Annotated in this window: 49 protein-coding genes and 1 tRNA gene (2 of these 50 running past the window's edge); 30 read left to right on the forward strand and 20 right to left on the reverse strand. The window is 68.8% G+C overall.

Translation table 11 applies throughout. The annotated features are described in order from the left end of the window. The 3 genes from ACFVVM_RS22925 to ACFVVM_RS22935 all read left to right on the forward strand — a co-directional run. A protein-coding gene (locus ACFVVM_RS22925) for an aspartate kinase (RefSeq protein ID WP_387621669.1) crosses the window boundary here: on the forward strand, positions 1-709 show its 3' portion. It extends 557 nt beyond the left edge of the window; only the last 709 of its 1266 coding nucleotides appear in the window; its start codon lies off the left edge, out of view; its stop codon occupies positions 707-709. Between the two features lie 3 nt (positions 710-712). Then, positions 713-1747, forward strand: a complete 1035-nt coding sequence (locus ACFVVM_RS22930) for an aspartate-semialdehyde dehydrogenase (RefSeq protein ID WP_387621672.1) — start codon at positions 713-715, stop codon at positions 1745-1747. Positions 1748-2275: 528 nt separating this feature from the next. Further along, positions 2276-3190, forward strand: a complete 915-nt coding sequence (locus tag ACFVVM_RS22935; RefSeq protein ID WP_387621675.1) for an aminotransferase class IV — start codon at positions 2276-2278, stop codon at positions 3188-3190. Here ACFVVM_RS22935 and ACFVVM_RS22940 read toward each other — a convergent pair. Then, the gene (locus tag ACFVVM_RS22940; RefSeq protein WP_387621677.1) at positions 3174-4442 is read right to left on the reverse strand and encodes a serine hydrolase domain-containing protein; all 1269 of its coding nucleotides are present in this window, start codon (positions 4440-4442) and stop codon (positions 3174-3176) included. The genes ACFVVM_RS22935 and ACFVVM_RS22940 overlap by 17 nt on opposite strands. 319 nt (positions 4443-4761) lie before the next feature. On the opposite strand from ACFVVM_RS22940, the gene ACFVVM_RS22945 reads away from it, so the two are divergent. Both ACFVVM_RS22945 and ACFVVM_RS22950 read left to right on the forward strand, forming a co-directional pair. Next, complete coding sequence (locus ACFVVM_RS22945) at positions 4762-7428, forward strand: hypothetical protein (RefSeq protein ID WP_387621680.1); 2667 nt, start codon at positions 4762-4764, stop codon at positions 7426-7428. Further along, a complete protein-coding gene (locus tag ACFVVM_RS22950) occupies positions 7421-8365 on the forward strand; it encodes a phosphotransferase enzyme family protein (RefSeq protein ID WP_387621683.1) in 945 nt (314 codons plus the stop codon). Before ACFVVM_RS22945 ends, ACFVVM_RS22950 begins: the two co-directional genes overlap by 8 nt. A 581-nt stretch (positions 8366-8946) precedes the next feature. On the opposite strand, the gene atzF is transcribed toward ACFVVM_RS22950, so the two are convergent. Genes atzF through ACFVVM_RS22965 form a run of 3 tightly spaced genes read right to left on the reverse strand, consistent with a single transcriptional unit; the run spans position 8947 to position 14995 of the window. Continuing rightward, positions 8947-10665, reverse strand: coding sequence for an allophanate hydrolase (gene atzF, locus ACFVVM_RS22955; protein WP_387621686.1), 1719 nt, complete (start codon positions 10663-10665; stop codon positions 8947-8949). Position 10666: 1 nt separating this feature from the next. Next, a complete protein-coding gene (uca, locus tag ACFVVM_RS22960; protein WP_387621689.1) occupies positions 10667-14272 on the reverse strand; it encodes an urea carboxylase in 3606 nt (1201 codons plus the stop codon). Positions 14273-14290: 18 nt separating this feature from the next. Next, complete coding sequence (locus ACFVVM_RS22965; protein WP_387621692.1) at positions 14291-14995, reverse strand: GntR family transcriptional regulator; 705 nt, start codon at positions 14993-14995, stop codon at positions 14291-14293. A gap of 219 nt (positions 14996-15214) precedes the next feature. Between ACFVVM_RS22965 and ACFVVM_RS22970 the strand changes: the two genes are divergently transcribed. Then, complete coding sequence (locus tag ACFVVM_RS22970) at positions 15215-15376, forward strand: hypothetical protein (protein WP_387621695.1); 162 nt, start codon at positions 15215-15217, stop codon at positions 15374-15376. Here the strand turns inward: ACFVVM_RS22970 and ACFVVM_RS22975 are convergent. Both ACFVVM_RS22975 and ACFVVM_RS22980 read right to left on the reverse strand, forming a co-directional pair. Next, complete coding sequence (locus tag ACFVVM_RS22975; RefSeq protein ID WP_387621698.1) at positions 15361-16263, reverse strand: NAD-dependent epimerase/dehydratase family protein; 903 nt, start codon at positions 16261-16263, stop codon at positions 15361-15363. The two genes, ACFVVM_RS22970 and ACFVVM_RS22975, sit on opposite strands and share 16 nt — an antisense overlap. Positions 16264-16274: 11 nt before the next feature. Further along, complete coding sequence (locus ACFVVM_RS22980) at positions 16275-17027, reverse strand: SDR family NAD(P)-dependent oxidoreductase (RefSeq protein WP_387621700.1); 753 nt, start codon at positions 17025-17027, stop codon at positions 16275-16277. A 138-nt stretch (positions 17028-17165) separates the two neighbouring features. Between ACFVVM_RS22980 and ACFVVM_RS22985 the strand changes: the two genes are divergently transcribed. Then, positions 17166-17645, forward strand: a complete 480-nt coding sequence (locus ACFVVM_RS22985; protein WP_387622336.1) for a MarR family winged helix-turn-helix transcriptional regulator — start codon at positions 17166-17168, stop codon at positions 17643-17645. Between the two features lie 73 nt (positions 17646-17718). On the opposite strand, the gene ACFVVM_RS22990 is transcribed toward ACFVVM_RS22985, so the two are convergent. From ACFVVM_RS22990 to ACFVVM_RS23000, 3 genes are all read right to left on the reverse strand, one after another. After that, a tRNA-Pro gene (locus tag ACFVVM_RS22990) sits at positions 17719-17792 on the reverse strand. Positions 17793-17860: 68 nt separating this feature from the next. Continuing rightward, a complete protein-coding gene (locus ACFVVM_RS22995) occupies positions 17861-19294 on the reverse strand; it encodes a hypothetical protein (RefSeq protein WP_387621703.1) in 1434 nt (477 codons plus the stop codon). A 38-nt stretch (positions 19295-19332) separates the two neighbouring features. Next, positions 19333-20295 carry a metallophosphoesterase gene (locus tag ACFVVM_RS23000; protein ID WP_387621705.1) on the reverse strand — a complete coding sequence of 321 codons (963 nt, stop codon included), beginning with the start codon at positions 20293-20295 and terminating at the stop codon, positions 19333-19335. A 121-nt stretch (positions 20296-20416) separates the two neighbouring features. On the opposite strand from ACFVVM_RS23000, the gene ACFVVM_RS23005 reads away from it, so the two are divergent. After that, the gene (locus ACFVVM_RS23005) at positions 20417-20881 is read left to right on the forward strand and encodes a GatB/YqeY domain-containing protein (RefSeq protein WP_387621708.1); all 465 of its coding nucleotides are present in this window, start codon (positions 20417-20419) and stop codon (positions 20879-20881) included. A 51-nt stretch (positions 20882-20932) separates the two neighbouring features. Here ACFVVM_RS23005 and ACFVVM_RS23010 read toward each other — a convergent pair whose 3' ends face one another. Beyond that, the gene (locus ACFVVM_RS23010) at positions 20933-23308 is read right to left on the reverse strand and encodes a penicillin-binding protein (protein WP_387621711.1); all 2376 of its coding nucleotides are present in this window, start codon (positions 23306-23308) and stop codon (positions 20933-20935) included. A gap of 373 nt (positions 23309-23681) precedes the next feature. On the opposite strand from ACFVVM_RS23010, the gene ACFVVM_RS23015 reads away from it, so the two are divergent. Beyond that, a complete protein-coding gene (locus tag ACFVVM_RS23015) occupies positions 23682-24005 on the forward strand; it encodes a WhiB family transcriptional regulator (RefSeq protein ID WP_056821932.1) in 324 nt (107 codons plus the stop codon). Between the two features lie 111 nt (positions 24006-24116). On the opposite strand, the gene ACFVVM_RS23020 is transcribed toward ACFVVM_RS23015, so the two are convergent. Together ACFVVM_RS23020 and ACFVVM_RS23025 are read right to left on the reverse strand one after the other, a co-directional pair. Further along, positions 24117-25253: an ArsA family ATPase gene (locus ACFVVM_RS23020; RefSeq protein ID WP_387621714.1), complete on the reverse strand. Its 1137-nt coding sequence runs from the start codon at positions 25251-25253 to the stop codon at positions 24117-24119. Next, entirely contained in the window at positions 25250-26287 is a 1038-nt protein-coding gene (locus ACFVVM_RS23025; protein WP_387621716.1) for an ArsA-related P-loop ATPase, read from the reverse strand. Before ACFVVM_RS23025 ends, ACFVVM_RS23020 begins: the two co-directional genes overlap by 4 nt. Before the next feature lie 59 nt (positions 26288-26346). On the opposite strand from ACFVVM_RS23025, the gene ACFVVM_RS23030 reads away from it, so the two are divergent. The 3 genes from ACFVVM_RS23030 to ACFVVM_RS23040 are packed head-to-tail and all read left to right on the forward strand — an operon-like array spanning position 26347 to position 27779. Continuing rightward, complete coding sequence (locus tag ACFVVM_RS23030; protein WP_019044568.1) at positions 26347-26508, forward strand: DUF4177 domain-containing protein; 162 nt, start codon at positions 26347-26349, stop codon at positions 26506-26508. Between the two features lie 2 nt (positions 26509-26510). After that, positions 26511-26972 carry a RidA family protein gene (locus ACFVVM_RS23035; protein ID WP_387621719.1) on the forward strand — a complete coding sequence of 154 codons (462 nt, stop codon included), beginning with the start codon at positions 26511-26513 and terminating at the stop codon, positions 26970-26972. A gap of 9 nt (positions 26973-26981) precedes the next feature. After that, positions 26982-27779 carry an MBL fold metallo-hydrolase gene (locus ACFVVM_RS23040; protein ID WP_387621722.1) on the forward strand — a complete coding sequence of 266 codons (798 nt, stop codon included), beginning with the start codon at positions 26982-26984 and terminating at the stop codon, positions 27777-27779. A gap of 177 nt (positions 27780-27956) precedes the next feature. On the opposite strand, the gene ACFVVM_RS23045 is transcribed toward ACFVVM_RS23040, so the two are convergent. Both ACFVVM_RS23045 and ACFVVM_RS23050 read right to left on the reverse strand, forming a co-directional pair. After that, a complete protein-coding gene (locus ACFVVM_RS23045; RefSeq protein WP_040703546.1) occupies positions 27957-28631 on the reverse strand; it encodes a Crp/Fnr family transcriptional regulator in 675 nt (224 codons plus the stop codon). Positions 28632-28797: 166 nt separating this feature from the next. Next, positions 28798-29040 carry a hypothetical protein gene (locus tag ACFVVM_RS23050; RefSeq protein WP_387621724.1) on the reverse strand — a complete coding sequence of 81 codons (243 nt, stop codon included), beginning with the start codon at positions 29038-29040 and terminating at the stop codon, positions 28798-28800. A gap of 167 nt (positions 29041-29207) precedes the next feature. Between ACFVVM_RS23050 and nth the strand changes: the two genes are divergently transcribed. From nth to ACFVVM_RS23070, 4 genes are all read left to right on the forward strand, one after another. Continuing rightward, positions 29208-29966, forward strand: a complete 759-nt coding sequence (nth, locus tag ACFVVM_RS23055) for an endonuclease III (protein WP_387622339.1) — start codon at positions 29208-29210, stop codon at positions 29964-29966. Continuing rightward, positions 29963-30622, forward strand: a complete 660-nt coding sequence (locus ACFVVM_RS23060) for a TlpA family protein disulfide reductase (protein WP_387621726.1) — start codon at positions 29963-29965, stop codon at positions 30620-30622. Before nth ends, ACFVVM_RS23060 begins: the two co-directional genes overlap by 4 nt. Further along, positions 30619-31365, forward strand: coding sequence for an NUDIX hydrolase (locus ACFVVM_RS23065; RefSeq protein WP_387621728.1), 747 nt, complete (start codon positions 30619-30621; stop codon positions 31363-31365). The genes ACFVVM_RS23060 and ACFVVM_RS23065 overlap by 4 nt, the downstream gene beginning before the upstream one ends. A gap of 76 nt (positions 31366-31441) precedes the next feature. Beyond that, positions 31442-32635 (forward strand): MarP family serine protease, encoded by a 1194-nt coding sequence (locus tag ACFVVM_RS23070; RefSeq protein ID WP_387621730.1) that lies wholly within the window; start codon positions 31442-31444, stop codon positions 32633-32635. 893 nt (positions 32636-33528) lie between these two features. Here the strand turns inward: ACFVVM_RS23070 and ACFVVM_RS23075 are convergent. The 4 genes from ACFVVM_RS23075 to acs all read right to left on the reverse strand — a co-directional run bounded on the left by ACFVVM_RS23075 (position 33529) and on the right by acs (position 38395). Beyond that, on the reverse strand, positions 33529-34515 hold the full coding sequence (locus ACFVVM_RS23075; RefSeq protein WP_387621732.1) for an alpha/beta fold hydrolase: 987 nt from the start codon (positions 34513-34515) through the stop codon (positions 33529-33531). A gap of 55 nt (positions 34516-34570) precedes the next feature. Continuing rightward, positions 34571-35059 carry a phage holin family protein gene (locus ACFVVM_RS23080; RefSeq protein ID WP_387621735.1) on the reverse strand — a complete coding sequence of 163 codons (489 nt, stop codon included), beginning with the start codon at positions 35057-35059 and terminating at the stop codon, positions 34571-34573. After that, positions 35056-36288 (reverse strand): Na+/H+ antiporter NhaA, encoded by a 1233-nt coding sequence (gene nhaA, locus ACFVVM_RS23085; RefSeq protein WP_387621737.1) that lies wholly within the window; start codon positions 36286-36288, stop codon positions 35056-35058. Before nhaA ends, ACFVVM_RS23080 begins: the two co-directional genes overlap by 4 nt. 148 nt (positions 36289-36436) lie before the next feature. Further along, complete coding sequence (acs, locus tag ACFVVM_RS23090) at positions 36437-38395, reverse strand: acetate--CoA ligase (protein ID WP_387621740.1); 1959 nt, start codon at positions 38393-38395, stop codon at positions 36437-36439. A 402-nt stretch (positions 38396-38797) separates the two neighbouring features. Between acs and ACFVVM_RS23095 the strand changes: the two genes are divergently transcribed. The 5 genes from ACFVVM_RS23095 to ACFVVM_RS23115 all read left to right on the forward strand — a co-directional run bounded on the left by ACFVVM_RS23095 (position 38798) and on the right by ACFVVM_RS23115 (position 45085). Next, positions 38798-40378 carry an ABC transporter substrate-binding protein gene (locus ACFVVM_RS23095; protein WP_387622341.1) on the forward strand — a complete coding sequence of 527 codons (1581 nt, stop codon included), beginning with the start codon at positions 38798-38800 and terminating at the stop codon, positions 40376-40378. 63 nt (positions 40379-40441) lie between these two features. Continuing rightward, positions 40442-41368: an ABC transporter permease gene (locus ACFVVM_RS23100; RefSeq protein ID WP_387621743.1), complete on the forward strand. Its 927-nt coding sequence runs from the start codon at positions 40442-40444 to the stop codon at positions 41366-41368. Next, complete coding sequence (locus tag ACFVVM_RS23105) at positions 41361-42290, forward strand: ABC transporter permease (RefSeq protein WP_387621746.1); 930 nt, start codon at positions 41361-41363, stop codon at positions 42288-42290. The genes ACFVVM_RS23100 and ACFVVM_RS23105 overlap by 8 nt, the downstream gene beginning before the upstream one ends. Beyond that, a complete protein-coding gene (locus ACFVVM_RS23110; RefSeq protein WP_387621749.1) occupies positions 42287-43960 on the forward strand; it encodes an ABC transporter ATP-binding protein in 1674 nt (557 codons plus the stop codon). The genes ACFVVM_RS23105 and ACFVVM_RS23110 overlap by 4 nt, the downstream gene beginning before the upstream one ends. A gap of 375 nt (positions 43961-44335) precedes the next feature. Then, positions 44336-45085 (forward strand): oxidoreductase, encoded by a 750-nt coding sequence (locus tag ACFVVM_RS23115; RefSeq protein ID WP_387621752.1) that lies wholly within the window; start codon positions 44336-44338, stop codon positions 45083-45085. A 419-nt stretch (positions 45086-45504) separates the two neighbouring features. Here the strand turns inward: ACFVVM_RS23115 and ACFVVM_RS23120 are convergent, their stop codons facing one another. Then, positions 45505-46299, reverse strand: coding sequence for an HAD family hydrolase (locus ACFVVM_RS23120; RefSeq protein WP_387622344.1), 795 nt, complete (start codon positions 46297-46299; stop codon positions 45505-45507). 417 nt (positions 46300-46716) lie between these two features. Between ACFVVM_RS23120 and ssd the strand changes: the two genes are divergently transcribed. From ssd to ACFVVM_RS23155, 7 genes are all read left to right on the forward strand, one after another. Next, a complete protein-coding gene (gene ssd, locus ACFVVM_RS23125) occupies positions 46717-47835 on the forward strand; it encodes a septum site-determining protein Ssd (protein ID WP_387621755.1) in 1119 nt (372 codons plus the stop codon). Further along, entirely contained in the window at positions 47832-49013 is a 1182-nt protein-coding gene (locus ACFVVM_RS23130; RefSeq protein ID WP_387621758.1) for a TadA family conjugal transfer-associated ATPase, read from the forward strand. Before ssd ends, ACFVVM_RS23130 begins: the two co-directional genes overlap by 4 nt. Before the next feature lie 474 nt (positions 49014-49487). After that, on the forward strand, positions 49488-50123 hold the full coding sequence (locus ACFVVM_RS23135; RefSeq protein ID WP_387621761.1) for a type II secretion system F family protein: 636 nt from the start codon (positions 49488-49490) through the stop codon (positions 50121-50123). A 533-nt stretch (positions 50124-50656) separates the two neighbouring features. Continuing rightward, positions 50657-51271 (forward strand): type II secretion system F family protein, encoded by a 615-nt coding sequence (locus ACFVVM_RS23140; protein WP_387621764.1) that lies wholly within the window; start codon positions 50657-50659, stop codon positions 51269-51271. Positions 51272-51343: 72 nt separating this feature from the next. Then, positions 51344-51553 (forward strand): DUF4244 domain-containing protein, encoded by a 210-nt coding sequence (locus tag ACFVVM_RS23145; protein WP_387621766.1) that lies wholly within the window; start codon positions 51344-51346, stop codon positions 51551-51553. Positions 51554-51594: 41 nt separating this feature from the next. Then, entirely contained in the window at positions 51595-51909 is a 315-nt protein-coding gene (locus ACFVVM_RS23150; RefSeq protein ID WP_387621769.1) for a TadE family type IV pilus minor pilin, read from the forward strand. A gap of 139 nt (positions 51910-52048) precedes the next feature. Beyond that, a complete protein-coding gene (locus ACFVVM_RS23155; protein WP_387621772.1) occupies positions 52049-52402 on the forward strand; it encodes an Rv3654c family TadE-like protein in 354 nt (117 codons plus the stop codon). 300 nt (positions 52403-52702) lie between these two features. Here ACFVVM_RS23155 and ACFVVM_RS23160 read toward each other — a convergent pair whose 3' ends face one another. After that, positions 52703-55093 (reverse strand): DEAD/DEAH box helicase, encoded by a 2391-nt coding sequence (locus ACFVVM_RS23160; protein WP_387622347.1) that lies wholly within the window; start codon positions 55091-55093, stop codon positions 52703-52705. 433 nt (positions 55094-55526) lie between these two features. Between ACFVVM_RS23160 and ACFVVM_RS23165 the strand changes: the two genes are divergently transcribed. Together ACFVVM_RS23165 and topA are read left to right on the forward strand one after the other, a co-directional pair. Continuing rightward, a complete protein-coding gene (locus tag ACFVVM_RS23165; protein ID WP_019044597.1) occupies positions 55527-55733 on the forward strand; it encodes a cold-shock protein in 207 nt (68 codons plus the stop codon). Positions 55734-56120: 387 nt separating this feature from the next. Beyond that, positions 56121-57671, forward strand: partial view of a type I DNA topoisomerase gene (gene topA / locus ACFVVM_RS23170; protein ID WP_387622350.1) — the 5' portion only. 1335 nt of this gene lie beyond the right edge of the window; the window shows 1551 of its 2886 coding nt (coding positions 1-1551); the start codon lies at positions 56121-56123; its stop codon lies beyond the right edge, outside the window.

Genomic DNA, 57671 nt, shown 5'->3' on the forward strand with positions numbered 1-57671 from the left:
CGTCGCCGACGCCCAGAAGCTCGACAAGATCTCCTACGAGGAGATGCTCGAGATGGCGGCGTGTGGCTCGAAGGTGCTGATGCTGCGCTGCGTCGAGTACGCGCGCCGCTACAACGTGCCCGTTCATGTCCGGTCGTCCTACACCGACAAGATCGGCACCACTGTTTTCGGATCGATGGAGGACATTCCCGTGGAGCAGGCAATCCTGACCGGCGTCGCGCACGACCGCAGCGAGGCCAAGGTGACCGTCGTCGCCCTGCCGGACGAGCCGGGCTACGCGGCCAAGGTGTTCCGTGCGGTCGCCGACGCCGAGATCAACATCGACATGGTGCTGCAGAACATCTCCAAGGTCGACACGGGCAAGACCGACATCACCTTCACCTGCCCGAAGACCGACCTGGTCCGCGCGGTGCAGATGCTGACCAAGCGCCAGGACGAGATCGGCTTCGCCGAGATCCTCTCCGACGACCACATCGGCAAGGTCTCGCTGGTCGGCGCGGGCATGAAGTCGCATCCCGGCGTCACCGCCACCTTCTGTGAGGCGCTGGCCAACGCGGGCGTCAACATCGACCTGATCTCCACCTCGGAGATCCGCATCTCGGTGCTGGTGCGCGACACCGAACTCGACGAGGCCGTGCAGGTGCTGCACAAGGCCTTCGATCTCGGCGGCGAAGAGGCCGCTGTTGTCCACGGCGGAACGGGGCGCTGAATCATGGGTGTACGTGTAGGAGTCGTCGGCGCGACCGGTCAGGTCGGCGCCGTCATGCGGAAGCTGCTGGAAGAGCGCAACTTCCCGGCCGATGAGGTGCGGTTCTTCGCCTCGGCGCGCTCGGCCGGTAAGACGCTGCCGTGGCGCGGCGGCGAGATCGTCGTCGAGGACACCGAGACCGCCGATCCCTCGGGTCTCGACATCGCGCTGTTCTCGGCCGGTGCCACCATGTCCCGGGTGCAGGCCCCGCGCTTCGCCGCGGCCGGTGTCACCGTGATCGACAATTCCTCGGCCTGGCGCAAGGACCCCGAGGTGCCGCTGGTGGTCTCGGAGGTCAATCCCGAAGCCACGCGCAACCTGGTCAAGGGGATCATCGCCAACCCGAACTGCACCACGATGGCGGCGATGCCGGTGCTCAAGCCGCTGCACGACCTGGCCGGCCTGCAGCGGTTGATCGTGTCGTCGTACCAGGCTGTTTCCGGTTCGGGGCTGGCCGGTGTCGAGGAGCTCGCCTCGCAGATCCGCGCGGTGGCCGACGATGCCGAGAAGCTGGTGCACGACGGGTCCGCCGTGGAGTTCCCCGCGCCGAACAAGTATGTCGCGCCGATCGCGTTCGATGTGATTCCGCTGGCGGGTGCGCTGGTGGATGACGGGTCGTTCGAGACCGACGAGGATCAGAAGCTGCGCAACGAGAGTCGCAAGATTCTCGGATTGCCTGAGCTGCTGGTGTCCGGCACCTGCGTGCGCGTGCCGGTGTTCACCGGGCACTCGCTGTCGATCAATGCCGAGTTCGCCGAGCCGGTTTCGGTGGAGCAGGCCAAGGAGCTGCTCGGCAAGGCGCCCGGGGTGCGGTTGGTCGATGTGCCGACGCCGTTGGCTGCTGCTGGGCAGGATGATTCGCTGGTGGGGCGGATTCGGCAGGATCCGGGTGTGCCCGGTGGGCGTGGGTTGGCGTTGTTCATTTCTGGGGACAATCTGCGTAAGGGTGCTGCGCTGAATACGATTCAGATCGCGGAAGTTTTGTTGAACGACCGCTGATTTGTTGGTTGACGAGCCGGGCCATCTTGGTGGATGGTCCGGCTTGTTTGTTGTTGGGGTGGGTTTTGGCTCGGGTGGTGGTGGGTGGTGGGGCTGTGGTGGGTGTTGGTGTGTGGGTGGGCCTGTGGGAGGGCGTGGTCTCGGGTAGTGCTGTGTGGCTGGGGTCGCGGGAGGGCGCTGTCTTGCGGAGTGCCGTGTGGCTGGTTGTGCGGTAGGTGGCGGACTTGGGGTTTAGTGACACGGGGCGGTATACGGGCTGTGTTTGTTGGAGCGCTGGCGCGCTCGAGTCGCGGCCCCGAGGGGCCGCCGGTTAGGCACCGTTGCTTGCTCCTTCGTCGCCTACGCAACGGCGCCTAACCGGCGACCCGGCCGCGACCGGCCGACTTCGTCGGCCGCCGCTCCTCGGGGTCGCGGGTGCGGGGCTGGTAGTGCGGTCATGGCGGACTTGAGCGTTGGTGGTGGTGGGGCCGGGTATGGGTGTGGATAAATCGTTCGGGGGATTCGTGGGTTGGCTGTTAGTTTTGGGCGATGGCGCAACCTCATTCGCATGTGTTTCTTGGTGACCGGCTTGTTCCCGCTGATCAGGCGACTGTGGGGATCGCATCTTCGGCGGTGTTGTACGGGTTGAGCGTGTATACGGTGTTTCCGGTGCTGGTCGAGGGTGGGGCGCGGCACGCGTTTCGGTTGGCTGATCATTTTCGGCGGCTCGAGGAGTCGTGCAAGATCATCGGGATCGATCGGTTCGCGCGGGAGTGGGATTACGCGCGGTTCGAGGCGGGGGTCCGGGAGCTGGTCGGGGCGAATGCGCCTGGCGAGGACGTGTTCGTGCGGGTGAGTGTGCATGTGGTGGAGTCGATTCCGGGGACTCGGGTGCGGGGGTGCGCGATTCAGGTGAGCATGTTCGTCTATGACGCGGTGCCGATCGTGCCGCAGGACGGGATGCGGTTGAAGTCGAGTCCGTGGCGGCGGATTCCGGACAATGCGATTCCCTCGCGGGCGAAAGTCAATGGGGCGTATGTGAATTCGGTGCTGGCGAAGCAGGATGCGATCGACAGTGGGTACGACGACTGTGTCTTCCTCGACGGGAACGGGCACGTGTGTGAGCTGTCGGCGGCCAACATCTTCCTGGTGCGCGGTGGCACGCTGATCACGCCGGACGTGTCCTGCGACATCCTCGACGGGATCAACCGCCGCACCGTCCTGACTCTCGCGCACGAGGAGGGGATTCCGGTGCAGGAGCGCACGGTCGACCTGACCGAGCTCTACATCGCCGACGAGGTGTTCGTGACCGGCACCTCGGCGGGGGCGGCGCCGGTCTTCGAGGTCGACGGGCGCACGGTCGGCGCGGGCGTCGTCGGGCCGCTCACCACGGCGCTACGCAAGCGGCACGCGGCGGCGTTGCGCGGGGACACCGAGCACGGCTGGGTCACCCCGCTGTCTTGATGCCGGGGGTGCGCGGGTCGTCGCCGAGGCAGACCAGGATCGCGCAGCCGGGCGGGATGCTGGCGAACGGTGGGGCGAGCGGCTGATCGAGGCAGTTGAAGACGGTGCAGCCGGGGTAGGCGCCTTTGCCAACCCCGAACACCGCGAGCAGGATCTCGGCGTCGAACAGCTTGCTCGGCTCGAACTCCAGCGGCGGTTCCACATACGGTTCGGCCACCGGCACGGGTGTATCGGTGAAGGCGGCGAACAGGCGCCGGAAGAACTCGTGCGGCAGTTCCTCGGGGTGCGCGATCACCCCGCGGGCACCGTGCTCGGTGACATTGCCGAAGGCGCCGGTCCACATGACCATCAGGTCGAGCTCGGGCATGAAGAAGACGTTCTGCAACGCCAGGCCCGACATGAAGAAGGTGTCGGGCGGCAGGAAGTCCGGCGACTCGGCGCAGTCGGCGCCCACCCAGAACAGGTACCCGTAGCAGCTGTTCTGCGGTGAGGGGGTGCGCGCTTTGCGCAGATACTCGTCGGAGATCACCCGCTCGGCACCCCAGCGACCGTCGTTGGCGACGAGCAGACCGATCTTGGCGAGGTTGTTGGGCGGCATCAGCAGATGGGCGTATCCGTAGGTGAAACCGGACCGGTCGCGCGCCCAGTAGTAGTCCTCGCCGGCGATGCCGAGCGGACCGAACAGCTCGCGCTGCGCGAACTCCTGCAGCGGTTCGCCGACCGCCAGCTCGATCACATACGACAGCAGGTCCACATTGCGCTGGCTGTAGCTGAACGTGGTGCCCGGCGGATTCGTGAGCTCCACCGCCAGCGCCTGTACCGCGCTGTGCGGGTCGACCGGAATCACCGCGGTGATCCCCTCGGTGAGCACCCCCACCTTCATCCCCGAGGTCTCGGTGAGCAGATTCTCCACCGTGATCGCCCGGTGCGCGGCGTCACCGAGCCCCGCGGGCAGATACCGATCGATCGGCGCGTCGATCGCGAGTTTCCCCTGATCGGAAGCTATCCCGGCGAGCAGTGACACCACCGACTTGGTGACGCTCCAGATGTTCCACGGAACATTCCCGGTCTCGTCATTGCGCGGCCCCTCCCCGACCAGGCAGTTGTGCCGGAACACCTGCACATTGAGCCGATTGCGCGAATCCGCGAACTGCAACGCCTCCGCGAGCTTCGCCCCATCCAGCCCCACCTGCTCCGGCCTGGCCCGCTCCAACTCCCGCCCCGAGGTCACCGAGCAGTCCACCCCACCCACCGGAGCCGCCTGAACCGGCACCGCGAACAGACCCGCCGAAACCAGCGCCAACGCAACAATGCCCGAAAAAACACCCCTGCTCTGCCCCATGCGGGCGAGAGTAGACCCGCCGATCCACCGTAACCCGTATAGCGGGGCCGCCCGATCCCCTGATCATCGGTATGTTCATCCACCCGTAAAACCCCGACGTCCCGGCCTCGGCACCGATCGGCACGGGTGCACGTGGCAAGCGGCGCCCGCGTTGCCGACCACCGGACAATCCGGGATGCGACACTGGTAGAAGGCATTTCACGTCGACCGTCTGGTCAGGGGGATCAGTATGCCACCGTCGAATCTCGACAATGCTTTCCAGAGCAATGCGGGCGATTTCCAGGCTCACGAGGTGTTCTCCGACCGCGACGACGAGTGGGCCGCGGTCGTGGACAGCGTGCGCAATCTCTGGGACACCGTCTCGAACGAGTCCTTCGAGGTGCAGGACCTGGAGGGCCCGCGCCGCAATGTGCTGGTGTTCTACGGGGTGGGCGGCATCGGTAAGACCACGCTCGCGCAGCAGATCACGCGTCGCCTCGGCGGTGACGATGTGGCGATGTCGCACTGGGCGGTGCCCGATCCGGCGCTGCCGCGCACCGTCCCGGTGTACCTGGACCTCACCAGGAGCCAGGCGTTCGAGCTGGAAGCGGTGGTTCTGGCGATCCGGCAGGCGATCTCCGCGCGCGGCCATCGCGCGCCCGCCTTCGACTTGGCATTGAGCCGGTACTGGGAGGCGAACCACCCGGGTGAGTCACTGGCCGACTATCTGCGCGCGCGAACCAGATTGAGCCGGGTGTCCTCGCGCCTGCCGGAGCAGGTGGACGAGATCCTCGGTGAGGTCGCCGACAATTTCGAGTTGCCGGGGATGGTGGGCGGCCTGGTCGGGCAGAGTCTGACCGCGCTGGTCAAAGCGCTGCGCGATCGCAAGGATCAGGCCAGGGCCCTGCGCTGTCGACGGTTGCCGACCCTGTTGGAGGCCGACCCCGACCTCGAGGCGCTCAGCTACTACCCGCACCTGCTCGCCTGGGACATCGCCCAGTTGCCGCCGAAGCAGGCGCTGTTGCCGGTCGTCTTGCTCGACACCTTCGAGGACATCGCCGCGCGTGGCAGCCGGACGAACGAGCGACTGATCAACCGCCTGGTCTGGCTCATGCCGAACGTGTTGTTCGTGGTGACCGGCCGGAACCGCTTGCAGTGGGATGATCCGCGCCTGCGCGAAAAGCTCTGGCGCGCGGGCGCGGTGCACTGGCCGTTGCTGCGGGCCGATGTCGGCGAGCCGCGTCAGCACCTGGTCGGATATCTGTCGCCGCACGACCGTGAGGCCTTCCTGTCGCAGCGGGTGACCAGCGACGGCCGACCGGTGATCCCACGCGAACACCGGCGGTTGATCGCGGTGCGGTCGGAAGGGCTGCCGCTGTACCTGGACATGGCGGTGTCGCTGTTCGTCGAACTGCTACAGAGCGAGGGCGCCGTCCCACCGGTGTCGGCGTTCGATCGTGACTTCGCCGCCCTGGTGACAGCGACCTTCCGCGACCTCACGCCCGACGAGCAGTCGGTGGTCAGGGCGGTGAGTCTGCTCGATTCGTTCTCGATCGAGCTGGCGACCGCGGCGGCGGGCCTGCCCCGTGACGGCGCGGCACTGTGCCTGGTCGAGCGGCCGTTCGTGGAGTTCGACGGCGCGCGACTGTGGCCGTACCGCTTACACAAGCTGGTGCGCTCGGCCATTCGCAACGCCGACTTCGACGCCGACTCGCCGGACCCGTGGAGCGCGGCCGACTGGCGTCGCGCGGCGCAGCGAGCCTTCGATCACCTCGGCGCGCAGTGGCGGCGTGCCGAGGCCGACCGGCGCGTACTCGTGGCCTGTCTACGCGCGGGGCTGGGGCTGGCTCGAGACTTCTCGTTGCGGCTCGGCTGGCTCGAGGACGCCGCGGTCGAATTCGCACGGGACTCGGTGGTCGAAGCGATCGACATCGACGAACCGGCCATGCCCCTGTCCGCGGATGCCGCGGCGGCCAACGCCCTCGCGGTGACCCTTTCGGTGATCGCGCGGCGGAACAGCGATCACCGGCGGGTCATCGCCGACGAGCTCCGTGCCGTCCTCGCCGCCGGTGACCTCCCGCAGCAGATGCGGGAGATCCCGGAGTACTACATCGCCATGTGCGAGCGTGATCTCGGTGACTTCGATGCGTCCATGGCGGGGATGCGCCGGGTCGCCGAGGCAGGCGGTCGCCTGTCGATCGATGCCAAGCGGGGTCTGCACCATCTGCTGCGCCGACTCGGCCGTTTCCAGAACGCGCTCGTGCTCGCCGAGGAACTCGGTGCGGCGGGCAGGCAGCATCGCACGCTCGGTGAACTGTGGTGGTCGCAGGGCAATATTGCGTTGGCGTGCACCTCGCTCGCGGTGGCGAGGGATCAGTCGGCCGCGGCCGGGCTGTCCGGTGAAGCCGCCCTGTGCCAGGCCTATCTCGCGTTCGCGGCCTCGTTCCAGGATCGGGCCCGCGCGACGGAGCAGCTCGCGCGCGCCCACACGTTGCTCGACGGCGCTCGCGTGGGCTGGGCGGAAGGCCTGTTGCGCGTGGCGGCGCTGGTCGTAGACGCGGGCCACGATCCGGAGCTGCCGCAGCGGGCCGATCACGTCGCCGCGGCGGCGACCGCCATCGGCCTGACCTCGTTGGCCGGCTACGCCAGACTGGCCGCGTGTTTTCATGCCGCGGTGATCGATTCCGCACCGCTGGGTGAGCAGATGCGGCTGCGGTTGCGCGGCTGTGTCCGCGGGGCCGAGTTCGCGTATCTCATCGAGATCGCCTATATGTTCACCGGTCGGGATTCGCCGTCTGCCCTGCGTCCGGATTGGATCGAAGGGGCCGCGACGGCGAAACTGCGGTGGAATGGGTTGGTCACGGATCGGCGGGCGGAACTCGCCGCTACTGGGAGGAACTGGCGCGGAGATGGCTGAGTACACAACGCTCGCGGACCTGGACCAGGCGAAGATCCGTGCGTGCTACGGCATCGACGAGATCGTGTCGCTCGAGCCGGTACCTGGCGGCGCCGCCAACTCGAGTTTTCGCCTGGGTGGCACACGCGCGGGCGTCGACGTGGACTACGCCCTGACCATCCTGGACAACGATCCCGCCGCCGCACCCAGGTTGGCGGCGCTGCTGGCCCGGCTGGACGGCCACTTCCGGACCACCGAACTGGTCTCCGCCGTCGACGGGAAGTGTGTCGTCGAGATCGATGGCCGGGTCATGATCCTCAAACAGTGGATCGACGGCTCTGTGTATCCGGTTCTTCCGGCGGAGTTGCTCGGAAAGGCGGGTGCGGCCCTCGCCCAGCTGCACAGGGTCCCGACAACCGCGGTGACCGGCCCGGAACGGTTGCCATCGGACGGACGACGGCTGACCGCCGCGCACCGATCGCGCATCGCCGACTTCGGCGACCGCGCCTTCGCGGACTGGCTCACCACCCGGCTCGCCGCACTCGACCACATCAGCAGCGGGCGGTCGCTCGCGCTGATCCACGGCGACCTGTACTCGGACAACATCATCGTGAGCGATGCGGGTGAATTGGTCGTCATCGACTGGGAGACGGCCTGCCTGGAGGATCCGCTGCTCGATCTCGGCATGGCGGTGCTCGGTCTAGGCGTGGTCGACGGGCGACTGCACCCGGATCGCGCCGACGCGATCGTCGACGGCTACTCCGGTGTCGTCCCGGTGACCGCGAGCGAACGCGCCGGCGTGCTGCGCGACATGGTCGAGTTGTCGGCGCTGATCATCGCCTTCCACCGCTACTACCGGCACAACGTCAGGTACCCGGGTTCTCCTGCGGCGGACCGGTACCGGGAGATGGTCGGCATCGTGGCGAGTCTGCCTGCCCGCGCGCTGACCGGAAGATGACGAACGCCGCCAAGTCGATGAGGGAGACCTGGCGGCGCTGAGTCGAAGGGTCGTCACAGGGATGACCCGTCAGGGTGTCGACGCCCCACAAGCGCCTCTCGGCGAGTGGTCGCTCGTAGCGACTATGGGGTGAGGCCCGGGGCTGTTCGGACGCCGACAGTGGTGTTCAACCGGGTGGCGCGGCGAACTATTCCGCGCCTCCGATGTGATGCGGGCAACTGGTCAGAAGTTGCTGAACCAGTAGAGCAGGCTCGCCAGTACCCAGACGATCAGCGTTTCCATCGTCGTTCTCCCTCTTGTCGGTACTTACATCATCGCCGAAGGGGGTGCGAATGCGACAAGTTGTTCTTAAGAACCTCTAGAGACCGGCATCGCATTCTTTCTGCAGACACCGGAACAACCGGGTCCGATCGGTCTCGAGGGGTGATCGGTCGGACCCGGCGGTGCAGACCAGAAGGTGGCTCTTCCAGACGCTGAAGACGCACTGCCGACGGTAACCACACCGACGGACTGGGCCGGACATGTTCCAGGGGTGTCGTCGGGGTACGGCCGGGCCGGTCGACGCGGGGTGATCGGCCCGGTCAACGTTTCTGTAGGTAGGCCACCCAGCCGCCGTGTTCGGTGATGTCGGTGGCGGCGACGGCGGCGTCGTAGCTGCAGGCGAAGCCGATCACCGAGCGGCCGTCGGAGAGTTCGATGCTGGTCAGGGCCATGGGCGGGGGGAGTTCGGCCAGGAACCGGCCGAGTCCGCCGGGGGAGACGAGGAACAGTTCGCCGCGGATCGGCGCGCCGAGGCCATCGCCGTGGCGCACCAGGCCGGGCTTGGGCGGGACGGTGTCCAGGGAGGTGAGCCGGTAGGCGTCGGTGGTGGTGATCTCGCCGGTGTAGCGGGCGCCGAGCTGTTCGAGTTGCCAGTGCAGTGGCTGGCCGCGCAGGTGGGCGCCGAAAACCGCGAGCGGGACGCCGGTTTGGACGAACAATGGCGACTCGGCTTGTCCGGTCAGCAGTGCCGCCAGGTCGACGGCGAGCTGGTCGGCGAAGCCGGGAACGACGAAGGTCACGCCGAAGGGCAGGCCGTCGGCGGTGGGTGCGCCGGGGACGGCGACGGCCGCGAGGTCGAGCAGATTGCAGAAGTTGGTGTAGGTGCCGAGGCGGCGGTTGATCGCCACCGGATCGGCCGCGACCTCGGCGATCGACGGGTGCTCGGTGGTGGTCGGGATCAGCAGGCCGTCGAAGCCGGCGAGCTGCTCGGTCGCGGCGGCCCGGGCGAGGGCGAGCGTGTCGAGGTCGGCAGCGAAGAGGTGGGCGTCGAGTTGTCCTGCCGCGCTGACGATTCCGGCGACAGTCGGATCGAGACCGGGTGCGCCCTTGCTGACGAACTCGCCGACCGCCGTGTAGCGCTCGGCCACGATGGCGCCGTCGTAGAGCAGCCGCGCCGCGGCGAGCATTCCGGAGATGTCGATCTCGGTGATCGTGGCGCCGCGATCACGCAGGGTCGCAACGGTTTCGGCGAACGCCACCCGGTACGCGGGGCTCAGCGCCTCGAGGTCGGCCGGGCGGGGGATGGCCACCTTCGGCTGCGCGGACGCCGCGAGTGGGACGTCGGCTGGCCAGACGCGGCTGCGCGGATCGCGCGGTTCGGCGCCCGTCAGGGTCGCGGCGGCGGTGACGGCCAGGTCGAGGTCGGCGGCGAACACGGTGACCGCGTCGTAGTCGGCGCAGGCCGGGACCACACCGTGCGCAGGGATCACGCCGAGACTGGCCTTGATCCCGACGATGCCGTGCAGCGCGGCGGGCACCCGGCCCGACCCGGCGGTGTCGGTGCCGAGCGCGATGTCGGCGATGCCGAGGGCGACGGCCGCCGCCGAGCCCGAACTCGAGCCGCCGGAGATCAGCTCGGGATGCAGGGCGTTGCGCACCGCGCCGTACGGGCTGCGGGTGCCGACGAGGCCGGTGGCGAACTGGTCCAGATTGGTCTTGCCGAGCACCAGGGCGCCCGCGTCGACCAGCCGGGTCACGGCAGCGGCGGATTCGGTTGCCGGGTAGGCGAATTCGGGGCACGCCGCGGTGGTTGGCAGACCGGCGACATCGATGTTGTCCTTCACCGCGACGAGCAGTCCGGCCAGCGGCAATGCCTCGCCCTCGGCGAGCCGGCGCTCCAGCTCGGCCGCCTCGGCCGCCAGCTCGTCCTGCGGACGCAGCGTGATCCACACTTCCGGCCGGTCCACCTCGGCGATCCGCGCGTACGCGGCGGCGACCCGGGCGGTCACCGAGGCGTTGTCGAGTAGTCGTGCGGTCATGTCAGTCGACTCCGATCACTGCGAGAGGGGTTCCGGGTTCCACTTTGGTCCCCGGTGCGGCGAGCACTTTCAGTACGACGCCACCGTCCGGTGTCGCCACCGGTAGTTCGAGTTTCATGGCTTCGAGCACCGCCACCGTGGCGCCGGCACCCAGGTGCTGGCCCTCGGTCACGTCCACCCGCCACACATTGCCGGTCATCGGCGCGGTGACGACGGTGGCGTCGGCCGGGAGCCCGGCGAGCGGGTCGACCGTGGCCTCGGCGACCTGGTCGACGGTGCCACCGCGCTCGAATTCGCCCGACTCCTGCCACGCCCGGCGCTCGACGGCGAAGGCAGCGGCCTGCTTGCGCTCGAACTCCGCGATCGAGTCCGCGTCCGCGTCGAGCATGCGCAGGTGGTCGGCCAGGGCGAAACTGCCCTCGGTCACCTCGGCCTCGAAACGGCCCGCGGCCGCGGCGGCCCGATACTCGAGCAGCTGCCCGGAATCGACCGGCTCCCAGGTGATCCGGTCGAAGAACCGGAACAGCCACGGCGTCCCCGGCTCGAACGGTGCGCTCTGCCGGTAGCCCGACCAGATCGGCACGGTGCGGCCGATCAGCTGGTATCCGCCGGGGGATTCCATGCCGTAGACGCACAGGTACTTGCCGCCGATGCCGACGGCGTCGGACGGGGTCCAGGTGCGGGCGGGGTTGTACTTGGTGGTCACCAGGCGGTGGCGCGGGTCGAGCGGAACCGCCAGTGGCGCACCGAGATACACGTCACCGAGGCCGAGCACCAGGTACTCCGCCGAGAACACCGTGTCGCGGACCTGCTCGATGCTGTCGAGGCCGTTGATCCGGCGGATGAACTCGATATTCGACGGCAGCCACGGTGCGGTGTCGCGCACGCCGCTGCGGTAGCGGTCGATGGCCTCGGAGATGGAGGGATCGTCGAACGACATCGGCAACCGGATGGTCCGGCTGGGTACCACCAGCTCGCCGGTGGCGGGCAGGTCGTCTTCGAGTTCGGCGAGCGTGCCCAGCAGACGGTGTTGCGGCAGCACCTCGGGATCGAAGTGGATGTGCAGGGAGCGCACGCCGGGGGTGATGTCGACGATGCCGGTCAGCCCGCTGGTCGTCAGTGCTTCCGAGAGGGCGTGCACCCGCATACGGAGGCCGAGATCCAGTGCCATCGGGCCGTATTCGACGAGCACGTTGTCGTCACCGCCGCGCAGATAGGCCACCTGTGGCCGGTCGTCTTCGGCGGGCCTGCTGTGCAGGATGCCTCGATCACGCAGTGCCACACCGTGATCGGGTACGAGGTTGCTCGCTCGTGAGGCCGGATCGGCACGCAGCCGGTCGGCGCCGGACTCGTCGACGGGGACGAACCGGATCGTGTCGCCGGGACGCAGCTGGCCCAGTTTCCAGCGCTGGGCGGAGATGACCGTGAGCGGGCAGGCGAAGCCGCCGAGGCTCGGGCCGTCGGGGCCGAGCAGGATCGGGGTGTCGCCGGAGACGTTGAGCGCGCCGACGCTGTAGGGGTTGTCGTGCAGGTTCGACGGGTGCAGGCCCGCGTCGCCGCCGTCGGTGCGCGACCAGGTCGGCTTCGGGCCGTCGAGGCGGATGCCGGTGCGGTTGGCGTGCGCGCCGACCTTCCATTCGGCCGCGTAGAACTGGGTCATGTCGTCGTCGGTGAAGTACGACGGCGCGGTCTGCGGGCCCTCGCCGACGGCGAGTTGCCAGCCGTGGGTGAAGTCGGGTCGATGCGCGACGGGTACCGGTGCCGTCGGTGTGCCGGGATCGGGTTGCAGGCCGATGACATCGCCGGTGACCAGCGCGCGCCCGGTGATGCCGCCGAAGCCGCCGAGGGTGAACGTCGCGGTGCTGCCGTGATAGAGCGGCGCGTCGATGCCGCCGCGGATCGCGAGGTAGGTGCGCAGTCCGGTGTCGGCGGGGGTGCCGATGTCGAGCACGACGCCCGCGGGTAGTTCGAGCGGCGTCCACATCGGTGCCTCGGCGCCGTCGACGGTCACCGGAGCGGAGGCGCCGGTGACGCAGATCGTCACGGGCGCGGTGAAACTCAGCTTCGGGCCCTGGAGGGTGCATTCGAGGCCGGGTGCGCCCGCCGGATTGCCGACGGCGGTGTTGGCCAGGGTGAACGAGAGGTCGTCCATCGGCCCGGACGGCGGAATTCCGACCTGCCACAGGCCGATTCGGCCGGGATGGTCCTGGATCGTGGTCATGGTGCCCGCGCGCAGGACATCGATGCGGCGGGTGGCCCCGACGATGTCTGCCATGGTCGCGGTGCTGTGCGCCGCCGCGAGGACGACCGGATCGACTGCGGCGTGGCGCAATTGGGCGAGGTTGGTCTGCACGCCGTAGAGCGCGGTGTCGGCCAGTGCCTCGCCGAGCGCGGCGAACGCGTCGGTGCGGGTGGGGCCGGTGGTGATGATCTTGGCCAGCATCGGGTCGTAGTGCGGGGACACCTCGGTGCCGGTGGCGACCCAGGTGTCGACCCGCGCGCGGCTCGGGAACCATGCCTCGGTGATCAGTCCGGCGCTCGGGCGGTAGTCCTGACCGGGGTCCTCGGCGTAGACCCTGGCCTCGACGGCGCTGCCGGTGATGGCGGGGCCCGCGTCGGGCAGGTCGTCGAGCATGGTCGTGTCGCCGCCCGCGAGACGCAGCATCCATGCCACCAGGTCGACGCCGGTAACGGCCTCGGTCACCGGGTGTTCCACCTGCAGACGGGTGTTCACCTCGAGGAAGGAGGCGGCGTCGCGCTCGATGTCGTAGACGAACTCGACCGTGCCCGCGGAGCGGTAGTCGACCGACTGGGCGAGCAGGCGTGAGGTCGCCAGGAGTTCCTCGGTCAACTCCTCGGTGAGACCGGGGGCGGGCGCCTCCTCCAGGACCTTCTGATTGCGGCGCTGCAGCGAACAGTCCCTGGTGCCGAGCGAGACCACGCGGCCGTGCCCGTCACCGAACAGCTGCACCTCGACATGGCGGGCCCGGGCGACGAATCGCTCCAGGAACACCCCGGCGGCCGCGAAATTCGAGGCCGCCAGGCGCTGGACGCGGGTGAACGCGCCGCGCACCTCGTCGGCGTCGTGGCAGGCCTGCATGCCGATGCCGCCACCACCGCCGACGGCCTTGAGCATCACCGGGAAGCCGATCCGCTCGGCCTCGGCCACGGCGTGCTCGGCCGAATCCAGCAGTCCCGAACCGGGAATCAGCGGGACGCCGACGGCGCGCGCGGCCTCGCGGGCAGTGTGCTTGTCGCCGAACACCTTCAGCTGCTCCGGTGTCGGTCCGACGAAGGCCAGTCCCGCCTCCGCGGCGGCGGTCGCGAATTCGGCGTTCTCGGAAAGGAATCCGTAGCCGGGATGGATGGCGCCCGCGCCGGTGGACAGGGCGGCCTCGATCACGCGATCGGCCAGCAGATAGGACTGGGCGGCCGGGCCGGGGCCGAGCAGGACCGCGGAGTCGGCGTGGCGGACGTGCGGGGCGGCGGCATCGGCCTCGGAGTAGACCGCGACGGTCTTCAGGCCGAGCTCGCGCGCGGAACGGATGATGCGGCAGGCGATTTCACCGCGATTGGCGATGAGCACCGTGTCGAAGTGCAGGCTCACTACTTCGCTCCTTGGAGACTATTCGGCCATCGACATGGCGGCGATCGCCCGGGAGATGCGTTCGAGGACGACGTCCAGCGATTCGCCGATGTGGGTGTGCAGGAGCCGGTAGCCCAGCGTCAGCTCGTCGGCCAGGATCGCGTCGAGGATGCCGAGGTGCTCGGAGATGGTGGTCTCGATGCGGTTGTTGACCATGAAGTCGTACATCCGGACGTGGCGGATCCGGGAGTTCACCGACAGCAGCGCCCGTACCATCTCGGCATTGCCCGCCGAGGTGAGCAGCGCGACGTGGAACTCCTCGTCGACCACGACGAACCCCGGCTGCTGCTCCGGCGGATCGGCCTGCAGCGCCAGCCAGCGTTCGCGTTCGGCCAGCAGCAGCGCGCGGTCGTGGGTGAGGTCGGGGTTGTTCATGATCCGGGCCACGCCGCCCAGCTCGAGCGTCAGCCGGAGTTCGTAGAGGTCGCGGATCCGCGGCACGCTGGGCCGGACCGGGCTGAACCCGAACTCCTCGCGCTGGAGCAGTCCGTCGGAGCAGAGCATGGTCAGCGCCTCGCGCACCGGCGTGCGCGAGATGCCGAATCGGGTGGACAGTTTGGGTTCGGTGAGCCGCTCACCGAACTTGATCCCGCCGTTCATCAGCTCGCCGCGCAAGGTCTCGTAGACCACGTCCCGCAGCGGTTTCCCGGTGGCCTCGGCCGGTGTCTCCATCGATGTCGACATGCCTGTATACGCTATTGACCTCGCGTTTCTCGGCGATGACACCAGGTTATGAACAGGTAAGCAGGAGCTCACAGCTGCTGGTCGACCCGCATCCCTCACCGCGCCGTCGCGGTACCGGAGAGCAGAACTCAATGTTGCGCAACATTCGAGAACCCTGGCTGACACATCCCGGACCCACGCTGGGTGAGGAATTCCGCCACCTCGAAGAAGGGCGAATCCGTGAACGACCCACACATCGTGCTGCTCGCCCTGGTCGCGGGCTTGATCTCGGTCATCGCCCTGACCGTCTGGTGGCCCAATCCCGCCGAGCGCCGCCGCCCCCGCCCAGACCCGGCCGACCCGAACCTCCGCGCCCCTGACGCCGATCACACGGTGGTGTAGGCGAGCTGCCGAAGACGGTGTTCGCCGATTTCGGTCAGCATGTCGGTGTGTTCGGGATGCCAGCCCAGTTCCCGCCGGGCGGCGACGGCACGGATGCGGCTGGACGCGGCCATGATGAGCGCGCCGAACTCGCCCCACACCTCGGTTGCCTCTTCTGTTGTGAGGCTGCGGGTTTCGACGCCGAGATCGGCGGCGACCTGCTCCGCGATCCAGCGGTTGGGGGTTTCGCCGGCGGCCGCGTGGTAGAGCCCACCGGCGCGTCCGTGGGTCAGGGCGCGGTCGATGAGGCGGGTCACGTCATCGATGTGGACGTGGCTGTAGGTGTTCAGCCCCGAGCCGATGTAGGAAGCGGCTCCGGTCGCGGCGACGGGACGGTAGATCATCGAGACGTGGCCGTGGTCTCCCGGTCCCCAGATCAGGCCGGGGCGGATGACCATCGAACGCACTCCGGCGGCGGCCAGCACGCTGTCCTCGGCCGCCTTCCGGTATTCGGCCAGCGGCTCCGGTGTGAACGGGTCGTGCTCGGCGAAGACGTCCGGGCTCCAGGCGCCGGCGGTGCGCTGCATGAGCACGCCGCTACCGGACAGGAAGACGAGCGTCTTGCCCGTTCCGGCGAGTGCGCGGATCAGCTCGTCGGTCGTCGCGGTCTCGATGGCGGGGGCGGGCTGGGCGGCGTAGATGACGCCGTCCGCCCGCCGTGCCGCATCGACGACCATCGGGCGACGATCCTCCAGATCCCCGGCGACGGGGATGATGCCTTGCGCCGCAAGGATCTCGGCGGCGGCCCCGGTGCGGGCCAGCCCGGTGACCGTGTGACCCGCGGCGTTCAGGTGCCGGGCCAGACTTCCACCCACGAAGCCGGTGGCGCCGATGACGAAGATGTTCACGGCGTGGCCGCTCAGCCGGGAAGGGTGCTGCGCTCGCCACCATCGGCGAACAGCACGGCACCGTTGACGTAGGAGCTCGCCGGACCGGCCAGGAACGACACGACCTCCGCGATCTCCGCCGGCGCACCCGCCCGGCCGCGCGCGTTGGTGCTGTCCATGACGCCGATGTGCTCGCCCAGCATCGCCTTGGCGCCCTCGGTGACGACGGGCCCCGGAGAGACGGTGTTGACCCGCACGCCGGACGCGCCGAACTCGGTGGCCCAGTAGCGGGTCAGGATCTCGACTCCCGCCTTGGACGCACCGTAGGCGGCGCCGACCGGGGCGGGCAGACGGGCGGCGCTCGAGCCGACGATCACGATCGAACCGTGCCCGCGTTCGGCCATGCCCGGCGCCAGCGCGCCGACGAGCAGGAACGGTGCACGGGTGTTGATCGCGATGTGCCGGTCGAAGCTCGCCGCGTCGGTGGCCGCGGTCGGCGTGAACTCGTAGAGGCCCGCGTTGCTCACCAGGATGTCGACGGCCCCCGCTTCGTCGGCCAGGCGCAGGGTGTCCTCGGCGTCGGTGAGGTCGGCGGCGACGAAGCGGGCGGTGCCGCCCTCGGCCTCGATCTCCTTCACCAGAGCCTCGCCCCTGGCCTGGTCCCGGCCGTGGAGCACGACGTGCGCGCCCTGTCCGGCGAGGTTCAGCGCGATGGCCTTGCCGATGCCCGACGTCGCGCCGGTCACGAGTGCGGTGCGGTCTCGCAATGCGGTGGTGGTGCTCATGGTCAGCTCCCTGCTGTGTGGATCGTGACGCGCCGGGTCGCGGCGCGGCGTACGCAAACCACTATGCCTCACAGATGTTCTGTTGACAAGAACATCTGTTGATAAGCAGAATCCTGCTAAGGTGTGGGGGTGACCCCGATGTCGGACAAGAAGCAAGACGTGGACCTGGCTCTCGACACCGATCTGGGCTGGGCGATTCGCATGGTCTCCTCGGCGTTCCGCGCCGTGGCCACCGAATCCGTCGCCGACCTGCCCGGTGGCGCGCGCGCCTACCTCGTCCTGGTGGCGCTCGCCAGTGGTGAGCCGCCCACCCAGCTCGCCCTCGCCAAAGCGGTCAGCCTCGACCGCACCGTGATGACCTACCTGCTCGACGACCTCGAGTCACACGGCCTGGTCACCCGCAGACCCGACCCGCGCGACCGCCGCGCCCGCCAGGTCCTGATCACCGACACCGGCCGCACCCGCCTCGCCGAAGTCCGCCGCAGCCTCGCCGCCGCCGAAGCTCGCCTGCTCGCCGACCTCGACGACCACGACGCCGGCCAACTCCGCACCCTGCTCTCCCGCGTCGCCTCGACCGCACAGCGCGAGTCGACCACCCCCGACGAGGCGAACTGCTGAACTACCCCGAAACAGCAGAAACCCCCTGACCAGGAATCCCGGTCAGGGGGTTTCAGGTGTCTCAACCAACACGTCGGGGTGACAGGATTTGAACCTGCGACCTCTTCGTCCCGAACGAAGCGCGCTACCAAGCTGCGCCACACCCCGTGAGGCGAACCTGAAGTAGCTTACAACGCGTGGATGTGAAACGTTAAATTGGCTGGTCAGTGGTGGTGCTACAGGGCGCGGATGGAGCTGAAGATGCGCTTGGCGGTGGCGGCGTCGATAGCGTCGGGGACGCCGGTGTCGGCGACCATGACCATGACGAAGCTGCCGTCCTTGGCGCCCTTGAAGGCGTAGGTGTAGACGGAGTAGGTGGAGGCGCAGCCGGGCTCGGGGTCGGGGACGGTGCCGGTGGTCTCGGTGAACATCCCGCTGATCTTGCCGTCCATGGAACGCAGCGACTCGGCGGGTTTGGGGGTGCCGGTGGAGCCGCTGTAGGCCAGCGGTGCGGTCTTGGTGCCGAGTTCGGCGCCCGCCTCGGCATGGTCGCTGAGCTTGGAACCGGTGAGCAGGGAGACCGTGCGGGTGGAGCCGGGGCAGTAGTCGCGGCCGTCGGTGGCGTAACCCTTGCCGATGACGGAATCACCCGGCGGTTCGCCGAATCCGCCGATGGTTCCCTCGGAGGCGACCTTCCAGCTCGGCGGCACGTCGTAGGCGGCGCCGCGGTCGGGGGAGGCCACCACCTGGTAGCCCTCGATGACCGGCTCCTGGCCTGCGGCGGCGCCGGTCGGCGCGGTCGTGGTCGCCTTCGGCGCGGACGTTTCCGAGGGCGCCGGTGTGGTGCTCAGCGCGCTGACCATCGACGGAGTGGCGCTCGCACCGGCGGCGGTGCCCGACGAGTCGTCGCTGCGGCTCACGGCGACCGCGGTGAGCGCGGTGCCGCCGATCAGAACCGCGGCGATGCCGACGGCCACCCAGATCCCGGCCTTCCCACCGGATTTCGGCGGTCCCGGCGGAAAGCCCTGACCGTAGGACTGCGCTCCGCCGTGCTCGAGCGCCGGAATCTCGCCGTACTGCTGTTGCTGGACGGGCTGCTGCTGCCAGGCGGGTGCACCGAACGGTGCTGGGCCGGGCTGACCCCACGGTTGCCCTGGATTCGGCTGTCCCACTGCCGGATTCCATTGCTGACCCGGACCCCACTGCGGCGGTGCGCCCCACTGTTGGTTCGGGTCCGCCTGCCCGCCAACCGGATTCGCCCCCGGCCACTGGGCAGCCGGGGTGCGCAGCTGCGTCGGATCGGCTTGACCACCCGAGGGATTCACATTGGGCAAGGTGGGATTGTGCACCCGCGTCGGGTCGGCCTGGTGTCCGGCCGTGGAATAGTCCTGCGGTCCAGCGGGCGACCACGAGGCCTGCGGCGCCTCGGGTGACCACTGCGTGGGATCCGGCAGACCGGGCGGCGGACCCGAACCCTGCCAGCTCACGCCCGGCGGAAGCCCGGTGCCGCCCGGCGTCCAGACGGCCGTCGGATCGGGCGCGCCCGGATTCTGCTGTCCCGCGGCGGAACCGTCCGGTGGTCGCTGCCACTGGTCGGCCGGCTGGTTCGGCGCGCCGAATCCGCCGAACATGGTCGGGTCGTTGCGCCTGTCGTCGGATCCACTGCTCACGGTCGTCCCCTATTGACTGAAAGTCGTTCGGGGCGACCCTAGCGGGCGACGGCCTCCGAGGTGGAAATGCCATGGCCGGTATCGGCCGACGGCCGCTTGGGCGGTGCGCCGACCAGGGTCAGCAGGGTGGCCTCCGGACGGCAGCAGAAGCGGTAGGGCGCCCACGGCGAGGTGCCGATACCCGCCGAGACGTGCAGCTGGGTGTGCGCACCCCACTGCGAAGCGCCCTTCACACGGGACTTGTCGATGCCGCAGTTGGTCACCAGCGCGCCGTAGCCCGGCACGACCAGCTGACCGCCATGGGTGTGCCCGGCCAGCACCAGGTCGTAGCCGTCCTCGGCGAACCGATCGAGCACCCGCGGCTCGGGCGAGTGGGTCACGCCGATGCTCAGCTGCGCCAGCTGGTTCGGCGCACCGGCCACGGTGTCGTAGCGATCGCGCTGCAGGTGCGGGTCGTCGACACCGGCACTGGCGATCCGGATACCGGCGACTTCGAGGTCGCGCCGGGTGTGGGTCAGATCCAGCCAGCCACGCTCGGTGAACGCGGCGCGCAGATCTTGCCAGGGCAGCGGATCGCCGTAGACGCGGCGATGATCTTTCTTGAAATACTTCAGCGGATTCTTCGGCACCGGCGCGAAATAATCGTTCGAACCGAACACGAACAAGCCGGGACGAGCCAGCAGCGCGCCGAGGGATTGCACAACGGCGGGCACGGCCCGCTGATGCGAAAGATTGTCGCCGGTATTCACGACCAGATCGGGTTCGAGCCGATCGAGTTCGCGCAGCCACTGCTGTTTGAGCTGCTGCCCCGGCATCATGTGCAGGTCACTGATGTGCAGAATGCGCAGCGTGGGCGAGCCGGGCGCGAGCACCGGCATGGTCGCTTCGCGCAGGACGAACGCGTTCCGTTCGATCAGCGTGGCGTATCCGATGCCTGCGGCGGCGGCCCCGGCGGCTCCCAACGCGGTTCGGCGGACAGCGGACGTCGAGATAACGGGCATTTGCCCAGCATAGGCGACCCCCTCCCGGATCGGCGCGTGTGTTTCCGCACAAATGGTCCGCAATTTCGGTTGCGATGAAAATGTGATGGGACTCCGGAGGGTGAACAGCTACCGTGAGCGCATGTCGGAACTGAAATCGCAGCTGCGTGCGGATATGACCGCCGCGTTGAAAGCCAAGGACACTCTGCGCCTGTCGACCTTGCGGATGGTGCTCGCCGCGATCCAGAACGCGGAGACCTCGGGAACGCAGGCGCATCAGCTCTCCGACGCCGAAGTCATCGCCGTGCTGCAGAAGGAAGCCAAGAAGCGCAACGAGGCCGCCGTCATCTACGAGCAGAACGGGCGTGGCGAACTGGCGGCGAACGAGCGCGCCGAGGAAGAGGTCATCGAGGACTACCTGCCCACGCAGCTGAGCGAGGCCGAGGTGGCCCAGGTCGCCGATACCGCGATCGCCCAGGTCGCCGAGGAGATCGGCGAACGGCCGGGGATGCGGCAGATGGGGCAGGTCATGAAGGCCGCGTCCGCGATCGCGCAGGGCAAGGTCGATGGGTCGCGGCTCTCGGCCGCGGTCAAAGCCCGGCTCTGACCGAGACGACGAAGGGCCGCCGTCGGATCGACGGCGGCCCTTCGCGTGTGCTTACCGCGGTACCGGAATGGGGATCGGTGGCAGTCGCGGAATCTGCGGGAGACCGGGGATCACCGGCGGCGGTGCGGCCGGCTCCGACGGCGGGGCGCTGGGCGCGGGGACGCGGACCGTGCCGTCACTGATGTAGATCGTCACGACCGAACCGGGGATCGCCGCGCCGTTGGGCGAACTGCCCATCACCGTGCCCTTGGGCTGGGAGCCCGAACTGGTCACCGAGGTCACCTGGAAGCCGGCACCGGACAGGATCGAGGTGGCCTCGCCCTGCGACTTGCCCGCCACATCGGGAACCTGGGAGTTGTTCGCGCCGCGCACGTACTTGTCGTCCACCGGCGGCAGCGCGGGCGGCGGATAGTTGCCGAGCACGGGCATGATCGCGTTGAACCAGGTGCGCGCGGGCTCGTTACCGCCGAAGAGGCTACCGCTGCCACAGCTGCGCAGCGGGAACGAGCAGATCTCGCCGGGGGTCGGGCTGTCGCCGTAGACGTAGACGGCCGAGGCGAGGCTGTTGGTGAAGCCGAGGAACGCCGAGGAGTAGTGCGCCTCGGTGGTTCCGGTCTTGCCCGACATCGGCGCCTTCCAGCCGGCCGCGTTGGCCGCGCCCGCCGCGGTGCCGCTGATGTCGTCCTTGCTCATCGCGTTGGCGAGGGTGTTGGCCAGGCCGGGATCGACGACCTGCTCGCACGCCTGCTGGGTGAGCGGGACGGTCTTGCCGTGCCGGTCGACGACCTCGTGGATCGGTGACGGCGGGCACCACTTGCCGCCCGAGGCCAGGGTGGCGGCCACATTGGACAGCTCGAGCGCGTTGATCGCGAACGGGCCGAGGGTGAACGAACCCATGTTGTTGTTCTTGATGTGCTCGGCCAGGCTCGAGTTGCCGTACCCCGAGGTGTTGGGCTGGGTGTAGGACCGCATGCCGAGGCGCACCGACATGTCCACCGCGGCCTCGACACCGACGTCCTGGATCATCTTGACGAAGGTGGTGTTGGGCGAGGTGGCCAGCGCGTCGGTCACCGACATCGAGCCCGGGTAGGCGCCCGCGTTCGACACGCACCAGGCGTCGGCGGGACAGCCGGGGGAGTTCGAGTAACCCATGCCGCGCGCGGCGTAGGTGCCGGGCACGTCCAGGGTGGCGGCGATGCCGAGGCCCTTCTCCATCGCGGCGGCGGTGGTGAACAGCTTGAAGATCGAGCCCGCGCCGTGTCCGGCCATCATGTACGGCTGGCCGAGCAGCGTCTCGTTGGCGTCGCGATTGAGGCCGTAGGTGCGGCTCGACGCCATCGCGAGCACCGGATGGGAATCCTGGCCGGGGGCGATCACCGACATGACCTCGGCGATGTCGTCGAGGTTCGGGTCGGCGACCTCGTTGATCGAGCGCTTCACCGATTCCTGCAGCGCGGGATCGAGGGTGGTCTTGATCAGGTAGCCGCCCTTGTCGACCTGCTCGCGGCTGATCCCGGCCTCGGCCAGGTACTGCAGCGCGTAGTCGCAGAAGAAGCCCTTGTCGTCGGCGGCGATGCACCCGCGCGGCAGACCCTTGGGCTTGGGCAGCACCCCGAGCGGCTCCTCCTTGGCCTTGCGGAACTCCTCGGCGCGGTGCGGGATGTTCTGGATCAGGGTGTCGAGGACGGTGTTGCGCCGGTCGGTGACGCCCTTCTCGTTGGTGTAGGGGTTCAGCTTGGAGCTGGACTGCACCATGCCCGCCAGCATCGCCGACTGGGTGATGTTCAGTTCGGCCGCGTCGATGCCGAAGTAGGTCTGCGCGGCGTCCTGGATGCCGTAGGAACTGTTGCCGAAGGGCACCAGATTCAGGTAGCGGGTGAGGATCTCGTCCTTGCTGAGCTCGCGGTCGAGCGTGAGCGCCATCCGGATCTCGCGCAGCTTGCGGGCCGGGGTGGTCTCGATCGCGGCGCGGCGCTCGGCGTCGGTCTTGGCGACGACGAGCAGGTTGAAGTTCTTCACGTACTGCTGGTCGAGCGTGGACGCGCCCTGCTGCACCGCACCCGAGGAGGTGTTGGTCAGGAACGCGCGCAGCGTGCCCTGCCAGTCGACGCCCTTGTGGTCGGCGAAGCGCTTGTCCTCGATGGACACGATCGCCAGCTTCATGTTGTTGGAGATGCGATCGCTCTCGACTTCGAAGCGTCGCTGCTCGTAGAGCCAGGCGATGGGCGCGCCGCTCGCGTCGACCATGGTCGACACGGCGGGGACCGTGCCCTCGACCAGTTCGGCGGACACGTTGTCGACGGCGTCGGCGGCTCGGTTGGAGATGAACCCGAAACCACCGGCCAGAGGGAACAACAACCCAGCGACGAGCACGGCGGCCAGCGCGCAGCTGCCAGCCAGTCTCCCGAGCGTTTGAGTGATCGGCACGAGCCCAGCCTAAAGGGTGGGGTGGCGGTGTTCACTGCTGTGCTGCTCGACGGGTGATGTCCGGTCGGTGCCAGGGGGGTTGCTCGGGCGTGTCAACAAAATGATCACATCGGCGTGTCGCGACCGGCCACGCCGGTGATCAGCGCGACTGCCCGTCCGATCCCCGATTTGAATGGACGGCCGTACCAAAAAATCGGGGGCTGGTCTTGCGCAAGCGCCATACCTTTACCTAGATTGAGAACCCAGTGTGATAGAGCTAACACTCAAAGTGGAATGTGGTGCGGACCGCAGCGGTAGTTGGGTTGCTGTGAATCCGTGCTCGCGATTCTGGAGCGCCGCACAACGGTGTTCGGACTGCAAAGGGGCACATCAAATGCACATCACAACCCCCATCGCTCGACTGGATGTAGAGCAGGCCGAGGCAAGGATCGCTTGGGTTGCCCAGGCGCGATGCAAGGAAGTGGACCCTGATCAGCTGTTCGTTCGCGGCGCGGCACAGCGCAAGGCGGCAACGATCTGCCGTCACTGCCCGGTACTGATGCAGTGCGGCGCCGACGCGCTCGACAACCGGGTGGAGTTCGGAGTGTGGGGCGGGATGACCGAGCGGCAGCGACGTGCCCTGCTCAAGCAGCATCCCGACGTGACCTCCTGGGCGGAGTTCTTCAACGCCCAACGCCAGCATCAAGTGGCGATCTAGCAGTCGAGACCGGACCGTTATCACACACGGCGCCGAGACCGCGGGGTTTGCGGAATCGGCGCCGTCGGCCGGTGTTACGGGGTTGTGAGCTATAGCCGAATTGCCTGAATGTCAGGCCGAGGCGGGCGGCTTGCCCGCCAGCTGGTCACCGACCGCGCGCAGGGCGTCGAGGTCGGAGACCTCGAACGGCAGGGCGGTGACCGAGACGATCGGCACCCGGGGATGCGCGCCGGTGAAGCGATGCAGCAGCCGCTGCTCCCGCTTCGCCGTCGCCACCCGCTCGGCGTGGATGCGCAGCACCGCGGCGGTGCGCGGATCGGCGTCGGCCAGCTGATCGGCCGCGGTCAGCGCGCGATCACCGGACAGTCCCGACAGCGCGGGGTGGGTCCGGTTGAGCACCAGCCCGGCCAGCGGCATCTGCTCGGTGGACAGCCGATCGACGAAGAACGAGGCCTCGCGCAGCGCGTCCGGTTCGGGCGCGGCGACGACGAAGAAATGGGTGCCCGGCTTGGACAGCATCGCGAAGGTGCGCTCGGCGCGATCCTGGAACCCACCGAACAGCGACTCCAGCGACTGCAGGAAGGTCGAGGCGTCCTTGAGCATCTGCCCGCCGACGATGGTCGAGACGCCACGCATCGCCAGGCTCATCGCACCGGTCACGAACCGCCCGACACCGCGACCGGGCGCCATGATCAGCCGGATCATCTTGCCGTTGAGGAAGGTGCCGAGCCGCTTGGGCGCGTCGAGGAAGTCCAGCGCGTTGCGCGAGGGGGGAGTGTCGACCACGATCAGGTCCCACTCCTTGCGCCCGGCCAGCTGGCCGAGCTTCTCCATCGCCATGTACTCCTGCGTGCCGCCGAACGAGGACGCCACCGTCTGATAGATCGGGTTGGCGAAGATCTGCTCGGCCTTGTCGGGACTGGTGTGCTCGAGCACCATGTCGTCGAAGGTGCGGCGCATGTTCAGCATCATCGCGTGCAGCTCGCCGGGCACCTCGGGGCCGAGGTCCACGCGCTGCGGGGTGTTGTCCAGATCGGCGACACCGAGCGACTGGGCCAGCCTGCGCGCCGGGTCGATCGTCAGCACCACGACCTTGCGGCCCGCCTCGGCGGCGCGCAGGGCGATCGAGGCCGCGGTGGTGGTCTTGCCGACCCCGCCCGAACCGCAGCAGACGATCACCCTGGCCTTCGGGTCGGCGATGATCTGCGAAACATCCAGCGCGGGCGGGGTGGTCACTTGCTCGCTCATCGCACTCCCTGCGCGGATAGCTGTTCGGCCAGTTCGTACAGACCGCCGAGGTCCATGCCCTCGCTGAGCGCGGGCAACGACAACTGGGGGACATCGATGCGCGCCAGTTCGGCGGCGCTGGCGTCCTGGGCGGTCAGCACGATGGCGTGGTCGACGGTCTCGGCGATCAAGCCGTCGAAGTCCGCGTCGGGCAGGGTGATCCCGGCCTCGGCCAGGCTCGCGGCGATGGCGTCGGTGTCGAGCTCACCGGCCACGGCCGCGGAGCGCTGCTGCGGGGTGAGTTGCGCGGTGGCCGCCCGGTTGACGATCACCGTGCCGATCCGCAGGTCGTTGGCGGTGAGCTCGGCGATCGCGTCCGCGGTCTCCTGCACCGGCAGCGCCTCGAGCAGCGTCACCAGGTGGATCATCGTCTGATCCGAGTGCAGCAGCTTGGACACGCCATCGGCCTGCGAGGCGATCGGGCCGCCCTTGGCGATCTCGGCCATGGCCTGGGTGACGTCGAGGAAGCTGGCGATCCGGCCGGTCGGGGGCGCGTCGACGACGATGTCGTCGAAGGCGGGCCTGCCGTCCTTGCCGACGCGCACCACGCATTCCTTGATCTTGCCGGTCAGGATCACGTCCCGCAGACCCGGCGCGATGGTGGTGACGAACTCGATCGCGCCCATCCGGCGCATCGCCCGGCCCGCGAAGCCGAGGTTGTAGAACATGTCGAGGTATTCCAGGAAGGCGTGCTCGATGTCGAGGGCGAGCGCCATCACCTCGCCGCCACCGTCGGCGGTCGCGATGCGCGTCTCGGTGGGTGGCAGCGGCGGCCGGTCGAACAACTGCGCGATGGACTGGCGGCTCTCCACTTCGACCAGCAGCACCTTGCGTCCGCCTGCGGCGAGCGAGAGGGCCAGCGCGGCCGAAACGGTCGACTTTCCGGTGCCTCCCTTGCCGGTCACGTAGTGCAAGCGGGCCTTGGCCGCGCGCTGTGGCCATCCGGTCGACGGTTCCGGAACCGACGAAACCGGCTCTGCTGTTGGTGCTCCCACGTGGCCGAGCCTATAACCCGTTTCTCTCCGATGTTCGGGGTGCGCCCTAAACTCTCCCCATGAGTGAAGTCACCCTGTGGGAGTACGCGACCGTGCCGCTGTTGACGCACGCGACCAAGCAGATCCTCGACCAGTGGGGCGCCGACGGCTGGGAGCTGGTCACGGTGCTGCCCGGTCCGACCGGCGAGCAGCACGTCGCCTACCTGAAGCGGCAGAAGTAGCCGTGGCCACCGCGTGGAAGGACGCGCTCGACCGGTTGGGCGCCACATTGCCGCCGGTCGCAGCCCCGGTCGCGGCCTATATCCCGGCCGTGCGGACCGGTTCGCTGGTCTACACCTCCGGCCAGCTGCCCTTCGTCGACGGTGAGTTGTCGGCGGTCGGCAAGGTCGGCGCCGAGGTCGATGTGGAAACGGCCAAGGAGGCCGCGCGGCTGTGCGCGCTCAACGCGCTGGCCGCGGTGCACGACCTGGTCGGGCTCGACCAGGTGGTGCGGATCGTGAAGGTCGTCGGATTCGTCGCCTCCGCACCGGGATTCACCGATCAGCCGATTGTGATCAACGGCGCATCGGAATTCCTGGGCGAGGTGTTCGGCGAGGCCGGCGTGCACGCGCGTTCGGCGGTGGGCGTGGCGGAACTGCCGAAGAACACGCCCGTCGAGGTGGAATTGATCGTAGAGGTCGGATAGGCAGCCGTCATGGCACTGGAACATCCCGCGTACGGCCAGGTCAGGGCAGTCACTGCGACGGCATCGGTGCTCCTCGCCGAGAACCCGTCGCAGATGACGCTCGACGGCACCAACACCTGGCTGCTGCGCGACCCCGGCAGCGACTCCTACGTCGTGATCGACCCGGGTCCGAAGGACAAGAAACACACCGCCGCGATCGTCGCGGCGACCGGCGGGCGGATCGCGCTGACGCTGATCACCCATCACCACCACGATCACACCGGCGGTATCGATCACCTGGTGAAGGCCACCGGGACACCGGTGCGGTCGGTCGATCCGGCCTACCTGCGCGGCGAGGTGACCCCGCTGGTCGACGGCGAGGTCATCGAGGCGGCGGGCGTGCGGATCACGGTGCTGGCCACCCCCGGCCACACCACCGATTCGGTGAGTTTCCTGCTCGACGACGCGGTGCTCACCGGTGACACGGTGCTCGGCGTCGGCACCACGGTGCTCGAGTCGGCGCCCGGCGCGCTGGCCGCGTTCCTGACCTCGCTGGAGCAGCTGCGCGAGCTCGGCGCGGGCAAGGCACTGCTGCCCGCGCACGGGCCCGATCATCCCGATCTCGCGCCGGTCGCCGAGTACTACCTGGCGCACCGCCACGAACGGCTCGAGCAGGTGCGGGCCGCGCTGGTCGAATTGGGCTCCGACGCCGGGGCTTTCGCGGTGGTCCGCAAGGTGTACGCCGATGTGGACAAACGGTTGTGGCCCGCGGCGCGCAGCTCGGTGCAGGCGCAGCTGGAATACCTGCGGGCCGAGCAGGGGGCCTGAGCGTCAGCTCGGCGGCCTACGTGCGTGGTCGGCACGTAGGCCGCCGAGCTGTGCCCGGAGCGGGTCGGCAGACGACGACGGCACGCCGGAACCACCCTGGTGCGGACGAGGCCCTCTCCCACGGAGCCGCACCGGTGGTCCCGGCGTGCCGGGACGTACTCGAGACGTACTACTCGATCAGCGAGCGCGGCGGGCCAGTCGCTCGGAGTCCGAGATGAGCACGCTCTTGCCCTCGAGGCGCAGCCACCCGCGATGGGCGAAGTCGGCGAGCGCCTTGTTGACGGTTTCCCGGGAAGCGCCGACCAGCTGGGCGATCTCCTCCTGGGTCAGGTCGTGGGTCACGCGCAGCGCGCCCGCTTCCTGGGTGCCGAAGCGCTGAGCGAGCTGCAGCAGCGCCTTGGCGACGCGACCCGGCACGTCGGTGAAGATCAGGTCGGCGAGGTTGTTGTTGGTACGGCGAAGGCGTCGGGCCAGTACGCGCAGCAGCTGCTCGGCGATCTCGGGGCGCTGATCGATCCACGACTTGAGTGCGTCGCGGTCCATCGTCACCGCGCGGACCTCGGTGACCGTGGTTGCGGTCGAGGTACGCGGGCCGGGGTCGAAGATCGACAGTTCACCGAACATGTCGGACGGACCCATGATGGTCAGCAGGTTTTCCCGGCCGTCGGGTGAGCGACGACCGATCTTCACCTTGCCCGTCGTGATGATGTACAGCCGATCGCCGGGTTCGCCCTCATTGAAGATGACGTGGCCGCGCGGAAAATCTACGGGCTGCAGCTGCTTGGCGAGCGCGGCCACCGCGGTGGGCTCGACGCCTTGGAAGATGCCTGCTCTGGCGAGGGCCTCGTCCACGAATGTGCTCCTTATGGGATATGGCTTGCGAACCGGCCGAGCGAATCGACCAACAGCGCAGTCTACGCGGCATCTCGACAGCACAGTGACAGACACCACGTAAAGAGTGGATTGCGCGATCTGCGCACACTGTGAACGGGCGGTGCGCCCGGGGGAGAAATGATGATCAGCTGGCCCGCGCCACGTCGAGGTCGGCGGTGCGTGAGCGGCGCTTACGCACCCGCGCCACCGCGGCGGGCAGGCCGAGCTTCGTCAGCTCTTTCACTTCGGCGTTGCTGGCGCTGTCCAGGTACTGCTGAACCTCTTCGTCGGGTTCGAGAAGCTTGCGGAGCCGATTCTCGACCCGCTCCATCCCCAGCGCGAACAGCATCAACAGCACTGGGAAGAGCACCACAGCGAGTCCTTGCATGACTGGCAGTAAACACGGTCGAGGTCTCAGATGGAACACAGCGGGCAAACTGACCGGCGAAGGTTGTCGGAGTGGTTCCGTATGGTGGACAGGTGCCCGTTTCCCCCGCTACCGCAGCCGCCGGCGATGCCGATTCGGCCGCGGAAACGCCCGCACGGCCCACCGGGATCTCCGCCGCGCGCAAGCGCAAGAACCGCGCGCTAGCGGCGGAAACGCGGATCGGACTGGTCCGCAGGGCGCGCCGGATGAACCGCACGCTCGGCGAGGCCTTCCCCGGCGCGCACTGCGAGCTCGACTTCACCACGCCGCTCGAACTGGCCGTGGCGACGATCCTGTCCGCCCAGTGCACCGATGTCCGCGTGAACCTCACCACTCCCGCGCTGTTCATCAAGTACCCCAGCGCGCGTGCCTACGCCGAGGCCAACCGCGCCGAGCTGGAGGAATACATAAGGCCGACCGGTTTCTACCGGAACAAGACCAGTTCGCTGATCGGGCTCGGGCAGGCGCTGGAGACGCAGTACGACGGTGAGTTGCCTCACACGATGGACGAATTGGTCAAGCTGCCCGGCATCGGACGCAAGACTGCGAACGTCATCCTCGGCAATGCCTTCGATGTGCCGGGTATCACGGTCGATACGCACTTCGGCCGCCTGGTTCGCCGCTGGAAGTGGACCGAGGAAGAGGATCCGGTCAAGGTCGAACACGCGGTCGGCGAGCTGATCGAGCGCAAGGAGTGGACGATGCTCTCGCATCGGGTGATCTTTCACGGTCGCCGGGTGTGTCATGCGCGCAAACCGGCCTGTGGCGCCTGCCTGCTCGCCAACGACTGCCCCTCCTTCGGCACCGGCCCGACCGATCCGGCCGTCGCGGCCGCGCTGGTGAAGGGTCCCGAGCGCGAGCACCTGCTGGATCTGGTCGGCCTGTGAGCGAACCCGCCCCATCGCCGCTGCGGCGGCCCGCACTGCGCTGGGCGCTCGCCGCGCTGATTCTCGTGGTCGCCGCCGCGGTGGCGCTGTGGCCGCGTGGCGGTTCCGATACCGCCGCACCGACCTCTCCGACTTCGCATCAGCCCACGGGCGTGTCGGCGCAGCAACGCGCCGAGGCGGGACTGGCCCCGTGTCCCGCCCCGGCGGCAGGCGTCGAGGGCTCGGGCCCACTGGCCGGCCTGACCCTGGACTGCCTGGCCGACGGGTCGTCCGGCGATCTCGCCGCCGCCCTCGCGGGCAAGCCCGCGCTGCTCAACCTCTGGGCCTACTGGTGTGGCCCGTGCGCGGTGGAACTGCCCCACCTGCAGGAATTCGCCCAGCACGCGGGCTCGGAGCTCACCGTGCTGACCGTGCACAGCGATCCCGACGAGGCGAAGGCGCTGTCGCGGCTGAGCGGCCTCGACATCACCCTGCCCGGTGTCTCGGACCCCCAGGCGAGCGTGCGCACCGCGGTCGGCGCCCCCGCGGTCCTGCCCATCTCGGTGCTCGTGCGGGCCGACGGCTCGATCGCGAGCGTCGAAGTGCGTACCTTCACCGACGTGGCCGACATCGCCGACACGGTGGCGGACAAGCTCGGAGTTCGGATCGCGGTATGACGAAGGGTGCGGATGTGCGTGGTGTCTCGGGACTGGACGATTCCGGCCTGCCGTCGTGGTTGCGTCCCGCGATCAGAACCGGCGGCCCCGACGCCGCCGACACCCTCGCCACCTCCCGCGCGCTGCGCCGGGCCATGTCGATCACCGGGAAGCCGCGCCAGGCCGCGGTCCTCGTGCTGTTCGGCGGATCGCCCGAACCCGACCCCGTGGCGCCGGGTGGCCTGCCTGCCGACGCGGAGGTACTGCTGACCCAGCGGGCGTCGACGATGCGTCAGCACAGCGGCCAGATCGCCTTCCCCGGCGGCGCGGAGGATCCCGGCGACGACGGCCCGGTCGGCACCGCGCTGCGCGAGGCCGTCGAGGAGACCGGCCTCGACCCCGCCGGTGTCCAGCCCTTCGCGGCGCTGCCGAAACTGTTCGTGCCGCCGTCGAAGTTCGACGTGACCCCGATCCTGGGCTATTGGCGCGCCCCGAGCGAGGTCCGCGTGGTCGACCAGGGCGAGACCGAACGCGTCGTCTGTGTGCCGCTGACCGAATTGCTGGATCCGGCACACAGATTCATGGTGCGTGGCAGTCTCGGCTACCAGAGCCCCGCGTTCCAGGTCGACGGCATGCTGGTGTGGGGACTCACTGGCGGTATCCTCGCCGGCATCATCAAAACGGCTGGGTGGGAACGAGACTGGGATCGGGGCGACGTGCGTGACTTGGAGAGCTCGCTGGCTGCTGTCGGAATGACACTGTGAGCGAGCGCAGCGAGCGGCCGATCAATACAGCCGCCACGGCGGTCATGCTGGAGCCGAGCGCCGGCGAGGTGGAAGCATGAGCGCCTCGGTATGGCTTGATATCGCGGTGGTGTTGATCGCGCTGGTCGCGGCGTCCACCGGGTGGCGACAGGGTGCGGTGGCCTCGGCGCTGGCGTTCTTCGGCGTCGCGCTCGGCGCGGTCGCCGGCATTCTGATCGCGCCGCACATCCTCCAGCATCTCAGTGAGGGTCGCAGCCGGGTACTCGGCGGCATCCTGCTGATCGTGCTGCTGGTGATCATCGGCGAGGTCGCGGGCATGGTGCTTGGCCGGGCCGCCCGGTCGAGCATGCGTCATCCCATCGCGCGTGGTGTCGACAGTGTGGTCGGCGCGGTGTTGCAGGCGGCGACCGTGCTGGTCGCGGCCTGGCTGCTGGCCTTGCCGCTGGCCACCGCGTCGCAGCCGGGGGTCGCGGCCGCGATCAACGGGTCGCGGGTGCTCGCCGACGTCAATGCGGTGGCGCCGAGCTGGCTGCGCAAGCTGCCCAACGAGTTCTCGAAGCTGCTCAACACTTCCGGGCTGCCGGATGTCATCGGGCCGTTCGGCCGCGCGCCGATCGCGGCGGTGGAACCGCCCGACCCGAGCGTGCTCGCCAGCCCGGTCGCGGCTTCGCTGCAGCAGAGCGTGCTGCGTATCCGTGGCACCGCGCCCAGCTGCCAGCGCGCGCTGGAGGGCTCGGGCTTCGTCGTCGCGCCGGAGCGCGTGATGACCAACGCGCACGTGGTCGCGGGGACGCAGAGCGTGTCGGTCGATACCGCACGTGGTCCCCTCGATGCCAGCGTGGTGCTGTTCGATCCGTCGAAGGACATCGCCGTGCTCGCAGTGCCTGGGCTCACCGCGCCGGTCGTCCCGCGCGCTCCGCAGCCCGCGAGTTCGGGGGAGAGCGCGATCGTGCTCGGGTACCCGGGTGGCGGGCCGTACACGGCCAGTGCGGCGCGTGTGCGGGAGACGCTGGATCTCACCGGGCCGACGATCCATCGTGACGGCACTGTCGAGCGTGAGGTGTACACGGTGCGTGGTCAGGTTCGGGCGGGTAATTCGGGTGGGCCGCTGGTCGATACCGAGGGGCAGTTGCTCGGGGTGGTGTTCGGTGCGGCTGTGACCGATGACGATACGGGGTATGTGTTGACGCTTGATGAGGTCGGTGGGGAGTTGGCGGCGGCGCCGAGCGCGAGTACGCCGGTGGATACGGGTGCCTGCGTTTTGAGCTGAGTTTCGCTGGAGTCGGTCCGCTCTCAGTCGGCTTGGTCGTGCTGGGGCCGTGGTTTGGCTGGGAATGCGGTTGGGGGCCGACTTCAGGGGTGCCGTGTGCTGGTTGTGCGGTAGGTAGCTGGCTTATGTGGTGCCGTGGGGCTGGGGCTGGGGCTGCGGGAAGGCGTGGTGTCGGGTAGTGCCGTGTAGCTGGGACTGCGGTAGGTGGCGGACTTGAGTGTTGGTGTGTGGCTGGTAGTGCGGTAGGTGGCGGACTTGGGGTTTAGTGACACGGGGCGGTATACGGGCTGTGTTTGTTGGAGCGCTGGCGCGCTCGAGTCGCGGCCCCGGAGGGGCCGCCGGTTAGGCGCCGCGGCTTGCTCCTTCGTCGCGTACGCCGCGGCGCCTAACCGGCGACCCGGCCGCGACCGGCCGCTTCGCGGCCGCCGCTCCTCGGGGTCGCGGGTGCGGGGCTGGGTCGGGCTGTCATGGCGGTCTTAAGTGGTGCGGTGTGGCTGGGAGTGCGGCAGGTGGCCGACTTCGAGCCTGGTGATGTGGCTGGGAGCGCGGGAGGTGACCGACTTCGGGCCTGGGGTGTGGCTGGGAGCGCGGGAGGTGACCGACTTCGGGCCTGGGGTGTGGCTGGGAGCGCGGGAGGTGACCGACTTCGGGCCTGGGGTGTGGCTGGAAGTGCGGGAGTGGCCGACTTGGGTCGTGCGGTGCGGGCTGGGGAGTGCGGGAGGTAGCCCGACCTCGGGTGTGGTGTGTGGCTGGGGGCGCGGGAAGGGGCCGCCTTTGAGCCTGGCGTGGTTGGAAGCGCGGGAGGTGGCCGACTTCGGTGCTGCTGGGAGTGCGGCAAGTCGTGGACTCGGGTGTTTGTGAGTCGCGCTGGTCGTGCGCGTGGTGGCCGGGGGTCAGGGGGAGACCAGGCCGTCTTTGGGGGAGCCGTTGATGCCGTTTTGTTCTCGCCAGCGGGTGGTGAGGACTTCGTTGACTCGGGTGGGGTTTTCCTGGTGGGCGTAGTGGCCTGCGTCGGGGATGGTGACCAGGGTGCGGTGGGGGGACAGGCGGGCGCTGCGGCGGACGGTGGCGGGGAGGAGGTAGGGGTCCTGGTCGCCGCGTAGGGCCAGGACGGGGATGTCGATGGGGGTGCGCATGGTGGCCATGAAGCGTTTGCCGTCGGGGCGCCATTGGCTGCGGAAGGCCCAGCGCTGGTATTCGAGGGCGCTGTGGGCGGCGCCGGGGATGCGGATGGCTTCGCGCATTCTGGCGGCGGTCTCGGTGAATTCGGCGCTGCGGGACCAGGGTTCGCTGACTCGGGCACGCAGCAGGCGCTCGACCTCGGCGCCGTTGTCGCGGGTGAGCAGGTTCTCGGGGTAGCGGGGCAGCTGGTAGCGCAGGAAGTCGGGGAGCCAGGTGGCGCGCTGGGCGGAGTCGCGCAGGACGGCGCGTTTGAGCGCGGCCGGATGGGGCGAGCTCACCACGGCGATCGAACGGACCAGCCGGGGGTGCAGCACGGCGGTGGCCCAGCAGACCAGTCCGCCTTCGGCGTGGCCGACCAGGGTCGCCTCGGTGTGGCCGAGGGCGCGGATGAGGCCGGCGATGTCACCGGCGAGGGTCCAGCCGTCGTAGCCGCGCGGTGGCTTGTCGGAATCGCCGTAGCCGCGCAGGTCGACGGCGACGGTGCGATGGCCGTGGTCGGCCAGCCCGGTCAGCTGGTGCCGCCACGACCACCAGAAGTCGGCGAAACCGTGCAGCAGCAGCACCAGGGGCGCGTCGGAGCGCTCCGGCGTGTCGGCTTCGACGACGTGGAAACGGATCCCGTTGGCGTGCACATCCCGGTGGGCCCACGGTCCGCCGTAGCGGACGCTGGAGGGATCCGGGAATGAGTTGGACGACACGCCGATCGAGCCTAGTGGGCGGGACCGGCCGTGGCGACCGGGCCCACCCGGCGCGTCATCGGCTGCTCGACTTCTCCAGCGACGGGGTCTGCTCGCGATGGGTCAGTGCCTGCGGGAGCACCTCGGCGGTCTGCTTGAGCGAGTCGATCGTCTTCTCCGGCGCGCGGACCTTCTTGACCTTGCGGTACCCGAGGAAGGCGAGCAGCGCGGTCGTCAGCACCATCAGCGCGAACACGATCAGGAACGCGGCCCAGCGGTCGAGCCACACGGCGATCAGTTCGGCGAGGAAGAAGAAAAAGAAGAACGAGCTGAACAGCAGCACGGTCAGGGCGAGAATGAAGAAGACGCTGCCCGTCAGACCCTTGCGGATCTCGCCGGTGACTTCGGCCTTGGCCAGCGCCACCTCGGCGCGCACCAGCGTCGACATCTGCTCGGTCGCGTCGCGGACGAGGCTGCCGATGCTGGCCGATCCGGGCGGATTCGCGTCGGTCAACGGGATGGAAGTGACCGTGCGACCGTCATTTCCGCCTTGGGTGTAACTCAACTTCGTCGACCCTTCTCTGTCCGTTTGCGCTCGTCCGCATCGCGGCGCGCCTGGTGCACACGTCCTCGGCGCAACAGTAGCGCCGATCCGATCAGCGACGCAGCCATGGAGGTCACCAGGACGGCGGCCTTCGCCAGATCGATGGCGTCCGTGCCGACCTCGGTCAGCGCGAGTTCCGCCACCAGCAGGCTAACGGTGAATCCGATCGCGCCGAGTACCGACAGGGCGAACATGTCGCGATTCCCGAGTCCGGCGGGGCGTTTCGCCCAGCCGAAGCGGATCATCAACCAGCTGACGCCGAAGATTCCGATCACCTTGCCGAACAACAGTCCGCAGATGATCGCCAGCGACAGTCGGTCGGTGAACAGCGACCCGAACACCGCGCTGTTGAGCGGAACTCCGGAGGCGAACAGCGCGAACAGCGGCACGCACACGCCGGCCGAGATCGGCTGCACCACGTGCTCGAGGTGGGTGGCGGGCGCGGTCCGCTCGCCCGGATCGGTGCGCACCCTGGTGAGCAGACCGAGCGCGACACCGGCGATCGTCGGATGGATGCCCGCCTCGTGCAGCGCGTACCAGCACACCAGCGCGACCGGCAGGTAGAACAGCGGCGTGTGCAGTCGCTGCCGCTGCGCGAGTGCCCAGGCCGCGCAGCAGGCCAGCGCCACGCCGAGCCACAGCATCGACAGCGAGGCGGTGAACAGCACCGCGATCACGGCGATGGCGAGCAGATCGTCGACCACGGCCAGACTCAGCAGGAACACCCGCGCGCTGGCCGGAATCCGCGAACCGGTCATGGCGAGCACCGCGAGCGCGAAGGCGATGTCGGTGGCGACGGGAATGGCCCAGCCCCGGTCCATACCGGGCACGCCGTAGCCGATCGTGAACGCGATCAGCGCCGGGGTGATGACCCCACCGACCGCCGCGACGACCGGCAGCACGGCCCGCTTCGGATCGGCGAGCTCACCGACGACGAATTCGCGTTTGAGTTCCAGCCCCGCGACGAAGAAGAAGACCGCGAGCAGCCCGTCCTTGGTCCAGTCGGCCAGTGTGAGGTCGAGGTGCAGGGCGGGAATGCTCAGGCGGGCGTCGACCATCGTCTGATAGCTAGCGCCCCACGGCGAGTTCACCCAGACCAGCGCCACCGCCGCGGCGATGAGCAGCAGCGCGCCGCCGACGGTCTCGGTGCGGAGATAGCGGGTGAGTTCGGAGCGAACACGGGTGATCAAGGGCAGGCCTCTCGGCAGGGGTCGACAACGCTGCGAACATGCCCCCGACCAGCGGGTTCACCCTCGCACGCCGACCAGACTTCCCGGCACACCGTGTTCGACTCTAGCGGGGACGACCGGGATCACCGGCCGTCCCCGTGCTCGCGACTCAGTTGTTCGCGCTGCGGATCGCCTCGAAGACGCCCGGATCGACCAGCGTGGAGGTGTCGCCGAGCTCGCGCCCCTCGGCGACGTCACGCAGCAGCCTGCGCATGATCTTGCCGCTGCGCGTCTTGGGCAGCTCCGGCACGATGTGGATCTCGCGCGGCTTGGCGATCGGGCTGATCTGCTTGGACACTTCGGCCTTGAGCTCATCGACCAGGCCCGGTCCCGCGTTGGGCGCCGCCTCGCCGGTGAGGATCACGAACGCGGCGATGGCCTGCCCGGTCGTGTCGTCGGTCGCGCCGACCACCGCCGCCTCGGCCACGGCCGGATGTCCGACGAGCGCGGATTCGACCTCGGCGGTGGAGATGCGGTGGCCGGAGATGTTCATGACGTCGTCCACGCGGCCGAGCACCCAGAGATCGCCGTCGGCGTCGAGCTTGGCGCCGTCACCGGCGAAGTACCAGCCCTGCTCGGCGTAGCGCTCCCAGTAGGTGGCCCGGTAGCGGTCCATGTCGCCCCAGATCCCGCGCAGCATCGACGGCCACGGCTTGTCCAGCACCAGATAGCCGTTGGCCTCGGTCTCGCCGAGCTGCACCGGCTTGCCCTCGTCGTCGACGACCTTCGCCGAGACACCGGGCAGCGGACGCATGGCCGCACCCGGCTTGGCCGCGGTGACGCCGGGCAGCGGGGAGATCATGATGGCGCCTGTCTCGGTCTGCCACCAGGTGTCCACGATCGGGGTCTTGTTCGCGCCGATGACCTCGCGATACCAGCGCCAGGCCTCGGGATTGATCGGCTCTCCGACGGAACCGAGCAGCCGCAGCGAGGCCAGGTTGTGCGCGTCGGGGATCTCGCGGCCCCACTTCATGAAGGTCCGGATCAGCGTGGGGGCCGTGTAATAGATGGTGACGCCGTACTTCTCGATGATCTCGAAGTGCCGGTGCTCGTTCGGCGAGTTCGGGGTGCCCTCGTAGACGACCTGCGTCGCACGGTTGGCCAGGGGCCCGTAGACGATGTAGCTGTGTCCGGTGACCCAGCCGATGTCGGCGGTGCACCAGTAGACGTCCTCGCCCGCTTTGTGGTCGAAGACGTTGTGATGGGTGTAGGCGGCCTGGGTGAGATATCCGCCGGTCGTGTGCAGAATCCCCTTGGGCTTTCCGGTGGTCCCGGAGGTGTAGAGGATGAACAGGGGATGCTCGGCGGGGAAGGCCTGCGCCTCGTGGGAAGGCGAAGCGAGCGACACGGTTTCGTGCCACCACAGATCGCGCCCGTCGGTCCACGGCACCTCGGTGCCGACCCGGCGCACCACCAGTACGTGCTCCACCGACGACGGCACATCGCCCTTGGCCGCGAGCGCCTCGTCGACGGCCTCCTTGAGCGGTGCGGGCTTGCCACGCCGCCACTGTCCGTCGGTGGTGATGATCAGCCGGGCCTCGGCATCGTCGACCCGCTGACGCAGCGCGCTCGGCGAGAAGCCGGCGAACACCACCGAATGGGTCAGCCCGAGCCGTGCGCAGGCCAGCATCGCCACGACGGCCTCGGGCACCATCGGCATGTAGATGGCGACCCGGTCGCCCGCCTCGAGCCCGAGTTCGGTGAGGTAGTTCGCCGCACGCGAGACCTCGTCGAGCAGTTCGCGATAGGTGATCGCGCGCGAGTCGCCCGGCTCGCCTTCCCAGTGGATGGCGATCTGGTCGCCGTGCCCGTCGATGACGTGGCGGTCGACGCAGTTGTAGGCGACGTTGAGCTCGCCGTCGCCGAACCAGCGCGCGACGGGGGCGCCCGACCAGTCGAGTACCTCGGTGAAGGGCTTGTGCCAGTGCAGCCGGTTGGCCTGCTCGGCCCAGAAGCCGTCCCGGTCGGTCTCGCCGCGATCGTAGAGGGCGGCGCCCGCATTGGCGGTGGCGGCGAACCCCGGGCTCGGCGGGTACGAATCCTGATGTCCTGCAGCGGTTTCGGTCATGTCGATTCAGCCTCACATGCCTGGTGCGGTCGGGTCGGTCGCGCGGGGCACAGCCCTGCGTCTTCGACAGTAGTCAACACCCCTGCGCCTCGTGGCCGTTGTATCGGTGAGGTTTCGCGAGGGTCAATCGGGGTGCGTTCATCCGATGACTTCGCGGACAGACCGGGCGGTCGCGAGCTATCGTTTTGATTCAACGGTTCAGCTGATGGTTCTGAGAATTGTTCATTTATTTCTCTCGAGCTGGAGGGGCTCGGCAAATTTTCCGGCGTTTCCATCGAGTAACCGTATTGATACATGTGAAGCGAAAAAGGCTCGGTTCACTGCAAAACCGGGCCGCAGTGGCTAACCTCCGACCGTTATGCCACGGAACCGAACCGGGAGTGAGCGTTGAGATTCATCAGAGTGACCGCGCTGATCGCTGCGGGCCTGACGGCCACAAGCCTCGGCCTGACAGCGTGCTCGTCCGAGGACGGTGTCGATGCCGGCATCGTCACCACCAACGCGGGCGAACCGCAGAATCCCTTGGTGCCCACCAATACCAACGAGAACATGGGCGGCCGCGTCGTCGACCGCCTGTTCGCCGGGCTCAAATACTACGACGCCACAGGTCAGGCCCACGACGAGATGGCCGAGACCATCGAGACCGCCGACCGTAAGTCCTACCGGATCACCATCAAACCGGACTGGAAGTTCACCGACGGCACGACCGTGACGGCGAAATCCTTCGTCGACGCCTGGAACTATGGCGCGCTCGCTTCCAACGCGCAGTTGCAGAGTTACGTATTCACCCCCATCGTCGGATTCGACGAGGTGAATGCCGAACAGCCGAAGGCGCAGACGATGTCGGGCCTGAAGGTGGTCGACGACCGCACCTTCACCGTCGAATTGAAGTCGCCCTCCATCGATTTCGAGAGCGCGCTCGGATACGCGCCGTTCTATCCGCTGCCCGAGGTGGCGTTCGACGACATGGACGCCTTCGGCGAGAACCCGATCGGTAACGGCCCCTACGCCTTCGAGTCGTGGGAACACAATGTCAAGATCGATTTGAAGCCCAATCCGGATTATCCCGGCGGCCGCCCCGCCAAGAACCAGGGCCTGCGCTTCGTCATGTACCAGTCCTACGAGACCGCCTACGCCGATCTGCAGGCAGGCAATCTCGACGCGCTCGACACCATCCCCGACAGCGCGCTGACCTCCTACAAGAGCGATCTGGGCGACCGCGCGATCACCAAGCCGACCGCGCAGAACCAGCACATCGGCATCCAGTCCTCCGTGCCGCACTTCGGTGGCGAGGAAGGCCTGCTGCGCCGCAAGGCCATCTCGATGGCGATCAACCGGCCGCAGATCATCGACAAGATCTTCAACGGATTGCGCGTTCCCGCCCGCGATTTCACCGCCTCCACGCTGCCGGGCTACAAGGGCGACCTGCCCGGGTCGGAAGTCTTCGAATACAACCCCGAGGAAGCCAAGAAGCTCTGGGCGCAGGCCGACGCCATCTCGCCGTGGTCGGGTCGCTACGCGATCACCTACAACTCCGACGGCGGCCACCAGGCGTGGATCGAGGCCGTGGCCAACAGCATCAAGAACACCCTCGGGATCGACGCCGTCGCCACTCCGGTGCCGACGTTCAAGAACGTCCGTGACGCGGTGACCGCCAAGACCATCGGGACCGCCTTCCGCTACGGCTGGCAGGGCGACTACCCGACGATGATGCAGTTCCTGTCCTCGCAGTACTACAGCTACTCCGAGACCAACAATGTCGACTACAACAACCCCGAGGTCGACCGGCTCTTCGACGCCGCCATGGCCGCGCCGACCCAGGAGGAGTCCTACGAGCTCATCGCCCAGGCCCAGACGATCATGATCGCGGAGATGGCCGACATCCCCGTGTTCGACTACGTCGCCGCCGCGGGACGCTCCGAGCACGTGAGCGCCGAACTGGCCTGGAACGGCCTGTTCGACTTCGAGAACATCGAGAAATAGGCACTCGGAGCTGGGCCGGGCCACGCACTACGTGGCTCGGCCCCAGTCGTTTTCGGAGGAATGATGGCTTGGTACATACTTCGGCGCCTGCTCCAGATGATCCCCGTGTTCCTGGGCGCGACGCTGCTGATCTACGCGATGGTGTTCCTGATCCCGGGTGATCCGATCAAGGCGCTGGCGGGCGAGAAACCGCTCACCCCGGCGGCCGAGGCGGCGCTGCGCGCTCGCTACCACCTCGATCAGCCGTTCATCATGCAGTATCTGCACTATCTGAAGGGGATCGTCACCTTCGATTTCGGCACCTCGTTCTCGGGCAGGCCGGTGCGCGACGAACTCGCGCGCGCCTTCCCGATCACCATCCGGCTGGCGTTCCTCGCGGTCATCATCGAGGGCTTCTTCGGCATCGTCTTCGGCCTGATCGCGGGCCTGCGCAAGGGCAAGCTGTTCGATTCGACGATGCTGATCGCCAGCCTGGTGATCATCGCGCTGCCGGTGTTCGTCGTCGGCTATCTCGCGCAGTTCCTGCTCGGGGTGAAGTGGGGGATCGCGCCGGTGACCGTCAGCGGGAAGGCGAGCTGGGGCGAACTGCTCGTCCCCGCGTTCGTGCTCGGCTCGCTCTCGTTCGCCTATGTCCTGCGATTGACGCGGAACTCGGTGGCGGAGAACAAATCCGCCGACTACGTGCGCACCGCCACGGCGAAGGGCCTCGGCCGCCGTCGCGTGGTGAGTGTGCACATCCTGCGCAATTCGATGATCCCGGTGGTGACCTTCCTCGGCGCCGACTTCGGCGCGCTGATGGCGGGCGCGATCGTCACCGAGGGCATCTTCAACATTCCCGGTGTCGGCGGCACCCTGTACCAGGCGATCATTCGCGGCGAGCCGCCGACGGTGGTGTCGTTCGTGACGGTGCTCGTGGTGGTGTTCCTGCTGACCAACCTGCTCATCGATCTGCTCTATGCCGCGCTGGACCCGAGGATCCGTTATGCATGACAGCCAGAAGCATTTCGTGGCCCCCGCCGACGATGTCGAGGTGCTCGCCACCGATCGCGTGATCGACGCGGGCACCCCGACCAGTATCTGGGGCGATGCGTGGCGGCGGCTGCGTCGCAACCCGGTTTTCCTCGTCGCGATGGTGTTGATCGTGCTGGTCCTGCTGGTGGTGGTGTGGCCTTCACTGTTCACCAGCCAGGACCCGCGCCAGTGTCTCGGCGAGTTCGGGATGGACGGGCCGCGTCCCGGCCACCCGTTCGGTTTCGACAAGCAGGGCTGCGACATCTACGCCCGCACGATCTACGGCGCGCGCGCCTCGGTCACCGTCGGCATCGGCTCCGCGACGCTGTTCCTGCTGGTCGGCGGGGTGCTCGGCGCGCTGGCCGGGTTCTACGGCGGCCTGCTCGACACGGTGGTCTCGCGTATCGCCGAGATCTTCTTCGCCATCCCGATGGTGCTGGCCGCGATCGTACTGCTGCAGCTGCTGCGCCCCGCCGGGGTGTGGACGGTGGTCGCGATCCTGGTCGCCTTCACCTGGCCGCAGGCCGCCCGCATCGCCCGCGGCGCGGTGATCGAGGCCAAGAACAGCGAATACGTCACCGCGGCCAAGGCATTGGGCGTGTCCCGGTTCGGCACGCTGGTGCGGCACGTGCTGCCCAACTCGGCGGGTCCGCTGATCGTGGTCGCGACGATCTGGCTCGGCGTCTTCATCGTCACCGAGGCGACGCTGTCCTATCTCGGCGTCGGCCTGCCACCCGACATCGTGTCCTGGGGCTCCGACATCGCCCGCGCCAAGACCGAGATCCGTACCTCGCCGATCCTGTTCTATCCGGCGACCGCGCTGGCGCTCACCGTGCTGAGCTTCATCATGCTCGGCGACGCGGTGCGCGACGCGCTCGATCCGAAGGAGCGCACCCGATGAGTGACCAGCCCCTGCTCGAGATCCGCGACCTCGATGTCGGCTTCACCACCGACGGCAAGGCGGTGCCCGCCGTGCGCGGGGTGAACCTCACCGTCTACCCCGGGCAGACCGTCGCCATCGTCGGCGAGTCCGGCTCGGGCAAGTCGACGACCGCGCACGCCATCATCGACCTGCTGCCCGGCACCGGCACGGTCACCGGCGGACAGATCCTCTTCGACGGCAAGGACCTCACCAAGGCCTCGGCGAAGGAGATCCTGGCGGTGCGCGGCAACGGTATCGGCCTGGTGCCGCAGGACCCGATGTCGAACCTGAACCCGGTGTGGAAGATCGGCTTCCAGATCCGGGAGACGCTGGAGGCCAACGGTGTCGCCAAGGGCGACGCGGCCCGCAAGCGGTCGGTCGAGCTGCTCACCGAGGCGGGTATGCCCGATGCCGAGCGGCGGGTGAACCAGTACCCGCACGAGTTCTCCGGCGGGATGCGGCAGCGCGCGCTCATCGCGATCGGGCTGTCGTGCCGGCCCAAGCTGTTGATCGCCGATGAGCCGACCTCGGCGCTGGACGTCACCGTGCAGCGGCAGATCCTCGGTCATCTCGAACAGCTCACCAGCGAACTGGGCACCGCGGTCCTGCTGATCACCCACGATCTCGGTCTGGCCGCGGAGCGTGCCGAGCACCTGGTGGTGATGTATCGCGGCCGGGTGGTGGAATCCGGTCCGGCGCTGCAGATCCTGCGCGATCCCCAGCACGCCTACACCAAGAAGCTGGTGCGTTCGGCGCCCTCGCTGGCGGCGCAGCGGATGTCGTCGTCACGGCAGCGGGCCGCGGTGCGCGCGCGGGCCGTCGAGGTGGCCGAGCGCGAGGCCGACGATCTGCCCGACAGCGTCCTCGAGGTGCGAAACCTGAGCAAGGCGTTCAAGATTCGCGGCAAGCGACCGTGGCAGTCGGCGGATTTCGTGGCGGTCGACGAGGTGAGTTTCACCGTCGAACGCGGGACAACCACCGCGATCGTCGGCGAGTCCGGTTCCGGCAAGTCGACCATCGCGCAGATGGTGCTCGGCCTGCTGGAGCCGACCTCGGGCACGGTGACCTTCGACGGCAAGGACGTCGCGACCCTGGACAGCAAGGGCGCCTTCGCCTTCCGCCGTCGCGTGCAGCCGATCTTCCAGAACCCCTACGGCTCGCTCGACCCGATGTACTCGATCTACCGCACCATCGAGGAACCGCTGCGCGTCCACAAGATCGGCACCGCCGCCGAACGCGAGGCGGTGGTCCGCGACCTGCTCGACAAGGTGTCGTTGCCGTCCTCGGTGCTGCGCCGCTATCCCAACGAGTTGTCGGGTGGGCAGCGTCAGCGCGTGGCGATCGCGCGAGCGCTGGCCCTTTCACCGGAAATGGTGGTCTGTGACGAGGCCGTCTCCGCGCTGGACGTGCTGGTCCAGGCCCAGATCCTCACCCTGCTCAACGACCTGCAGGCCGAGCTGGGGCTGACGTATCTGTTCATCACCCACGACCTGGCCGTCGTCCGGCAGATCGCCGACAACGTCCTGGTCATGCGGGAGGGCAAGGTGGTGGAGTCGGCGACCACCGACGAGGTGTTCGCGGCACCGAGTCAGAAGTACACGCGGATGCTGCTGGAGGCGATCCCGGGGCGGGAGCTGTTGACGGGGTGAGTTCCGTCCCCGCGGGTGGGTCGATCGGTGAGTCACCGGCGGATGGCGCGGGTCGTGGGTTCGCTGTGTCGACCGTGGGCCGGGAGGCGCGCGGCGCGAATCTGGTTCACGGGGGCGGCTATTCACCGTGGAACAGCAGGTCACAGGCGTATCGTTGGGTGGTCCGAAGTCGTGTGGTGCGGATGACAGGGGAACACCGATGGATCGGATCGAGGCCGAGCGGGCAGCTGAACTGGAATCGCGGCGGCGCCGGGCGTACACGCCCGCGGGGAAGCGACTCGCCGAGATGATGTGGCCGGATCGGACCTGGCCGCGGGTCCGCGGGTTGCACGTGGCCGTCGGCTTCGCGACAGGCGGCCGGTAGCCTCGTATGCCGTGACTGATCCGCTGCAGCCCCTGGTCGACCTGCCCGGTGTGCGCGAGGCCGCCGACAAGGCCCGCGACGCGCTCGCCGCGGTGCACCGGCACAAGTCGAACCGGCGCGGCTGGGCGACCACGGCTGCCGAGGCGGCGGTGCGCGCCGCGCGGTCCTCGGCCGCGATCGAGGGCGCGAGCACCGAGCTGCCCGCCGACGGTCAGGTCAGCGATCCGGTACTCGCGGGCGCCTTGCGCGTCGGCCAGGCACTCGACGGCGACGCGCTCACCAATCTCGTCGGCACCTGGCGGCGGGCCCCGCTCCAGGCGCTGGCCCGGCTGCATCTGCTCGCCGCCGCCGACCTGGTTTCCGACCAGCAGGACCTTGGCCGCCCGCGCTCGGCACCCGGCGTCGCCGAGCGGCTCGACCTGCTGACCCAGACCGTGCAGACCAGCAAGGCCCCCGCTCCGGTGATCGCGGCGGTCGTGCACGGCGAGCTGATGACGCTTCGCCCGTTCGGCACCGCCGACGCCATCGTCGCGCGCGGCGCGTCCCGGCTGGTCGCGGTGGCGAGCGGGCTGGATCCGCACAGCCTCGGCGTGCCGGAGGTGTTCTGGTTGCGCCGCCGACAGGCCTACCTCGACGCGGCGGCCGGGTTCGGCGCCGGGACGCCCGAGGGGGTCGGCGGCTGGGTGCTGTTCTGCGCGGGCGCGCTGGAAGACGGAGCCCGCGAGGCGAACTCGATCGCCGACGCCGCCGCCGCGGGCTAGGTCCAGATATCGAAGCGGGCGGCGTTGCCGATTGCTCGACCTCGCCGCCCGCTAGCACGGAACGCCTGGTTACCAAGCGTGCTGAGGTGGGTTGTGTTCGGTGGCCTCGGCGATCACCCGAACCCCGCCGGTTCATCCCCGCAACCTGTGCGAGGCCTTCGCCGACGACCGCTCGAATTTCGCAGGCCCACAACTCTGCTGCCCTTGTCGCGGCGCGCTCCGCGTGGGTGCCTGACGTCCGTGCTGGGAAGGGTGGGATGGGAGGCGAAACCTTCTCTTCCGGCTCCGTCTTGGCCTTCCGTCCTTCCGTGACTCCATTCTTACACTGTGATGGCACTCACATCAAGTGTTTCGAAGGCATCACCGGATACCCGTGAAATCGGCGTGTCGCCCGGCGATCCGTGCTTCTGCGTCGCAGGTCAGCGGCGTTTACGCAGCAGTCGGTAGCTGATCGCGCCGGCGATGATCGCGCTGAGTCCGACGGCCGCCGTGGCCGCCACAGTGGTGCTCGACGGAGTCCCGAATCGGGACCACAGCGACACCGGATTGGAGAAGGTGAGCACCGGCCAGCCGCGTGCGGCGGCCTCCTTGCGCAGCGCGCGGTCGGGGTTGACCGCGGTCGGATGGCCCACCGCGCTCAGCATCGGCAGGTCGGTCGCCGAATCGGAGTAGGCGTAGCACCGCGACAGGTCGTATCCCTCAGTGGCGGCGAGTTTTTCGATCGCGGTCACCTTGCCCTCGCCGTAGCAGTAGAACTCGATGTCACCGGTGTACTTGCCGTCTTCGACGACCATCCTGGTCGCCGCGGTGTGTGAGGCGCCGAGCACCTCGGCGATCGGGCCGACCATCTCCTCGCCGGAGGCCGAGACGATCACCACATCGTGTCCGCGGATCTTGTGATCGGCGATCAGATCGGCGGCCTCGGCATAGATCAGCGGGTCGACGAGATCGTGCAGTGTCTCGGCCACAATGGATTTCACCTGCTCCACATCCCAGCCCGCGCACATATTGGCCAGGTTTGCCCGCATTCGTTCCATCTGGTCGTGATCGGCACCGGAGAGCAAGAACAAAAAGTGGGCGTAGCTGCTCTCCAACACCGCCCGGCGGTTGATCAGACCCTGCGCGTAGAACGGTTTGCTGAACACGAACGCGCTCGATTTCGCGATCACCGTTTTGTCGAGATCGAAGAACGCGGCGACGCGCCCGCCCGGCACCGGCGCTCGGCCGCCGCGGTCGAGTCTTGTGTCCGGAGGCGATGTCTGGTCACGTTCGGCCGTCACGTCAACAGAATAGGCACGCGCCGCGCGTGATGGGTGATCGGCTGTCCAGGTGTGCCCGAAAGGGTTTGCCCCGGGGACGCCGGACGCCGCGAATCGCCGGAGAATGTCGGCGAACACTACTTGCGCCCGCGCCGGGGGATGGGTGTAGTATTGCTGGCACCTGGACTTAGTTCCAGGCGCGTTCAGCCCGACCCCCCGGGGCTGAACCCGACGGCCCCAGCCTCCTCCCCCCCGGCTGGGGCCGTCCTCTATTTCCGGGACGATTCCCGAAAGTTCTCCACACCCCCGAGTTATCCACAATCGGCCTTCGGTGGCTGTTCGACACCTCCGGGCTGGGCCACGCTGAGCTGCATGAACCAAGCCGCTCCCCGCCCAGTCCCCGCACCCTCGCTCGCTCCCGCGTTGGTCCTCGTGCGTGACCAGCGACTGCGCGCCGAAGTGCGCCGGGTCGCCGCGGCCGCCGAACGAACGACCGACGAACGGGCCATGCCGGTCGGCAGGCACGCGTGGTCGGGAGCCGGGCTGGTCATCCTCGATACCGCTGCCGCGACGGCTGCCGCGGCAGCGGGCTGTCCGCGAAGAACGGGGATCGTGCTGGTCACCGAAGGGGAACCCGCGGTATCCGATTGGCAGGCCGCGACCGCGGTTGGCGCCGAACGGGTGGTGCCGTTACCCGCGGGCGCTGTCGCCCTGGTCGAGCAGTTCGCCGAGCACGCCGAGGCGCGCACCGGCGACGGGGTGGTCGTCGCGGTGGCCGGTGCGGGCGGCGGCGCGGGGGCAACGACCCTGGCTGCCGCCACCGCGCTGCGCGGGGCGGCGCGCGGGCTGCGTCGCGACACGGTGTTGATCGACGGTGCGCCGCTGGACGGCGGCATCGACCTGGTGCTCGGGATGGAGAATGTCGCCGGGCTGCGCTGGCCGGATCTGGTGATCGAGGACGGACGGGTGTCCGCGTCGGCGCTACACAATGCCCTACCCGCCGCGGGGCCGGGGCTGGCTGTGCTCTCCTGCGGCCGGTCGCGGCCCGAATCCGGCAGCGGTTCGCCGACCGAGCTCACTCCGGCCGCGGTCCGTGCTGTCATCGAATCCGGCAGGGCCGCAGGGGATCTGGTTGTCTGCGATGTCTCCGGTGAGCGCGGCGCGGCGGCGGATGCGATGCTCGATGCCGCCGACCTGGTGGTGCTGGTCGTTCCGGCGCGGTTGCGTTCGATCGCCGCCGCGGAGCTCGTCTCGGCGCATCTGGGTGAGCGAAATCCCAACCGGGGCTTGGTCGTTCGTGGTCCGGCGCCCGGTGGATTGCGTGGTGCCGAGGTGGCCGAGCTGCTCGGGCTGCCACTGCTGGCCGCGGTGCGCGGGCAGGCCGGGCTGGCCTCCCGGCTCGAACGCGGCGGGCTGAACGTGCGCAGGCGCGGTCCGCTGCGCGACGCGGCCGATGCGGTACTCGCCGTGGTCGGAGCCGATCCGCGATGACCACCTTCGTCACCGTCGACCTGCTCGAGCGCGTCCGCGAACGCCTCGCCGAGCACACCGGCGTCCCCGACGCGGCCCAGCTGGCCGCCGCCATCCGCGCCGAATCCGGCGGCGTACTGGCCGACACCGACCTGCTGCGCGCCCTGCGCCTGCTGCAGACCGAGATGACCGGCGCCGGCCTGCTCGAGCCGCTGCTGCACGATCCGCGAGTCGCCGACGTGCTCGTCACCGCGCCGGACTCGGTCTGGATCGACCGCGGCCACGGCCTCGAACAGACCGACGTCCGCTTCGCCGACGAAGCCGCCGTCCGCAGGCTCGCCCAGCGCCTCGCCCTCGCCGCAGGTCGCCGCCTCGACGACGCGCAACCCTGGGTCGACGGCAAACTCGCCGGAACCGAGGCCACTCTCGGCGACGCATTCGGCGTCCGGCTGCACGCCGTCCTCGCCCCGGTCGCCCACGACGGCACCTGCCTGTCGCTCCGTGTGCTCCGCCCGGCGACGCAGGGCCTCGACGCCCTGGCCGCCGCCGGGTCTGTGCCACCGGAGGCCCGTCGGCTCCTGGCCGACATCGTCCGAACCCGCCTGGCCTTCCTCGTCGTCGGCGGCACCGGCGCCGGCAAGACCACCCTCCTGTCCGCACTGCTCGCCGCGGTCGACCCCGCCGAGCGGATCATCTGTGTCGAGGACGCCGCCGAACTCGCCCCGGTCCACCCGCACGTCGTCCGGCTGGTGGCTCGCACCGCCAATGTCGAGGGGGTCGGCGCGGTCACCGTGCGCGACCTCGTCCGCCAGGCTCTGCGGATGCGCCCCGACCGCATCGTCGTCGGCGAGGTCCGTGGCGCCGAGGTCGTGGACCTTCTGACAGCCCTCAACACCGGCCACGACGGCGGCGCGGGCACCGTCCATGCCAACTCACCCCAGGAGGTTCCCGCCCGCCTGGAAGCGCTCGCCGCCCTCGGCGGCATGGACCGCGCCGCCCTGCACAGCCAACTGGCCGCCGCGGTCCAGGTCATCCTGCACGTCCACCGCCGCGCCGACGGCACCCGCGGCCTTCGCGAAATCGGCGTACTCGAACGCACCCCCGAAGGCATCCACATCACCCCCGCGTGGCGTTCCGACAACCTCCCGGCCCCCGGCGCTTCCGAACTGGCCCGCCTCATCGATAGCCGCCTCGGATGAGCGGCACAGAGACTGCCCGGCCGCGGCGAGATCGCGCGGCGGATCGACGGGTCGCCCTGACGCACACGGCACATGGCTGGCTGCCCTTCGTGTGGCCCTGCTTGTGGATCGGTGTGTGGGCATTGCTGATCGCGGTGGGGCTCGGATGAGCGCCGTGCGAATTCTCCTCGGGATCGGGTCGCCACGGGGGGTCCGTGATGGCCGAGGTGCGATGAACGCTCGTGGTGTGAGCCGGGAAACGGCGCGACTGTTGATGCGGTGTGGACGGGTGTGGACAGCTCGGCCTGTTCGTGCCGAGGGTCGACGGGGGAGGGGGAAATGGTGGAGATCGGGTTGGTCTGTTGCGCGGTCGCGGTGCTGGTGTTTCCGGTGGCGGGTGGGCAACGGCGGTTCGCGCGGTTGTTCGGATCGCCGCGGGCGAGACCGCGCGGGCGCGTCCCTGTGGAGTGGTGTGTGGGAGTCGCGCTGGGGTGTATGGCTTTCGGGCTCGGTGTCGGTGCGGGCCTGGCTGCGCTCATGCTCGGAGTCACTGTCGCGGTGCGGAATCGGCGTGCGCGTGCCGAGCGGGAACGACGGCTCGAGTGCTCCCATCTGCTTGCCGGGCTCGAAGCCGTCGTCGGTGAACTGCGGGTGGGTGCGCACCCGAGCGCGGCGGCCGAGTCCGCGGCGGGGGAATCACGGGGCGAAGCGGCCCGCGTCCTGGCGATCAGCGCGGGCCGCAGCAGACTCGGCGGCTCCGGCGCCGAGGGCTTGGTCCATCCGGATTCGGTGGTGGCCGAGGAACTGTCGCGGATCGCCGCCGCCTGGCGCGTCGCCGAAGACCACGGCCTCGCCCTGGCCGAACCGCTCACCGCCGCCAGATCCGACCTGCTCGGCCGCATCCGCTTCCGCGCCCGCACCGAATCCGCCCTGGCAGGCGCCCGAGCCTCGGCCACCGTCCTGGCCGGCCTCCCCCTGGTTGGCATCGGCCTGGGCCAACTGATGGGCGCCGCCCCACTGTCGGTCCTCTTCGGCTCTCCCGCAGGCAACCTCCTACTACCCCTGGGTGCCGCCCTCGCCTGCTGTGGATTGCTGTGGACAGATGTGATCACCCGCAAGGGAACGGCATGAACCATGGGCTCCGACAACAGGTTCGAGCAGCAGATCAGTCACGTGCCGAGCTTGCGGCAGGGCCCTATTCGCGTCGGATCAATCGCCAGAGGGCGACGAGGATGTCGGTCACCCAGGGCATCCGGTACAGGGTGTCGATCAGATACGGGCTTCCTGAGCCGATGCGCTGGACGTGGGCGCAGTGCAGCTTCGCAGAACTGCGAGACGTTGGGCTGCACAAGGCATCCGACGCCACGCGGAGCAACACCACACCCGCGCACGATCGGCTCGACCACCGAAGCTTCGCCGCCGGCGGACCGGTCTTGGACATACAGGGCGCGTTGGGTCGGCCGAGCAGGGCGGAAAGGCTGTGCACAACTGTGCAGTGCTGTGGCCGGCCGCGGGGATGGCCGCGGGGGATGGCCGCGGCGGCGCGGGTTGCCCTCGGTAGAGGCAGCAGTAGGGCATCGGTCGGGTCTCGGCGATGCGGGGAGCGGTTGGTTGTGGACGGGTGGGGACTATCCGGTATCGAGGGAGGGACTGCCGTGTGGCACATGATCGGGGCACCTTCACCAGCGGCGTTGTTCATCGCCGCGGTGGCGGTGGTGTTGTTACCGAGCCGGGTGGCGGTGCGTCGGCGGGTTCGGGGGCTCGGACCACCGCCGGAGAGCGCGGCGCCGGTGCGGGCGGCGAAGGCTGATCCGTTGGGATCGGCTTCGGCGTTCGACCTGCTCGCCGCCTGCCTCCGTGCGGGCCTGCCGATGGCCGCGGCGGCGCGGGCCAGTGCGCCCACCGCCCCGCCCGTATTGCGCGCCGCGCTGCTCAGGGCTGCCGACCTGCTCGCGCTCGGCGCCGACGCGGCCTCGGCATGGGAGCGTGCCGCCGCGGATGCCGCCGGATCCGTGGGCGCCGAGGAGGTGGAGGCGCTCGCACGGATGGCCCGCCGCTCGGCGCGCTCGGGCGCCTCGCTCGCGGCGGCGGTCAGCGAACTGGCGACCCAGCGCCGCGAAGCGGTGGAGGACGCGGCCGTGGCCCGCGCCGAACGCGCGGGCGTGCTGATCGGCGGCCCGCTGGGCCTGTGCTTCCTGCCCGCCTTCGTCTGCCTCGGCATCGTTCCGGTCGTCATCGGCCTGGCGGACCGGGTGCTCGGCGACGGTGGCCTGCTGTGACCGGCCTCGACGAGGTCGGCGAATCGTCACCGCACGGACCAGCCGCGCGGTGGGACAAGAGAGGGGATCACGATGACATTCGTCCGCACCGTGTACGCGGGGGCACGCACCAGATTCACGCGCCTGCTCATCGACGACGACGGGATGAGCACGGCAGAATACGCGATCGGCACGATCGCGGCCGCGGCGTTCGGCGCGGTGCTCTACGGGGTGGTGACCGGGGACAGCATCGTCAACGCGCTGACCCAGATCATCGACAAGGCGCTCAGCACGAGCGTGTAAAGCCCGGTAGCACAAGGATTCTCGGTGGCGATGTGGGTGCGGTGACGGTCGAGGCCGCCATCGCCCTCGCCGCACTGGTGTGCGCGGTAGCGCTGTGCGTCGGCGCTCTGCTCGCGGCATCGACCCAGGTGCGCTGTGTCGACGCGGCCCGCGAGACCGCCCGCCTCGCGGCTCGCGGCGACACGGCACGAGCGATCGCCGCGGGCAGAGGTGTGGCTCCCGCAGGCGCGACGGTCGAACTCCGCACCGAAGGAGACCGGGTGGTCGCCGCCGTCACCGCGAGCACCCCGCTGCTGCCGGGCCTGCGGTTGAGCGCCGAGGCCGTCGCCGTCACGGAACCGGGAGTAGGGCGGTGATCGCGACGGTTGGCCGAGGTCGTCGCGGTCAGGAACCGGGAGTAGGGCCGTGACCGCGATGGGCAGAGGGACGGGTGGCTGGCGAAGTGGGGTGTGGAGGCGGGGTCGCGGTGCGGCCGCTGACACGGGCGGTGCGAACGTGAGTGGGGACACGGGCGGCGCCACGGCCTTCGCGTGTATCGCGCTTGCGGCGCTGATTGCGCTGACTCTGTTGATCGGTCAGGTGGGCGTCGCCATCGCGGCGCGACACCGCGCGCAGGCGGCAGCGGACCTCGGCGCACTGGCGGCGGCGGGGGTGCTGGTGGAAGGGACGGAAGCGGGCTGCGCCGAGGCGGCGGAACTCGCGCGGCGGATGGGTGCACGGGTGGCGCGGTGTGTGGTCGAGCACTGGGATGTCGTGGTGACGGTAGAGGTCACAGTGGCTCTCGGGATAATCGGCAAGCGCACGGTTGGCGTGGCGGCACGGGCGGGCCCGGTGGACGAGACCGGGTGACCAGGAAGTGTTATCACTGGCCAGTGGTTGTTCCGCACCGAACTAATCCGCCATTTACTGGAATACCCCTAAAGCCATTTCATGCGCATTGTTTGATGCAGCTGAGAAAAATATGAAAACAATGATCGGGCGCCCCGACTACTAGCCGTTGGCTATGGATCAGTTAACAGAAGAGTCGTCCTTTTTATTCGTGGAGTCGCCGTCCGTAGACAGGTCCATGCTGGTCAGCGCAAATTCGGACAAGCGACCAGTAATCGTGGAGCGAGGTATAGCCGCGGTCACGTCACCGGAGCGGCGGCATCACGGTTCGGACGGGCTGCCGGAATGGGTTCGCAGCTCGCCCAGGACAGCGGCCAGCAGGCGGGCCGCGGCCGCCTTGTCCAGGGGGTTGTTGCCGTTGCCGCACTTGGGCGACTGCACGCACGACGGGCACCCCTCCTGGCATCCACAGCTGTGGATGACACTGAGCGTCGCGGCCAGCCAGTCCGCGAGCTGGGCGAATCCCCGTTCGGCGAAGCCCGCCCCACCGGGCTGCCCGTCGTAGACGAACACCGTCGGCGCCTCGGTGTCGGGATGCTCGGCGATGGACACGCCACCGATGTCCCAGCGGTCGCAGCCCGCCACCAGGGGCAGCATCCCGATCGCGGCGTGTTCGGCCGCGTGCAGGGCACCGGGGAGCTGTTCGTCGGTGATCCCGGCAGCCGCGAGCAGCCGGGGCGTGACGGTATAGAGGACGGCCTTGGTGCGCAGGGTGTGCGCGGGCAGATCGAGTTCCACCTGGTCGAGTACCTCGCCGGTCACCAGGGTGCGCAGGTAGCCGATGACCTGGTTGGTGACCGCGACCTGCGCGGATGCCGTCGTCACCGCCCCGAACACCCGCTGCTCGGTCACCGCTTCGATGCTGATCGAGGTGATCTGGCGGGCGCTGGTGGTGAACCCGGGATCCACCTGGTCGACGAACGCGACACCGCCGTCGAGGTCGAGTTCGTCGACCAGGTAGGTCTCGCCCTGGTGCAGGTGCACGGCTCCTTCGTGCAGGGTGGCGGGCGCCCGGCCCGCGTCGGCGGTGCCGAGTAGCCGACCGGTCTGGGTGTCCACGACGGCGATCGGTGTCCCGAGCCCGCCGCGTACGTCGACCGCGTCGTGCGGGTGGGTATGGGCGGTGACATGCCAGCGAGCAGGCCGGCCTCCGACACCGGGACGGCGCCGGATCATTCCCTGTTCGGCCAGGTCGGCCAGCACTTCCGTGGCCCGAAGTTCGCTCACCTCGTCGTCGGTGAGCGGGAGCTCCAGCGCGGCGCACAGCAGCTGGGGGCCGAGGATGTAGGGGTTGTACGGGTCGGTGATGGTGGCCTCGACGGGCCGGTCGAGCAGCGCTTCGGGGTGGTTCACCAGATAGGTGTCGAGCGGATCGTCGGTGGCGACCAGCACCACGAGTGAGCCCTGCAGTCGCCTGCCCGCGCGCCCGGCCTGCTGCCAGAACGAGGCGACCGTGCCCGGAAAACCGGCGATCACCACGGCGTCGAGTCCGGCGATGTCCACGCCGAGTTCGAGCGCGTTCGTGCTGGCCGCGCCGAGCAGGGTGCCCTGCGACAGCGATTGTTCGAGCTCACGCCGGTCCTCGGCCAGGTATCCGGCGCGATAGGCAGCGACGCGTTCCTGCAGCTCGGGGGTGGTTTCGGCAAGGATGCGGCGCGCATCGAGCGCGATCAGCTCGGCGCCGCGCCGGGACCGGACGAAGGTGAGCGTCCGCGCGCCCTCGGCCACCAGGCTCGCCATGATCTTGGCGGCCTCGCTGGTCGCGGTGCGGCGCACCGGCGCGCCGTTCTCCCCGGTCAGCGTCTTGCTCAGGGGCGGTTCCCACAGCGCGACGGTCCGCGCGCCGCGTGGCGAGCCGTCCTCGGTGACGGCGGTGACCGGCGCGCCGATCAGCCTGCTCGCGGAGGCGGCCGGGTCGGCGCTGGTCGCCGAGCACAGGATGAACACCGGGTCGGCACCGTAGAACCGGGCGAGCCGGCGCAGCCTGCGCAACACCAGTGCGACATGCGAACCGAACACGCCCCGGTAGGCGTGGCATTCGTCCACGACGACGTAGCGAAGATTGCGCAGCACGCGCGCCCACCGCTGGTGGGAGCGCAGCATGCCGACGTGCAGCATGTCGGGATTGGTGAAGATCCACCGCGCGTTGGCCCGCACCCACTGCCTGACCTCGGCGGGAGTATCACCGTCATAGCTCGCCGGATGCGCCTCACGCAGGGCGTTGTCATGGATCAGGCCGCCGACGGCCCGCAGCTGATCGGCGCCGAGTGCCTTGGTGGGGGACAGGTACAGCGCGGTGGCGCGGTGGTCCTCGTGCAGCGCGGTGAGCACCGGCAGCTGGTAGCCGAGCGATTTCCCGGAAGCCGTCCCGGTGCTCACGACGACATGGTTTCCGGTCGCCGCCAGCTCCGCTGTTCGGGTCTGGTGGGTCCACGGCAGTTCGATCCCGTGCGCGTCGAGCGCTGTGACCAGCTCCGATGGCACCCAGCGCGGCCACTCGGTGGTGCGGGCACGCTGCGCGGGCAGCTCGGCGACATGGGTCAGCGGATGCCCGCCCGAGGCCGCCTCGACGAGGACACGATTCAGCAACGATCGACCGTAGCTTTCGCTCGATCGTGACTCGCGGACCTCGGTCCGGTCGGTCGGATTCATCGTCTCGGCCTCTCGCGCCACGCCGGAAGTGTGAAACGTGTGTGTGCTGCAACCACTACCTGCGATTTCGTAACCCCATAGCGACCTGGGTCACAGCATGTTTGCTGGAAGCTCACCCGGTTATCGTGAAGCAAACAGACTGGAAGTACGGATTCACCCAATCTGTCCCTTACCTGCACATTCGCAAGATCAAGAATTTTGCAAATTGTCGGTAACTCGACTGTTGAATTGGTTGCAGACATGGTTCACTGGGTCTCGGTCGCAAGCTTCTGTGTTCGAGGGACGGATCGAAAGTCCAACCATCAGCAGGATCGATGTTGCGAACGCCGTGCTCAGGCTTTCCTTGCAGGGGGACCAACGGTACAGCGGTCGGAACGGACCCGGTGGACGAACCCAGTTGTCCGCCGTTCCGGTAAGAAAGAGAAGGAACAGAATGGCACAGGGAACTGTGAAGTGGTTCAACGCGGAGAAGGGGTTCGGCTTCATCGCGCCGGAGGACGGCTCCGCTGACGTCTTCGTCCACTACTCGGAGATCCAGGGCACGGGCTTCCGTACCCTCGAGGAAAACCAGAAGGTCGAGTTCGAGGTCGGCCAGGGCACCAAGGGCCCCCAGGCCACCGGCGTTCGCGCGCTCTCCTGAGTCGCGAATCGAATACACGCCCGTCCCCCACCTCCGTTCGCGGAGGTGGGGGACGAGCCGTTTCCGGGTAGGGTGGCCCAACGACGCGTATGTCCCTCGTTCTCGGCCGCCTCGATCTGGACTGACCAGAGGGTGCGACGAAGGAGTGCCCGGCGGGAGGGAAGATCGAGGGAACAGGCCGAGAACCCGCGGCGCCAGCCGCCGACAACACAGCTACCCAGGGGCGCAGGGTATAAACGTCACTGGTGGCGATGTCGATCGTCGCGCCGACTGCCCCAGCCGCGCACCGAGCGGACCTCCCGACGCGCGGATCTAGAAGGAAGGTGTTCGCCGGTGGCAACACGAGACCGCAGTTCAGCCGACCAGGGTCGCCCCCTGCGTCGTCTCGTGATCGTCGAGTCCCCGACGAAGGCCCGCAAGATCGCGCCCTATCTCGGCCGCAACTACACGGTCGAGGCCTCGGTGGGCCATATCCGTGACCTGCCGCGCGGCGCCGCCGACGTGCCCGCCAAATACAAGGGGCAGTCCTGGGCGCGCCTCGGCGTCGATGTCGATCACGACTTCGAGCCGATCTATGTCGTGAGCCCGGACAAGAAGGCCAAGGTCTCCGAACTCAAGAGCCTGCTGGCCGACGCCGACGAGCTCTACCTCGCCACCGACCCCGACCGCGAGGGCGAGGCCATCGCCTGGCACCTGCTCGAGACGCTCAAGCCGAAGGTCCCGGTCCGCCGGATGGTCTTCCACGAGATCACCGAGCCCGCCATCCTCGCCGCCGCCGCCGACACGCGCGAACTCGACAACGATCTGGTCGATGCCCAGGAGACCCGCCGCATCCTCGACCGCCTCTACGGCTACGAGGTCAGTCCGGTGCTGTGGAAGAAGGTCATGCCCCGGCTCTCGGCCGGTCGCGTGCAGTCCGTGGCCACCAGGGTCATCGTGCGGCGTGAGCGTGAGCGCATGGCGTTCCGTTCCGCCGAGTACTGGGACATCGCCGCCAAGCTCGATGCCGGGGTCGACGAGTCCTCCGATTCCACCAACCCGCGCACATTCGGCGCGCGCCTGGTCCAGGTCGAGGGCGATCGGGTCGCCTCCGGCCGTGATTTCGGTTCCGACGGTCAGCTCAAGTCGGCCTCCGGGGTCGTCGTGCTGGACGAGGCGTACGCGCGCAGGCTGGCCGAGGCGCTCGACGGTGCCGATCTGGTCGTGTCCTCCGCCGAGGCCAAGCCCTACTCCCGTAAGCCGTATCCGCCGTTCATGACCTCGACGCTGCAGCAGGAGGCGGGCCGCAAGCTGCGCTTCACCTCCGAGCGCACCATGCGGGTGGCCCAGCGGCTGTACGAAAACGGCTACATCACCTACATGCGTACCGACTCCACGACGCTGTCGGAGTCGGCCATCGCGGCGGCGCGTTCGCAGGCCACGCAGCTCTACGGCGCCGAATACGTCTCGCCGACGCCGCGGCAGTACACCCGCAAGGTCAAGAACGCGCAGGAAGCGCACGAGGCGATCCGCCCGTCCGGCGACACCTTCATGACCCCCGGTCAGCTGGCGTCCAAGGTCGACCAGGACGAGTTCAAGCTCTACGAGCTGATCTGGCAGCGCACCGTCGCCTCGCAGATGGCCGACGCGCGCGGCACCACCCTCACCCTGCGCATCACCGGCACCGCGCGGACCGGCGAACAGTGTGTGTTCTCGTCCTCGGGTCGCACGATCACCTTCGCAGGCTTCCTCAAGGCCTATGTCGAGAGCGTCGACGAAGAGGCGGGCGGCCAGTCCGACGACGCCGAATCGCGCCTGCCCGCACTGGAAGAGGGTCAGGGCGTCACCGCCGTCGAGCTCACCCCCGACGGCCACAGCACCAACCCGCCCGCCCGCTACACCGAAGCCTCGCTGATCAAGACGCTCGAAGAGCTCGGCATCGGCAGGCCGTCGACCTAC

Origin of the sequence: Nocardia sp. NPDC058176 (assembly GCF_042883805.1) — a bacterium.
Classification (GTDB): domain Bacteria; phylum Actinomycetota; class Actinomycetes; order Mycobacteriales; family Mycobacteriaceae; genus Nocardia.

Bases quoted from the DNA above. Each gene is read 5' to 3' on its own strand.
- ACFVVM_RS22930 (WP_387621672.1), top strand. From the start codon at position 713: ATGGGTGTACGTGTAGGAGTCGTCGGCGCGACCGGTCAGGTCGGCGCC.
- ACFVVM_RS22935 (WP_387621675.1), top strand. From the start codon at position 2,276: ATGGCGCAACCTCATTCGCATGTGTTTCTTGGTGACCGGCTTGTTCCC.
- ACFVVM_RS22945 (WP_387621680.1), top strand. From the start codon at position 4,762: ATGCCACCGTCGAATCTCGACAATGCTTTCCAGAGCAATGCGGGCGAT.
- ACFVVM_RS22950 (WP_387621683.1), top strand. From the start codon at position 7,421: ATGGCTGAGTACACAACGCTCGCGGACCTGGACCAGGCGAAGATCCGT.
- atzF (WP_387621686.1), bottom strand. From the start codon at position 10,665: ATGACCGCACGACTACTCGACAACGCCTCGGTGACCGCCCGGGTCGCC.
- ACFVVM_RS22965 (WP_387621692.1), bottom strand. From the start codon at position 14,995: ATGTCGACATCGATGGAGACACCGGCCGAGGCCACCGGGAAACCGCTG.
- ACFVVM_RS22980 (WP_387621700.1), bottom strand. From the start codon at position 17,027: ATGAGCACCACCACCGCATTGCGAGACCGCACCGCACTCGTGACCGGC.
- ACFVVM_RS22985 (WP_387622336.1), top strand. From the start codon at position 17,166: ATGTCGGACAAGAAGCAAGACGTGGACCTGGCTCTCGACACCGATCTG.
- ACFVVM_RS23000 (WP_387621705.1), bottom strand. From the start codon at position 20,295: ATGCCCGTTATCTCGACGTCCGCTGTCCGCCGAACCGCGTTGGGAGCC.
- ACFVVM_RS23005 (WP_387621708.1), top strand. From the start codon at position 20,417: ATGTCGGAACTGAAATCGCAGCTGCGTGCGGATATGACCGCCGCGTTG.
- ACFVVM_RS23015 (WP_056821932.1), top strand. From the start codon at position 23,682: ATGCACATCACAACCCCCATCGCTCGACTGGATGTAGAGCAGGCCGAG.
- ACFVVM_RS23020 (WP_387621714.1), bottom strand. From the start codon at position 25,253: ATGAGCGAGCAAGTGACCACCCCGCCCGCGCTGGATGTTTCGCAGATC.
- ACFVVM_RS23030 (WP_019044568.1), top strand. From the start codon at position 26,347: ATGAGTGAAGTCACCCTGTGGGAGTACGCGACCGTGCCGCTGTTGACG.
- ACFVVM_RS23040 (WP_387621722.1), top strand. From the start codon at position 26,982: ATGGCACTGGAACATCCCGCGTACGGCCAGGTCAGGGCAGTCACTGCG.
- ACFVVM_RS23050 (WP_387621724.1), bottom strand. From the start codon at position 29,040: ATGCAAGGACTCGCTGTGGTGCTCTTCCCAGTGCTGTTGATGCTGTTC.
- ACFVVM_RS23065 (WP_387621728.1), top strand. From the start codon at position 30,619: ATGACGAAGGGTGCGGATGTGCGTGGTGTCTCGGGACTGGACGATTCC.
- ACFVVM_RS23070 (WP_387621730.1), top strand. From the start codon at position 31,442: ATGAGCGCCTCGGTATGGCTTGATATCGCGGTGGTGTTGATCGCGCTG.
- acs (WP_387621740.1), bottom strand. From the start codon at position 38,395: ATGACCGAAACCGCTGCAGGACATCAGGATTCGTACCCGCCGAGCCCG.
- ACFVVM_RS23100 (WP_387621743.1), top strand. From the start codon at position 40,442: ATGGCTTGGTACATACTTCGGCGCCTGCTCCAGATGATCCCCGTGTTC.
- ACFVVM_RS23105 (WP_387621746.1), top strand. From the start codon at position 41,361: ATGCATGACAGCCAGAAGCATTTCGTGGCCCCCGCCGACGATGTCGAG.
- ACFVVM_RS23110 (WP_387621749.1), top strand. From the start codon at position 42,287: ATGAGTGACCAGCCCCTGCTCGAGATCCGCGACCTCGATGTCGGCTTC.
- ssd (WP_387621755.1), top strand. From the start codon at position 46,717: ATGAACCAAGCCGCTCCCCGCCCAGTCCCCGCACCCTCGCTCGCTCCC.
- ACFVVM_RS23130 (WP_387621758.1), top strand. From the start codon at position 47,832: ATGACCACCTTCGTCACCGTCGACCTGCTCGAGCGCGTCCGCGAACGC.
- ACFVVM_RS23135 (WP_387621761.1), top strand. From the start codon at position 49,488: ATGGCTTTCGGGCTCGGTGTCGGTGCGGGCCTGGCTGCGCTCATGCTC.
- ACFVVM_RS23140 (WP_387621764.1), top strand. From the start codon at position 50,657: ATGATCGGGGCACCTTCACCAGCGGCGTTGTTCATCGCCGCGGTGGCG.
- ACFVVM_RS23145 (WP_387621766.1), top strand. From the start codon at position 51,344: ATGACATTCGTCCGCACCGTGTACGCGGGGGCACGCACCAGATTCACG.
- ACFVVM_RS23160 (WP_387622347.1), bottom strand. From the start codon at position 55,093: ATGAATCCGACCGACCGGACCGAGGTCCGCGAGTCACGATCGAGCGAA.
- ACFVVM_RS23165 (WP_019044597.1), top strand. From the start codon at position 55,527: ATGGCACAGGGAACTGTGAAGTGGTTCAACGCGGAGAAGGGGTTCGGC.